Genomic DNA, 57,671 nt, shown 5'->3' with positions numbered 1-57,671 from the left:
TCCGAGACGATGCAGATCACGGCCATCCCTTTGCGCAAGGCCGCAGCACAGGCATATCGGCAGCTATTACGGCTCGGGGCGCTGCGCCTCAACGCGCCAGAGAACGCGGTCACATCGACTGACGGCGCTGTCCATTGGCAGGCTCAGAGCATTGGCTATGGCGCCCTCATCGCTGGGCAGGAAATCGCCCAGCCGCTCGATCTCGAGACCCCTGTGAAAGATCCCACGCAGTACGAGATCGTCGGCACGTCGGCCCCGCGCCGCGACATGATTGAGAAGCTGACCGGGCAGCAGCTTTATGTGCACGACCTGCATATCGAGGGCATGGTCCACGGCCATGTCATCCGGCCGCCCTATGCCGGGCGCGACACTGGCGACTTCATCGGCAACAGCCTGATCGACTATGACCCGGCATCCGTCACCGGGATGGACGGGTTGATAGACGTTGTCCGCGTCGGCGATTTTCTCGGCGTCGTGGCCGAGCGTCCGGAACAGGCCCAACGTATCGCAGAGGCGCTTGATGTCACCTGGCGCCAGCCGCCGCCCCTGCCCGATCTGGGCGATCTGGTAAACAGCCTCAAATCGCATCCGTCCACACCGCGCGCGCTCGACCGCAGCGGCGACTTCGAAACCGGTATAGCCGAAAGCGCGAAGACCCTGTCGCGCACCTACGTCTGGCCCTATCACGAACACGGCTCCATCGGGCCGTCCTGCGCCGTCGCGGACTGGAACGAGGCCACCCCGGTCGTCTGGTCCGGCACCCAGAGCCCGCACCTTCTGCGCGCCGACCTTGCCATGCTGGTCGCCCTTCCGGCCGAGACAATCGAGGTCCGCCGCTATCAGGTTGCAGGGTGCTTCGGGCGGAATTGCGCCGACGATGTCTGCGGAGACGCGCTTCTGCTGTCACGGGCCACCGGCAAACCGGTTCGCGTACAATTGACCCGCGCCCAGGAACATCTGTGGGAGCCGAAAGGCGCCGCCCAGATCATGGCAGTCGAGGGCGGCATGACGGCAGCCAATGAATTGCACGCCTATGCACTCGACACTTGGTACCCTTCGAACCGGGGACCAAACCTCGCGCTGCTGCTGACCGGCGTTATCTCCGGCGAGCCGCGCCCGGCGGACATGGGCGACCGGACGAGCATTCCGCCCTACCGGGTGCCGCACAAGAAGATCACGGTCCACGACATGGCCCCGATCGTCCGCGCCGCCTATATCCGTGGCGTCTCGGCACTGCCTAACACCTTCGCGCATGAAAGTTTCATCGACGAGATGGCCTTTGAGGCGTCGGAGGATCCTGTCGCATTCCGCCTGCGGCACATGAATGATCCGCGCGAAGCCGAACTGGTCCGGCGCACGGCCGAAGCGGCAGGGTGGGATCAAAGAGAGGGTCCACGCTTCCGCCGCGAGGGCCGCATGGCTTTCGGGCAGGGTTTCGCTTTTGCAACCTACGTCCACGGCACTTTCCCCGGCGTCGCGGCCGCCTCGGCCGCCTGGATTGTCGATGTCTCCGTTGATCTCGATAGCGGGGTCGTCACCCTGCACCGTGTGTTCGTCGGCCAGGACCAGGGGCTCGCGGTCAATCCGGACGGCGTGCGGCAGCAGATCCACGGCAACGTCATCCAGACTGCCGGACGGGTATTGACCGAGCAGGTCACCTTCGACGAGATCACGCCGACGCCGAAAAGCTGGGCCACCTACCCGATCCAGACCTTCCCCGAGGTTCCGGAAATTCAGACGCTGATCGTCTCCCGCCCGGAAGACCCGCCACTCGGCGTCGGCGAAAGCGCTGCGGTGCCGAGCGCGGCGGCCATTGCGAACGCTATTTTCGACGCCACCGGCGTGCGCATGCGCGAGGTGCCGTTCACACCAGAGGCCATGCGCAAGGCACTCGGAAACACGGACGGTCCGCTTCGTCTGCAAGGACAGCCCGAGTCAAACGACAATGGGCGCCGGGGAAAGATCCTCGGCTGGGCAGGTGCCGTCGCCGGTGCCCTGACCCTCGGCGCGATATCGCTGCCGCTGCATTCGCCGATCCCGCCAAGCCCGGCGCCCAAGGCCGGAACCTTCAGTGCCGAAACCCTGGAGCGGGGGCGGCAGGTTTTCGCCCTTGGCGATTGCGCAATCTGTCATACGGCAGACGGCGACCTCACGAATGCCGGCGGGCGCGCCATGGAAACGCCGTTCGGGACGGTCTGGACCACCAACCTGACACCCGATCCGGAAACAGGCCTCGGGAACTGGTCCTACGAGGCTTTCTCCCGCGCTATGCGCAAAGGCATCAGCAGCGACGGAAGCCATCTCTATCCCGCCTTCCCCTACACCTCTTTTGCCAAGATCGGCGAAGAGGACATGTTCGCTCTCTATGCCCATCTGCAGACCCTTGAGCCGGTGAAGTCGGAAACTCCGACAGCCCAAATGGTGGCGCCGGTCAATATCCGGTCCGGTATGGCGCTCTGGAATGCCGCCTTTCACGATACAGCGCCGTTCCAGCCGGATCCGGCCGCTTCCGAGGTCTGGAACCGGGGTAAATATCTGGTCGAGGCGGCGGGTCACTGCGGTGCCTGCCATGCGCCCCGGAATCTGCTCGGGGCAGAGAAACCGCTAATGACCGGGACCATGGTCGATGGCTGGTTCGCACCCGCCCTGCAAGGTGTGGAAGCCGGTGCGCGTGGCTGGACCGAGGACAGCCTCTTCTCCTATATGCGGACCGGGCTCTCCGATCATGCCGCTGCCGCCGGCCCGATGGCGGAAGTGGTCAGCAGCATGACAGCCCTGCCGGACGACGATATCCGCGCCATGTCGGTCTATCTGGCCTCACTGATACCGCCCGCCGCTGCCCCAGCAGTACACGAAACGCCGCCGTCGCTGGCACCGGACGCGACGCACCGGATCTTCGAGAGCGCCTGCGCCGTCTGCCACGATCCGGCCATGCCGGATTTGGTAACCGCCGCTCGGGTGCCGCTGACCGCCTCCGCAGTCCTGCGCGCGCCGACGCCGGAAGCATTCCGGAGCCTGCTCGATCAAGGCATCGAAGCGCCGGTCAATCTCGACCTGCGCGATATGCCATCCTTCAGGGAGGAGTTCACCCCGGCCCAGCGGGATGCGCTTGCGGCCTACATGCGAACCCGTTTCGCACCCGACCTTCCAGCATGGTAGGGCGTACCAAATATCAACAACGGTGCAGCGCACACACGTGAGGGGCGTCGATTGACGTTTGAACCATTATTGTTTGTATGCTAATGACTAACATCATTCGTGACGAGGGAAAGGAGCCTCCCCTGTGACCCAGGTTGAGACAGTCGATATCGCCGTCATCGGCGCCGGCATGGGTGGCGCCGCAGCCGTGGCGCTGCTGCTGGAGGCTGGCTTTTCAGTCCATGTCTTCGAGCAGGCCCCCGTCTTCTCACGCATTGGCGCGGGCATTCATATCGGCCCGAACGTGATGAAGATCTTCCGGACCATCGGGCTTGAGGATCGCCTGGCCGGGATCGGCTCTCATCCCGATTACTGGTTCTCGCGCGATGGAAATACCGGCGACTATCTGTCCCGGATCCCGCTCGGCGATTATGCAAAGAAAGAATATGGCGCGCCCTACATCACGATCCACAGAGGCGATTTGCATGCCGAACAGATGGATATTCTGCCAGCAGACCGGGTGCATTTCGATCACGGCCTGAGCGACCTTCAAGAACGGGACGACGATGTTCTGCTCAGTTTCACAAACGGCACACAGATCTCCGCCCGTCTGGTAATCGGTGCAGACGGCATCAACTCGATGATCCGCGAGAAGCTGCTCGGCCCGGAAAAACCGAAATTCTCCGGCTGGGTCGGGCACCGCGCCATGGTCAACATGGATAAGCTGCGGGCCTCGGGCCTCGACTTCGAGGCTTGCGTCAAATGGTGGTGGGAGCTGTCCCGCCACATCATGGCCTACGACACCAAAGGCGATAAGTCCGAATACTATTACGTCACCGGCGTTCCGGTAGACGGCTGGGAACATGACGAGCCGTTCGTCGACAGCTCCCGCGAAGAGATGGAAGCGATCTTCGGCGGCTCGCACCCAATCATACAAACCCTGATCGACGCGACCGAGACCGTTACAAAATGGCCGTTCTGGAACCGCGACCCGCTCAACCTCTGGAGCCGTGGCCGCCTGGTGCTGCTTGGCGATGCCTGCCACCCGATGCGCCCGCATATGGCACAGGGCGCCTGCATGGCCATTGAGGATGCCGCCGTTCTGACCCGGTGCCTGAAGGAACTGGGGGCCGACAACTACGGGGAAGTATTCAGCCTCTACGAGAGCACGCGACGCGACCGGGCAACCAAGGTTCAGATGATCTCCAATGCCAATACATGGCTCAAGGAGCCGGAGGATCCCGCCTGGGTCTACGGGTACGATCCTATCCGGGCGGAACTGGGCGGCTCCCAAGCCTGACGGCCTTTGCGGAAGACGGATAGGTGCGGCCCGACATCGGCAGTTTCTCCGTCATCTCCAGCAGCATATCGATCATGCCTTTTTCCGCCCTGTTGAGGCGCGAGGCCGGATTGGTGACGAGGAAGACATCAATTGCCGGCGGATCATCATAAGGCGGCAGGCGCCAGAGAAGCCCGTCCTCGACATCGCGGGTCATGACATGGATTGGCAGCGGGCCGATCCCGACCCCGGCGACGATTAGTCGTTTCACCTCTTCCAGCTGGGACGAGGTCGCACGGATCGTGTGGTCAAGATTCAGTTGCGTGCGCAGCACGGCGACGGGCCGGAGAGCATCCTGCAAACTGTCTGTATCGAAGGTGACCGAAGGCTCACCATCGAGGTCTGCCAGTGTCAGGTTTTTTTGGCCGAAAAAGCGGTGGGTCGGCCCGCAAAAGAATCCGAAATGTTCACGGAATAGTTTGTCATAGGTCAGATCGGGGTGCTGGCGGTGAACAAGGCAGATCCCGAGGCTGGCTTTCTTCTCCAGCACCGATGCCACCACGTTCGCGCTGGTTTGGACGGATATGTCACAGGTCACGTTCCGGTGTCGCTGAATGAATTCCCTAAGGGTTTCATCCAGTGGCGGGAAAATGACATGACTGGCCAGACGTATTCGAACATGGCCACGGATCTCATCCTCGATATCACGCAGCTCCACAGTCAGCCGGGCGATCGTACCATGGATCTCAAGCGCCTCGTGATAGAGGCTCTGCCCAGCGTCAGTGACACGGAAATGGCTGGGCCCGCGATCGATCAGCCGCTTTCCGAGGCTTGTCTCCAAACGCTTGAGCGCGTTGCTGACACTCGGTTGTTTTAGCAAAAGCCGGTCAGCCGCTGCAGTGATTCCTCCCTCCTGAACGATTGCGATGAAGGTGCGCAGCAGGTTCCAGTCCAGCTCCCGCGCGAGCCGTTCACTGTCGTCCACCCGGGGCAGATCCATGAGTCATTCCTAAAATCAATGGGCGTGATTTTCATTATCTATTGGAACAATGACCTAGCCTGATGAAGATTTCCATCTTCGTTGAGAGCCGCATAAGCGGCCACCGACTAGAGCCGGACAACCGGCCGTTCGAAGCAGGGCCGGATATCGTTGGGGACATTTCAGGTGAGCGCATTGCATAGCAAGGCTATGAGGCCATGGTGGCTCTTATCGCCGGCACTGGTCACAATCACGCTTCTTGTGGTCGTGCCGATGTCGCTAATCCTGATTTATTCCTTCTACATAAACATCGATCTCGGCGTCGATCAGCCGGCTTTCTCGGTCGAGAACTGGTCGGAGTTGTTCACCGACAATTACTACCACGTGGCCATATGGAAAACGTTCCGGCTCTCCGTTATCGTCACCGTGCTGGCGGCTTTGCTCGGATACATCCCGGCCTATTTCATCGCCAACACCACCTACAAGCACAAATGGCTGCTGCTCCTGCTGTTGATCCTGCCCTTCTGGGTCAGCTTCATCATCCGGACGCTCTCCTGGATCCACATCATGGGCAATCAGGGTGCCATCAACGGCATGCTGCTCTGGCTCGGGGTGATCGACGAGCCGCTGCAGATGATGTTCAACGAGTTCGCGGTCATCGTCGGCTTCATCCACGTCTTCCTGCCCTACATGATCCTCAATGTTTATGTGAGCCTTGAAGGCGTCGACCGGAACCTGGTGCCCGCCGCACGGACTCTCGGCTGCTCACCCTGGCAGGCATTCCGCGAGGTGACGCTGCCGCTGTCTCTGCCGGGCCTGGCCGCAGGCAGCTTACTGGTCTTTGTGCTCACCGCCGGAAGCTACGTGACGCCTCTCATTCTCGGTGGTCCGAACGACTTCCTGTTCGGCAACCTGATCTATGACTCGATCCTGTCCGAGCTGAACTGGCCGATGGGCGCGACCCTCTCCTTCACCTTGCTGGTTCTGCTAGGGATCGTGGTTGTCATCTACAGCCGGATCATGGGCATGAACCAACTCTACAAAGCCTTCGGCTGAGGAGCGGCCCATGGGTTGGAACCTGATCCGTCTCTATGCGATCGCCGTCTATGTCTTCATGTTCGCGCCGGTCGCCGTGGTCCTTCTGCTGGCTTTCAACAGCTCTCAATTCGGCGGCTTCCCGATCGAAGGCTTCAGTCTGCAATGGTTCGAGAAGCTGTATGAAAACGAGGCGATCGTCCGCGCTTTCAAGACCTCGTTCGTCCTCGGGATCGGCACCGCCATCCTGGCGACCACGATCGGCATTCTCGCCTCCCTTGCCCTCGTCAGATATCGCGTCCCGGGCAAGGCATGGATCACCACCTTCCTGATCTCTCCTGTGCTGGTACCGGAGACGGTCCTTGCCGTCGGCCTGCTGTTGTTTCTGCGCTGGCTGTCGATGCCGCGCTCCTTCGCCCTGCTGCTGATCGGGCACACAATCATCGCCCTGCCCTTTGTCGTCCTCGTCGTTCAGGCGAGACTTGTCGGCATCCGCAAGGACTATGAGGAGGCGGCGCTCAGCCTCGGCGCCAACCCGCTGCAAACCTTCTTTCAGATCACATTGCCGCTGCTGATGCCGGCTGTGTTCGCCGGAGCGCTGTTCGCCTTCACAATCTCTTTCGACAACATCACCGCGACAATCTTCTGGCGCCCGGCCGGCTCCGAGACCGTGCCGACGCAGATCTTCGGCATGCTGCGCAATTCCGTCAGCCCGGAAATCAATGCCCTTGGTTTCGTCATGATCGTCATCACCGTCGGCGTCCCGCTCATGGCGGGCGGGCTCGCCCGGTACTTCACACGCAAACAACGATAATCCGCCATCACATGAACAGAGGAGAAAAAACGATGAAAATCAGCTCAACAAAGCGCTACGAGACCCTGCGCGAGCGCATGGGCAATGGCGACATGAACCGCCGCTCCTTCATGGCGCTGCTCGGCTATGCCGGCATGGCCGCCGGTGTCGCAGGCGGCAGCATGACTGCCCTCAGCCGGCACGCCATGGCCGCCGGCACCGACATCTATTTCGAAGGTTGGGGAGGTGTCGTCAGCGAGGCCCTGCGCAAGCATGCCTTCGATCACTATACGGCAAAGAGCGGCAACAAGGTGATCGACTCCGCCTTTGGCGGCGAGGCCGAAGTACTGACCAAAATCAAGGCGGCCGGTTCCATCGACGGCCACAACATGCTGCATTCCTCCGGCGTGAGCTGGTATCAGCGCTGGGTCGACAACGGCTATGGCAGTGAGCTGAACGAGGCAAACATCCCGAACATGGTCAACGTGATGGACGCCATCATCAAGCCGTTCAAGGCCATTACGCCGAACAGCCTGTCCGCCGTTCCGTACGACTACGGAACCACGGGCATCGCCTACAACACCAAGTATGTATCAAAGGAAGAGGCCGAAGCGCTCGGTGCCAACCTGCTGCTCAAGAAAGAGCTGAAGGGCAAGATCGGCGGCTGGGGCGGCGACTGGGCGAACCGTGCCTGGTATGGCGCGCTGCAATCCGATCAGGATCCGAACAACATCCAGGACTGGGACGCGGTTTGGGAGAAGGCGCGCGAGCATCGCGGCCTGATCGTCAAATACTGGGAGTCCGGCGCCGAGCTGATGGATCTCCTCGCCAAGGAAGAGATCTATGTCACTGAAGCCTGGTCCGGCCGTGTCGCCGCCCTGCAGGCACAAGGGCATCCGATTGGCTATCTCGATCCGAAGAATGGTCTGGCCTGGATGGAAAGCATGTTCGTCCTCAAGGGCTCGCCGATGGCGGACGCCGAAGAGCTGCTAAACTTCATGCTCGCTCCGGAAACCGCGCTCGCAGTCGCCGAGGGACAGAAATATCCGTCCTCTCTCGACCCGAACAAGATCGCCATGTCTGACGTGATCAAAGGTCTTCCCGCCTTCGATCCGACCGGCAAGCTGGAAGGGCTGGTGTTCCGCGACCCGACGACCTGGAACCCGGTCGAGAAAGCGCAGAAGAAACAGTGGAACCGCCTGAAGAAAGGCGCCTGAGCCTTTCATGCAGCACTCCGGCCGGTCTCTCAGGAGGCCGGCCGGTACCGCTGGAACAGTCTATAAAGCGAGGAATGGTCAGTGGCCCAGGTTGAACTTGTCGGCATTCGGAAGGCCTTCGGCTCCGTTGTCGCGGTCGAAGACGCGAACATCACATTCGAGGAAGGCTCCTTCACCACGCTGCTGGGGCCATCCGGCTGTGGGAAGACGACTCTGCTGCGGATGATCGCAGGGCTCGAATTCCCCACGACCGGCGACATCCTTGTTGGCGGACGGCGGGTGAACGACGTGCCGATCCACAAACGCAACCTGGGCCTCGTGTTCCAGAATTATGCGCTGTTCCCGCACAAGACCATCGGCGAGAACATCGCTTTCGGCCTGAAGTATCGCGGTGTCCCGAAAGAGGACGCCCGCAAGAAAGTCACCGAGGCCCTAAACATCGTCCGCCTTCCCGGTGTCGAGGAACGGTTTCCGACACAGCTGTCCGGAGGCCAGCAGCAGCGCATCGCGCTTGCCCGCGCCATCGTCGTCGAACCGGATGTCCTCCTGCTCGACGAGCCGCTCTCAGCTCTCGATGCGAACCTGCGCGAGGAAATGCGCGTCGAGCTAAAGGCCATCCAGAACCGCATCGGCGTCACCTCGATCTTCGTGACCCACGACCAGTCCGAGGCGCTGGCCATGTCCGACAAGATTGTCGTCATGAGCGCCGGCAGAGTCGAACAGATCGGCACCCCGGAGCTGGTCTATAACCGCCCTGCTTCTGAATTCGTGACATCCTTCCTCGGCAACGCGAACATTCTTTCCGGCACAGTAAAAGCCCTGCGCGACGGTATCGCAGAGGTAGAGATCCCAGCACTCGGTAGCCTTTGCGCACTGCTGGATGCCAGTGAGAGCCACCTGTTGAAAAGCGGCGCCGAGGTCAAGCTGTCGATAAAGGCTGAAAAACTTGCATTGGGAGATCAGCCCACCGTCGAAGCGCACGATACCCTACTGACAGCACAGGTGCGGGATGTCGATTACCAAGGCCAGGTTGCCCGCTACTTCCTGCAAGCCGGCACCCAGTCCCTACAGGCGATAAACCAGATCGACGAGCGCCCCCACACGGTCGAAAGCAAGGTCTCGATCCGCATCCGCGCCCGCGACTGCGTTATTCTGCCATCGTGACAGTCTGCGGAAAACGAAGCAGCGCTCCAATTCAACTGCTGGAACGCAAAACTCGCTTAGGGCAGAAACCATTAAGACTCTGACCTAATGCGGATTGCTCACCTGAAGAGAACAGTCATTGAACCTACGCCCTCCAGATCATCCGACGATCTTCCGCCCCCGTGCATAGAACAATAGCATCGTGATGATCACGGCCCCGTAGATCACCTGTCGGCCGGCTTCAGGCATCTGCATGATCGAGAGCACGGATTTCAGGAGCACGATCAGGATCACACCAATCAGCGTGCCGATATAGCGGCCCTGCCCGCCCAGAATATGAGTCCCGCCGATAACCACTGCGGCAATCGCCGGCAGGAGAAACTCGTTGCCCATGCCCTGATAGGCCTTGTTCGAATATCCCGTCAGAAGCACACCCGCGACGGCCGCGCAGACACCCGACGTTACAAACGCGCCGACAATGACCAGCCGTGTGCGGATACCGGAAAGATAGGCCGCTGCTTCCCGGTTGCCTGTTGCATATATTGAGCGTCCAAAGGCCGTTCGCTTGAGCATCACCGCGATCACAACCGAAACGGCGGCCCAAACGAATATCGCGGCCGGGATTCCGAGAACCCGCTCCGCTGCAAGGAAGCGCATGATAGGCGTCGCCTGGTCCTGCGGAGCGAAGCCGCCGGTATGCGCGACCATGAGGCCTCGCAGAACCGAATCCACCCCAAGCGTGAAGATCATCGAGGGAATGCGCAGATAGGCAACGCCGAGGCCATTCACCAGCCCGACGACAACACCGATCAGGATCGCGATCGGAAGCGCCATCGGCCCGCCGACAGCCGCGCCCATCATCGCCGCAGCCGTCAGGGTCCAGGGCACTGAGAGATCGATATTCCCGAGCAGGATGACAACCATCATGCCGGCCGCGACAATCCCGAGGAAAGCGCCGGTCTGGAGTTGCTGCAAAAGGTAGCCGGGAGACAGCAATGGCGCGGTCCCCTGGGTCGCAAGCGTATATCCGGTCCCGATGGCGAGGATCACCGCAACGAAGGCAAGCGAGGTGTAGATCGGCCGGTCCTCGGGTTTGATCCGTGAGATCAGCTTATTCATTTCCTGTCTCCTACCGGAAAAGCTCGAGGCGGTTCTTGACACGCAAAGTGCGAAAAGCCCCGAGGCTGACCGCGACAAGCAGAACGAGTCCCTGGATCAGCGGCTGGAGCAATGGATCGATAGACAGAATCCGGAAGTAGAATGAGATCACCCGGAGGATCAGGGCTCCGACAAGCGAGGCGATTGCCCCGCCCACACCGCCCAGAAGCGACGTCCCACCAAGGACCACGGCCGCAATCGAATTCAGCGTATAGGCACCCGCCTGACTGATATCGGCATTGCCTGACGAGGTCTGAATAGTGAGATACAACCCACCGCAAGCCGCAAAAAAACCGCCGAGCGTAAAGGCGACGAGTTTGGCCCGGTCAATCGGCAGGCCGGACATAAAGGCCGCCCCTTCGCTGGAGCCAATGGCGTATACGGTGCGCCCCGTTACGGTTCTTCGGAACGGGAGCCAGACCCCGAACGCGATCACAATCACGAGAATCAGTGGCACGGGAATCCAGGCGATCGGCTGGAACCACGCAACATCCGGATCGAAGAAACGATAGGTGTCAACAAGATCCCAAAGCGCGTTCGTAAAAGCCCAACTCAGGTCGTCATCCACGTTCCCGCCGGGCTTCGGCCGGATGAAGAGAGCGAGCCCCATTGCGACAGCCCCGGTGGCGAGTGTCACGATAATGGGCTGTAACCTTCCATAGACAACGATGACCCCGTTGAGCAGTCCGAAAGCAGCTCCGGAAGCAAGAGTGAGCAGCCCTCCGACGACCATCTGGAGAGGACTGCCGTGCATCAGTTCGGAAGCGATGACGTTGGTCAGCGTCATCACCGCACCGACGCTGAGATCGAGCCCGCCCATCAGGACAGGTAGCGTCTGCGCCATGGCGACGAAGATAATGGCAACTGACTCATTTGTGTTCTGGATCAGGATCGCCGATGAAAACCCGCGCGGATGCATGACGTTGTACGTCAGATAGAGAACCGTGAGCATCGCCAGCGCGCCAAGGAATGCCCTGTTCTGACGAAAAGCAGCCGCGAACGCCCCCGAAACACCGCTCATACCGCAGCCCTCTTGCTATCCGTCAGCCCGATATTGAGCGAGGCGCCGACGATTGCCTCCTCGGTCAGCTCATCGCCCTCGAGTTCGGCAACAATCGCGCCGTCATACATGATGGCCACCCGGTCGCAGCAGCCGATAAGTTCATCGTAGTCGGTCGAGTAAAAAAGGATCGCCTTGTCCTGGCCGGCCAGGTCACGCAGCAGACGGTAGATCTCCTGCTTGGTCCCGACATCAATGCCCCTGGTCGGATCGTTCAGCAGGATGACATCCGGGTCGGTCATCATCCATTTCGCGATCACGACTTTCTGCTGATTGCCGCCAGACAGTGTCGCAACCGGATCTTCTTCCCTGCCAATCTTGATCTGCAATGCGCTGATCCCCTCCGCAACCGCCGCCCTTTCCTTCTCCCGGTCAATGAAGATCCCGTTCGAAACCCTCCCAAAAGAGGCCGCAAGCAGGTTGTCCGCGATCGACATCGGCAACATCAGCCCCTCCGTCTTCCGGTCTTCGGGCACGAGCGCAATCTTCCGGTTTTTGGACTTCGCTTCGGCGGGCGAGCCACAGATGGCCGAAACCTCTCCGACCGTCGCCGTGCCGCCGACATTGCGCAGAACACCGAACAGCGCCAGAAGCAGCTCTTTCTGTCCCTGACCGTCCAGTCCGCCAAGACCGACGATCTCACCCTTCCGAACCGTCAGGTCGACACCCTTCAGCCGATGTCCCCAGGAAAGCTTTCCGACGTTCAAATGCGGCGGTCCCGCTTGGCGTTCAGGCTTCGGCGGGAAATAGCTGCTGACCTCCCGGCCAATCATCAGCCGCACGATCTCGCTATCGGACCGGTCACCTTTCGCAAAGGTCTCGACATGCTGTCCGTTGCGGAACACCGAAAGGGTGTCGCAAAGTTTCTCCACCTCGTGCATCCGGTGCGAAATGAAAAGGCTGGCGACATTCTCGGCCTTGAGCTCGTCCAGCAAACCATAGACGGTTTCAACGTCGCGGCTCGTGAGAGCGGAAGTCGCTTCATCAAGTATGAGCACCTGCGGGTTCTTGCCCAGGGCCTTTGCGATTTCGACCATCTGGCGCCGCGACAAACTGAGATCACGCACCAGGGAGTGCGGGTTCACATCCTCGCAGCGGATGCGGGCGAGTAATTCCTCGGCACGCCGGCGCTGCGCTTTCGCATCGATCAGACCGAAGCGGCGCGGCGGGTCCGAAATGGAGATATTGTCGGCGACGGACAGGTCCGGCACGAGAGAGAGTTCCTGAAAAATGCAGACGATGCCCGCCGCTGCGGCTTCCGCCGGGCTGGCAAATTGGACAGCCCGCCCGTCTATCTCGATCTTGCCCGTGTCCGGTTGATGAACACCCGAGACAACCTTGATGAGTGTCGATTTGCCGGCGCCGTTCTCTCCAAGGATGGCGTGCACCGAGCCAAGCCGGCAGGAAAAGTCGACATTCGCGAGCGCCCGGGTGCCGGAGAAAAACTTAGACACATTCGTGAGTGTCAAATGCGGCCCTGCGGCGGCGCTGTGTGCGTCCCGGCTCATATGATCCCCGATCCGATTTTCAGACAGATGAAACTGTGCGAAAAAGGGGTGTCCGCCACTGTGGCGCACACCCCGAGTTTGCCTTTTTGGGCAGGCTAATTCACGTCCTTCTTGGACTGCGCCATAATCGCAGGTCCGGAAATGTTCACGCCGCAGGGCGGGAATTCGTTCACGGTGAAAAAGTTGTCCGGCAGATCAGTCCAGAAATTCACGCCGTCCTTAAGCTGATCATAGGTTGCGATCGGAAGCGGCACCGAGATGAGCTGCGGCATGACATTGCCTTCCAGCGCCGAGACTGCCGCCTTCATAGCGATCGCGACCAGTCCGGGCGACTGACCGATCGAAATCCCCTTTAGTCCTGCATCGGAGAATTTCGCGATCAGCTTGCGGTAACCGTTCTCCGCTTCACCGGCAATCGGAACCATCGGATGTCCGCTATCCAGCATCGCCTGGACGACACCGGTGGTTCCCCCCTGGGCGGCAATACCATCGAACTCACCATGAACGGCAATCGCATCGGCAACGACTTTTTGCGCCGTCCCGTCGTCCCAATTACCGACAACCGAGACTCTCTCCCACTTGCCGCCAGACTCATCAAGCACTTGGTTGATCCCGATCGAACGGTCGCGATCGACGGAGTTGCCCGGCAAGCCACGAACCTCCAGAATCTTGCCAGCCATCGTCCCATTCTTCGCCAGCTGATCAACCACCCACTTGCCATACATACGGCCCATTTCAAGCTGGTTCTCGTTCACCTGCATGACCTTGTCCGTATCGAGCACGTTGTCGAACGGCACCAGAACGACATTGTTCCGGTCGGCCAGGCGGATCACCCGGTCGAAGCCCTCGGGCGACACCGCGATGGTGACAATGGCGTCATAACCCTGGTTGATGAAGTCTTCGATGGCGCCGAGCTGGGCCGGCGCGTCGGTGCCGGTCGAGACAATTTTGAATTCGGAGATTTTGTCCTTGATCGACGGGTCTTTGGCATAAGCCTTGGCGGTTTTGACCATCTGGATGCGCCAGGTGTTGCCAACGAAGCCATTCACGATCGCGACCTTGAACGGGCCCTTGCGGGCGTCCCACTGAAAGTACTTGGTCGATGCTTCCCATGGGGCGAAGCAGGCCGGCTCAGCGCCGGGCCCCTGCACCACCTTCGGGCCCGCTATTCCAAGCGATGCCGACATTATCACCCCGGCGATAGCGAGCGATGCAATACCGAACGATTTCATGCGTTTCCTCCCTTTCGTGCGCCTACGCGCTTTTGTTGGGCCATTTTCCTGACCCCTTTTGTCCGGGCTAAGCCCGGTTTGTGCCCGGGTCTTGCCCGGAGCCGTCTTCAGCCTTCCGCCGAGCAACCCGCAAAATAGGACCTGAAGTTCTCGAGGCCGAAGTTGAGATGCGACTGGGCGTGAAACTGATAGGCGATGCGATCCCGCACCTCGAGCGCCCCAATGACTGCGGCATGCTGGTCATATGCAGCAGATCTGCCGTCCCTGTTGCTCTTGCCCAGCACCATGATCTTGATGATCACCGGCTTCATAATTCTGTAAACGTCGAGCGCCGAGCGGTTACCAAGAACGGACATCAGGCGGATATGGAACCGAAAATCGAACTCGGATGCCTCCTCGAAATCATCGGCATCACGCATTGCCGTATTAACCTGGGTCATCTCCTCAATGTCGGCGTCGCCGATCTGCTCAAGCAACCGATCGACCGAGGTGACTTCCAGCAAGCTCCGGAATCCCTGAACATCCGCGAAACTCTCGCGGGATACTTCGATCGTGTTGAAAGAGAAGAGGTCGAATACCCGCTCCATCCGCTGATCGATTATGACGGCACCTATTTTGGGACGCACTTCGACGATCCCGTATGCCTTAAGCATACGCATGGCTTCGCGCACTGTGTTACGGCTCGTCGAAAACAGATCGCAAAGCTCCCGCTCGGACGGCAGTTTGTCGCCGACAACAAGGCCACGGGAGTCGATCAGTTTCCGAATGCCGGAGACAAGATCCTCAACGACTGAACCGCCGAGGTTCTGGGCATGACCCGAGCGCAACGCCTTCTCCGATAGTGCCGCTTTCATCAAATTACTCGCTCCGGAGGGCCGAGGCCTTCCCCCTTGAAGTCGTTCATGATTGTTTATTTGTTGGACCAGATTTTTGATATCGGAAAGAAGATTACCGAGTCAAATGCAATATTGGATTATTTATTCTGATTTTATCTAGGTTTTTGAATTTCAATAATCTTTTTGGTTGGGCAAAATTACCTATACGCGCATTAACGAAACCACCGATTAGATGCAAACCGTTAAACTTCTGATTCTGATGGCGTCCTTTGCAGGCGAACCCAGAGCGATCTCTCGGTCACTCCGGAAGAACGCATAAAAGGGTGTGGCCGATGCAGCTCTGTCGAACACCTACGGCTTCTTGAATGCCTTAAGTGCTTCTGCCAGCTCCGGGCATGATTTGGCATGCTCATCAGGCGCAATTCCGGCACGTGCGGCCTCCGCTGCCTGACGGAAGGCAACGACCCCAGCTGAGACGCCCATGGGGTGACTCATGATGCCGCCGCCAGCGCAGAGCAGGAAATCCTGATTTCCGAGTTGCTGGGCTGTCGGATCAATCTGCCAGACGGTCTGCCCCGACGAGAAAACCGGCAAAGCGCATCGCTCCGTTCCGGGAAGCGGGATCTGGACTGACCGTGCCGCTTCCATCACAACCTCGTCCGGTTCGGTGAATTTGTTGGCGAGACCATTCACGTGGATATGGTCCGCCCCGGCCATCCGCCAGATCTTCTGCATTGCCGGAAACGCGACGCCGATATCGGGCGAACGGGAAAACAGGCCCCAGCCATTGCGATGACCGTGGATAGGCAAGGCGGTCCGCTCGCGCAGGAACTGGAGGCCTGTGATGCCAATCCAGTTAAGCGAGACCATCGCGCAGGTGGCACCCAGCTTTTCAAGCATCTCCGCATGCCGGGCCATGGCATCAATTTCGTCGGTAATATTGAACGCATACATAACCTTGCGGCCCGCACGCTCCGCATGAGCGTTTAGCACCTGCATGACTTGCCCTGCACGTTCGGCAAGCGGACATCCCGGCCCGTTTGCCTGAAGCTCGTCATCCTTGATGAAATCCAGCCCTGCATCTGCCAGATCTCCCGCCAGCTTGGCAGTTTCTTCCGAAGTCAGGCCAATGCTTGGTTTGACGATGGTCCCGATCATGGGCCCTTCGGAAACGCCCATGAGAGAACGCGTTCCCGCAACGCCAACAGTCGGGCCGCGATTGGCTGCGGCGAACTCCGCCGGAACATCCAACGAGACCAAACGGATTGCCGATAGCTCAGCAAGCTCGAAGAGGTTACCGGCAATAGTTGCCATTAGGTTCGGCAGCGAAGAGCCGATATTGTCCATTGGCCAGCTTATGGTGACCCGCCCCCGTTCGTAACGCTCTCCGCTCAGGCGGCATGGCAATGACGGACTGCTCGCCTCGCCGGTCATTTCGATTTCTTCGACGCGGGCTGCCGAACGAGTGCGCAGTTCATCCGTCTCGGCAGCCAGTTTGACGAAGGTTCCGGTGGATTGCTCGCCAGCGGCCACGGAGGCGGCGCGTTCAAGACCGACCGGGGTCTCGATGTCATATGTTGCCGTGAACCGTTTGCTCATGATCTTTCGCCTCCACCGTCTCGGATCCACCCGAAATAGTCCTGGGATCCCATCTGTCCGCCCTTCAATGCGATCTCCAGGCCGTCCAACCCCGTGTTCGATCTGGCGCGGCATAGCGCAGCACCGGGTATGGTAGGAGACACAGCCTCAAGCGCGAAAACCCCGAGCTCGCCGCACACAAGACCGGAAGTGTCACCACCGGAGACAACCACGCGGCCAAGACCTGTATCGTCAATCAGGCGCTTTAATATGCGGCCGAGGGATTGGCCCAACAGGGTGTTCGCCACAGCTGGATCCGTATCGGAAGCGCGCAAAGCCGCCACGGCAGGATCGTCCGGTCCCTCTGCCGAGAAAACCAGCGGGATCAAACCTTCTGAAAGCGCCGATTTCGCCCCGTCGATGGCCGCCAGTTCCGCCTCGGCTCGCCCCGCTTCGCCCGAACATATCTTCAGGACATCAAGGCGGATCGCGGCAAACCCGTTTTGCCGCGCCCATCCGATCTGTGCCGCCGTAATCGGAGAGACAGATCCGGATACCACAGCCATTCTCGACGTCGGATCAAGGCTTTTCGGCGGTGCGTTTTCGGTCAGCTTTCCAGCTTCCAGAAAATGGGCAACCAGAGCATATTCGATCCCCTGCGAGCCAACGACGAATCGGTTCTTCTGCCGCCCTTCCCAAAGCAATCTGCCAACAATACGTTCGTGCCGGTCATCAGACATATCGATCGTGCAAATGCCCGCATCGCCCTGCCTATCCAGACAGGCACGGAGTCGGGCAGGATCGGATAATCCGTTATGGTCCAGGCAGTAAGTCTGAATATCGGTTTGTTCGGCCAAATGCAGAGCAACATCAGCCTCTCGCATTGGCGTTACCGGATGGCGCGCCATCACCGGATGCCGATCGAGCCTGTACACTTCGCTCCCTGCGCCGCAGAACAGATTGCCGAAAATCTGGTAACGCTGCATGCGCGGAGCGGCGGTGACTACGGGTACAGCGGACGCTCCGAATTGATCACAAGCCAGCTCAATGGCTCTGCCGATCGAGCCGATTCGTGGCGATGAGTCGAGAGTCGAACAGATTTTGTAGTGAACAAGCGCTGCTCCGGTTCCATCCAGAAACGCATAGAATGACGGCAGATTCTCAGCCATCCACTCAGGCGGTTGCGCCCGTGCCATAGTCGCGATACCGAAAGCCTTGAAACCCTTGCTAACGGCCAATTGTTCCGGGGTGGGAGTGTCGAGGAACAGGATTGACGGCATGCCTGCGAACGTCAGAACTTCCATGACGGCCGCCGCCCCCGTGAAATCGTCGCCAAGCCAGACGATCTCAGGTTTGTCTAGGTCACTGGTGATATCCGCGCCTCTCATATATCATATCATTATACCAGTTGGTGAATTAGGCGGTTTCCCAAAGCGCGTCAAGGTCCGGCCTTATGTTGAAGACTACCGTGTGTTCCGGGTAGACATGGGAGTCCCTATAACCGAGGAATCAGATGCCAGCAGAAGAGCAAGCCGGAAAATCGGACCAGATCGTCCGCCTGAAACTCTCAGAACAGGTGCTCGACAGACTACGCTCCATGATCGTTGACGGCGAATTAAAGCCGGGCGACAAGGTTCCGTCAGAGCGAGCGCTGATGGAACGCTTCGGCGTCGGGCGGCCAGCTGTTCGCGAAGCCCTGCAATCCCTCCAGAACCAGGGGCTGATAACCATCACGCATGGCGAGCGAAGCCGTGTGAACGAGATTTCTCCAAATACCGTTCTGGACCGGAGCGACGACGTTGCGCGGCTCCTACTTGATTCTGTTCCAGCCAACCTCGAGCACCTCAAGCAGGCACGACGTATGTTCGAATTGGGGGTCGTTCGAGCCGCCGCCGAGAAAGCGACGGCGCAGGATATCGCGCGGCTGCAGACATTGCTTTCCGAGCAAAAATCTCACCTACCCCCCGCCGCAGAAGATCGAGCATTCATCGAAGCGGACATGCGGTTCCACACCGCTATCGCGGAGATTCTGGGCAATCCGATCATTGCCGCTGTGTCCGGCGCTATGTTGAGGTTGCTTCTTGAATATCACGTGTCGCTTCTGCACTGGTCAGGCAAGGAAGATGTCACGGTAGACGAGCATGAAGGGATCATCGCAGCTCTGGCTGCCAACGATCCGGACAAAGCTGCCGACAATATGAAGATGCATCTGGACCGGTCACAAACTCTGTTCGCACCCAAACCGTCCGGCGTCTGACCACCCGGCCTCGCGCTCCCTATTCATCCAGAACAGCGGTGACCCACGGCAGGCGGTCGCGCCAGCGCGATGGCTGAATTGACGGCTTTTTCTAACTGGTATAATCATTAGCCAAGAATATGGAATGGGGCCCATATGACAATCGATAGAAATGTCAAAATCTACGGAACGAGCGAGGCGCCGGAAGAAGCGCGGTCCGTGCATCTCGGCCCTTTGTCATTTCTTTGTTCTACAGAATCGGTGCGACGCATTTGCTGGCGCAACACCGAGCTTGTCCGTGCTGTCACCTGGCCCATCCGGGACGAGAGTTGGGGAACCTATGCGCCGGAGATCCTTCAAGAAGCGCATCAGGAAACAGACGGCACATTCAAGGGAAATCTGAAATTCTCGGTCGCCGATGGAGGATTGAAATGTTCTCTTTCGATCCACGCGACGAGCGCAGGCGAGCTTCAGCTAAGTCTTAAAATGACGCCGAAGAATGGTCCATTTTCAACAAATCGGGCCGGTTTCACAGTCCTTCACCCAATCAGGGGAATTGCCGGCGCGCCATTGACCGTCACTCATTCCGACGGCAGCGAAGAACGAACAGAGTTCCCGCGTCTCATCTCTCCGGGCCAACCGGTCTTCGACATTCAAAATCTGACATACAGCCTCGGTGGCAAGACCGCGATGATTGCGTTCTCCGAAGAGGTCTTCGAGATGGAGGACCAGAGGAACTGGTCCGACGCGTCCTTTAAAACCTACTGTGTCCCGCTGGTCCATCCCTTCACCTACACGATCGACGGATCAGTAACGCAGTCCGTACACATCTCGCTATCAGGTGCGAGCGAGGCTACGGGCGGGGAAGAATCCGGCACCGAATTGACCGTCCGTCAGTTGGAAGAAAGCGCCCCGGGCATTGGCCTCGTGGTTGAACCGGGCTGGGCCGATACCAGCGAAAACCTTCTACCGGGTGCCCTCGGGCATATACGTGCGCGCGTCAGTTCGGCGGATCAGGACGATTATTTGGCGCAGCTTTCAGAACTTGCGAAGGGCCGGGAACTCGACCTCGAACTGGTGCTTTCCGAAGACGACACACCATCAGTCGCTCTGGAACGCTTTCGGCAGAAAGCACTCTCGGCCGGATTGGCTCCCCGAAGGATTGTCGCTCTGCGGGACGGGTACCTTGCGAGCCATCAGCCCAGCGGTCCATGGCCGGACGGGCCGGTGCCGTCAGAGGTTGTTTCGGCGTCGCGCGCGGTTTTCCCGGATGCGCTGATAGGCGGCGGGATGCTGACCAATTTTACCGAATTCAACCGCTGCCGGCCCGCCCCGGAGCTCTGCGATTTCGTCACACACGCCAATACCGCGATCGTCCATGCCTGCGACGACCTTTCCGTTTGCGAGACGCTGGAGACCCTGCCGCAGATTTTCGAGAGCGCACAGGCTATTGGCAAAGGCAAACCCTACCGGCTCGGACTTGTTTCAATCGGTATGCGTTCAAACCCTTATGGCGCCGCAGTCGCGGAAAACCCGGAACAGGTCCGCAGGACGATGGCCCGGGAAGACCCGCGCCAACGCGGCCTGTTCGCCGCCGCCTGGACTGTCGGTGTGCTTACTGCGACCGAGGGCAAAAAGGTCGAAGCTCTTTGCCTTGCCGCTCCAAGCGGGCCGTTCGGTATCGTCTATACGCCGCAACCCTATTCGCAGGCCTTTTACGACGAGGCGCCGAACGCGTGTGTCTATCCACTCCATCACGTCGTCAAAACAGCCTCCGCAATGGCCGGAAACAGGCGACTGAGCATATCTGGCTTACCGGAGGGCGTCTTTGCTTATGGCGTTGAATTGGCGACAGGCCCGCGACTTATGGTCGCCAACGTCTCGCCCGGAAAAGCAACCGTCCACCTCAAGCAACCGGGCCAGGTCACAATTCTCGACAGCAGTACATTCATAGCCGCAACAACGCGCGCGGACTGGCTGGACATAGCGCCGCGTCAAGATGCGATGCAATTCGAACTCGAAGGTTTTGCCGTGGCCTTCGTTGAATAAACACAAACAAAAAACCGGCTATAGGGAGGAAGACAATGAAACGGGGAATTACGCGAAGAACATTATCGGCAGTCGTCGCATCGGCGGCCATCCTGGGAGCCTTCAGCCCTGCATTCGCGCAAAGCGCTGCGGAACGGGCCGTTGAAGCGGCGAAACAATATTCCGGGATCACGCTCAACGTGTTCTACGAAGCCGGCTTGCAGCCGCTGGACCCGAAAAATTTCACAGGTCCGATGTGGGAGAAGTTGACCGGCATCAAGATCAACGTGATTGAGTCGCCCATCGATCAGATGTTCACCAAGACCATGCAGGCTCATCGGGCAGGGTCCGGCGCTTATGACGTTCTGAACGTACTGCCGAACCAAATGCCAGACCTCGCCTTGGCTGGCGTGCTGGAGCCTCTCGATGCATTCGTCGACAAATACGATTTCCGTAGCGAGCTAGACAAGATTGCGCCGGTCTATCGCGACAACCAGATGAAGGTCGAAGGCACAATCTACGGCTTTCCGGACGATGGCGATGTTCTGATCCTGTATTACCGCCGCGACATCTTCGACGATCCCGCCGTAAAGGCCGAGTTCAAGTCGAAGCACGGCTACGACCTGGCGCCGCCCAACACCTGGAAAGAGTTCAGCGAAATAGGGCAGTTCATCACCGACAAGTACGGCCCCAAGACCTATGGCGCCGGTATGCTGCGTCAGCCGGGTAATGCACAGTTCATGTTCCAGGAACGCTTCCGCGTCGAAGGCGGCAAGTTCTTCGATCTCGACACCATGCGGGCGACTGTCAACTCGGACGTCGGCGTGAAAGTCTTCACGGAGCTGGTAGAGGAAAACAAATGGATGCCGCCCGGAGTCGAACAGTGGGGCTTCGGCGAAGCATTCAGCGCCTTCCTTGCAGGCGACATCGCCATGACGATCAGCTGGCCGCCGGTCGGTCGTTGGGCAGCGGGTTATGGCAAGGGTACAGAAGCGCTCAACTGGATTCCGGAAACCAAGGTAGCCGACAAGATAGGATACGCACTGCCGCCTGGCGGACGGCCGGAACTGGCAGCGGGTTTCTCACTCTCTGTCGCATCGGGCTCGAAGCACAAAGAGGCTGCTTATCTGTTTATCCAGTGGATGAATTCAGAGGAGATCAGCCTGCAACGGGTGCAACTGCCGTTTGCACTGCGTGATCCCTTCCGCACCAGTCACTTCGAAAGCGCGGAATATCGTTCTCGCTGGCCCAATGCCGGCGACTATCTGGATGTATTGAAGCAAGGTGCCGAAACCGGGTTGCTCGACCTTTCGTTGCTCCAGGTGGATCGCTACGAAGAGGCTCTCCGGCAGGGCATCAGCCGTCTCTGGGCCGGAGACGATCCAAAGACCATCCTCGATGATATGGCCGCTCAGTGGGATAAGCTGACAGACCGGATCGGGGTGGAGAAGCAAAAGCGGGTCTATGCCGACTGGGCAAGCAAGCCGAACGCTTACCCGAATTGATCCACACCAGTTGCACCGCCTGCAGAACCGGTTCTGCAGGCGGTCGTCTCTCATGCATGCAAGAGATGCCATGACCAGCCTCGCGCGCCACCTCGAACGGGACGCCGTCTTCAAGTATCTGCTGATCGCACCCGCGGTATTCATCATCCTGTTGATCGGGCTTTATCCTCTGATCAAGCTGGTCGTGACATCGTTCCAGGACATCTCGATGTTCGGCGAAGATACCAGTTTTCAGGGGGCGTTGAATTACGCCCGGCTGTTTGACGACGTGCGGCTCTGGGAATCCATTCTTCATACGGTGCTGTTCACCGCTGTCGCCCTGCCGCTCGAACTGCTTCTCGGTTACCTGCTCGCACTTCTGTTCCTTGAAAGGCTACCCCTGAAACAGGTGTTGATCGGAATCATCATCCTGCCGACAATCATTTCGCCCATCGTGGCGGGCTCGATCTGGCGCCTTTTGTTCGACCAGCGCTTCGGGCCGATCAATCAACTCATAAGCTGGCTTGCGGGCAGTGACGTCAAAATCCTGTGGACCACCGAGAGCCACCTTGTATGGCCCGCGATCCTGATCGCGGAAGTCTGGCAATGGACGCCATTCATGTTTCTGCTGCTCTACGCGGCGCTCTCCAACGTCGACCGCGAACAGCTTGAGGCGGCGCAGATCGACGGCGCGCCCTGGTGGATGACCTTCCGCCGCGTTGTGCTACCTGCAATCATGCCGGTGATGTTCATCGCCGTTCTCATCCGTGCGCTGGATCTGTTCCGCATCTTCGACGTGATCTGGACCATGACGAATGGCGGGCCCGGAACGATGACAGAGACAATCTCGATATACGCCTACAACATGGCTTTTCGTGAATTCGAGATCTCCTATTCCTCTGCAATTGCTTTCCTTGTGATCGTGATCCTGACGGTTGCCGTGATCTGGGCGATCCGGCGTGTGGAGGTCGACCGATGATCCGCTGGGACCGTGGCTGGCGGCTGTGGGTACGTGTCGCTCTTGCCCTCGCCGCAACGCTTATCTTCGTCTTCCCGGTCTTTTGGCTGGCGATGATCTCAATCAAGACACCGGACGACATCTATGCCTATCCACCGGTCTGGATTCCGTCGGAAATCCATTTCTCAAGCTATGTCACTCTGTTCCGTGATGGGGACGCGTGGTCAGTCTGGCATTCTCTGGTGACGGCCAGCGTCAGCACGGTTCTGGCGATGATCATCGGCACGATCGCGGCCTATTCTCTCGTGCGCTTCCGGACAGGAGGAGATCACCTGGCGATTTGGATCATCTCCCAGCGGATGATCCCACCGATCTGTGTTGCCTTCCCGATTTTCCTGCTGTTTGTCTGGTGGCAATGGGTCGATACCTATGCCGGGCTGATCCTGCTCTATACGGCATTCAACGTGCCCTACGTCACCTGGATGATGCGGGGTTATATCCAGGAAATACCTCTGGAACTGGAACAGAGCGCGCTGGTCGATGGCTTGTCCCGGTGGGCGGTACTGCGCAAGGTGGTACTCCCCATGGCGCGCGCGGGTTTTTTCGCCACCGCTGTCTTCACCTTCATCTTCGCGTGGAACGATTTCCTGTTCGCGCTGATTCTCACCAAATCGGAGGTCGTGACCTACACAGTCAAGGTCACGGGCTACTTCGGATCGCAATCGACCTTCTGGTCCAAGATCGGCGCCATGAGCATGCTGGGTGTTCTGCCGATGATGCTTGTCGTCGGTACGATGCAGCGCTTCATCGTGCGCGGCATGTCGATGGGCGCTGTTAAGGGATAACCAATGCCGGATTTGAAATTACACGATATCAACAAGTACTACGGTGATTATCATGCCGTAAAAGGCATATCGCTCGACATTTCGGAGGGCGAGTTCGTGGTGCTGGTGGGTGCCTCGGGCTGCGGAAAGTCGACGCTCCTGAGGTGTATCGCCGGGCTGGAAGAGATCTCCGACGGTGATATCGTTCTTGGCGGGCAATCCATCGCCCGGCTGGCGCCCAGGGATCGCAATGTAGCGATGGTGTTCCAGTCCTATGCGCTCTACCCCTATCTGAGTGTCTACGAGAACATCGCCTTCGGCCTGCGCGCGCGCAAGGAGTCAGAAGACACGATCAAACGCCAGGTCGCCTGGGCCGCAGACATTCTCGATATCGAGGCCTATCTCGACCGCCTCCCCCGCGAGCTATCGGGCGGTCAACGCCAGCGCGTTGCCATTGGCCGCGCCATCGTGCGGGATGCGGATCTGTATCTTTTCGACGAACCCCTCTCGAACTTGGATGCCAAACTGCGCGACGGCATGCGTGAAGAGATCAAGCGCCTGCACGAACGTCTCGGCAAGACCTTCATCTACGTCACCCACGACCAGATCGAAGCGATGACCCTGGCGGAACGCATCGTCCTCCTGCGCGATGGACACATCGAACAGCTCGGCAAACCGTTGGATCTATTCGAGAAACCCGACAATACCTACGTCGCCGGTTTTCTTGGATCACCGCCAATGAACTTCGTCGACGTAGTTGTCGAAGGAGGATCCGTGGTCCTGAAGGACGGCCAGCGCATTGAGGGATGTTCGATGAAGGATGGCGCCTATAAATGGGGTATCCGGCCCGAACATTTCAGCGCCCGTTCGGACGGCCCGTTATCTGTCACACTCGACGTCGTTCAGCCGACCGGCTCACGCGCCTATGGCTCGTTCGATCTAGCCGGCACTCATGCCTTGGCCGAGCTCGGCGCCCATGTGGGCGATGCCGATGCAAAGGACATTCGTTTGGCGGTCGCGCTTGAACGCACGAGTTTCTTCAATCGGGCGACCGGCAATGCGGTAAGCCCCGCATAACCGACCCCATCTCCGAGCGCCTAAGGTGCGGCTTCCTGTGCCAAAGCGATACGGGCCTGAAGGCGGCTTTGCGCCTGATCAATAATCACGGCGGTCACAATCACCAGTCCTTTGATCACCATCTGCCAAAAGGACGAGACGCCCATCATGACGAGGCCGTCCGAAAGGATGCCGATCACGAAGGCGCCGACGATGGTGCCCCAGATCCGCCCCCTGCCGCCGGACATCGACGTCCCACCGAGCACGGCCGCCGCGATGGCGTTCAGCTCGAAAAATTCTCCCGTGGCGGGATGTGATGCCTTGAGTTGCGAAGCGATGATCAACCCGACCAGCGCCGCCATCAGTCCCGAGAACATGTAGACGAAAAGTTTTACGCGATCGACGCGGACCCCGGATAAGGCCGCACCGCGCTCGTTACCGCCGGTGGCATATATGTGCCGGCCCAGTGGTGTGCGGCCAGCGATGTAGGCGGCGACGCATGCAGCAGCGACGAGCATCAGAATCATGACGGGAATACCAAAGAATGATCCCGCTCCGATGAATGGAAAACTGTCCGAGCCATATTCGGCAACACCGTTGAGGTTCGGGAAAGTCCGCCCTTCAGACAGCAAAAGCGACGCGCCACGGGCGACATAAAGCATCCCAAGCGTTGCTATGAACGGTGCCACATTCAGTTTCGTTATGACGATGCCGTTGATCCAGCCGACGAAGATTCCGACCGCGCAGACGATCAGAACGATCTCAAAGGTATTGAACTGGATCGACCAGCCGAGGCCCGGATCGATACCATAGAGCACGAGCCAGCCCGCGATCATGCCGGTCAAGCCCACCACTGAGCCGACAGAGAGATCGATGCCTCCGGTAATGATGACGAATGTCATGCCGATAGCCAAAAAGGCATTGATCGCTACATGCTTCGAAATCAGGACCGCGTTGGCCATGCTCAGGAAGTTCGGCGCTTCAATGGCAAAATAGGCGAACACCAGGACGAGGGCGACAAAGGTCCGTGCCTTTAGAAGCAAGAGAAGCCAGTTCAGGCTGCGCTTTTCTTCCGCGACCGCAATCGTGCTCATGAAACGTTCCTTTTTATCGAACTGGCATTTGGCGTCGCCGCCGCCATCAACTCTGCGGGATCGCTGTTCCGGCCAGATTCTTGTGTGATTTTGCCATCCGCCATAACGAGAATCCTGTCGCTCAGCGCCATCACTTCCTCAATGTCAGAACTGACGAAAAGAATCCCGATGCCATCTGCGGCAAGAACCCGCATCGTGCGGTAAATCTCCGCTTTGGCCGCAATATCGATGCCGCGCGAAGGCTCATCCAGAAGCAGGAGTTTGGGGCGGGTCATCAGCGCTTTGCCAATGACGACCTTCTGCTGATTGCCCCCGGAGAGCGAGGAGACAGGATTGTCGGGTCTCGAGACCTTGATCGTCAGGCGCTTTATGAATTCGAGCGCTCCCGCCGCCTCGTGCTTCAGACGTAAATGGAAGCCGGAGGTCGTGAAGTCACGCAGGGATGAAAGCGTCATGTTGTCTCGGATCGTCATGATCTGGACGAGGCCGTCTCTCTTCCGGTCTTCGGGCACAAGGGCGATACCGCGCGCGATCCTGTCTGCGACCGTCCCCCCGCGAAGTTCCTGATCCTCGACGAAATAGCGGCCGGATGATCCTGGGTGCAGCCCCATTACACATTCGAGAAACTCTGTCCGCCCTGCCCCCATCAGACCATAGACACCGACGATTTCACCGCCGCTGATGCTCAGTGACACATGATCGACCACGTTTCCGCCGCCTCTGCTCGGCAGAACGACGTCTTCTGCCCGGAACACTTCGGCGCCGACTTCATGCGTGACCGACCGCGCGTAATCCTTGGACTTGTCGCCGATCATGGCCTGGACGATCCAGGGCAGATCCACCCCGGACATCTCGCGATGCCCGGTGATTTCACCATCGCGCAGAACGGTGATGTAATCGCCAATCCGGATCAGTTCCTCCAGCCGGTGCGAGATATAGACGATCCCCACGCCCTGCGCCTTCAGCTCCGCGATCAGACGGAACAGAACCTCGACTTCCGCAGATGACAGGGCAGACGTCGGCTCATCCAGAATCAGGATGCGTGCATTTTGCGACAGCGCCTTCGCGATCTCGACGATCTGTTGCTGACCCAGACGCAGGAAGCCCAGGAGAGATCTTGGATCGATATCCTGTTCCAGCCGTTTCAGAAGCGCCGCACTTCTCTCGATCAGCAGCTTCTGGTCGATATCGATACCGAAACGCCGGGGTTCACGGCCGATGAAGATGTTATGGGCAACCGATAGGTCCGGGAACAGATTGAGTTCCTGAAAGACGATGCCAATCCCATGATCGACGGCATCTTCCTTCGATCGGAAATCGACGGGTTCCCCATCTATGAAAATCTCGCCGTCCGTCAGCGTCTCCACGCCGGCAACGACCTTCATCAGCGTCGACTTACCCGCCCCATTCTCACCGACCAGAACGTTCACGGCGCCGAGACGAATGTCGAAATCCACCCCTTTCAGCGCTGTTGTGCCGGGATATACCTTTTTGGTACCGCGGATAGATAGCCCGATGGGATGCGCCTCGGTCATTTGGAAAATTCGACCATAACCGGCGTGACGACAAAATCGTCCGTTGGTTTCTTGAATGGAGCGACCCCGGTGAAACTGACCGTTTTGCCCATCAGCTCACCTTCTGGGACAGTCAGCCCCAACTTGATCCGGTCATTCAGGGCACGCGAAAGTTTGGCGAATTCGATCTGATCCCGGAAGTCGTCAAAATTGTAGAATGGCGCCACGTCCCGCAACGCGGTGCCCCGGATCACTGGGCCAAGCTGCAATTTGACGTCGGCTCGGCCATCCGAATTCACGTCAACAGCGACCCAACGGGCGCGCGTATCGAGCTTTGCCGCAATAACCACGCCTGCACCGCGTACCGGAAAGTTCCAAGCCGCACCTTGCCCTGCGCCGCGATTGCCGTGCGCTGCACCGGCGGCATCCATGTCGTCCGCTATCAATGTCCGCAGGCGTCCCGGGAGCAGAGCGCCGTCCCGGATAAGCGGCAAGAGCTTCGCCTCGAATGTCTGCTCAAGCCGAGCCGCGTTTCGGGCCGCGTCACCGCTCTGATCCGACGGGATCGCGGCTTCGCTCTTGGGCTTGTTCTCGACTATCTTGCAGCCGGACACCGTCAAGGCCATCGCGGCCATGAACGAGATCAGAATTCCCCTTTTTTTCACAAGGCCTCCCGCCTAAACAGGCCCGCGCAACATGCGCGGGCCAAACAAATTTGGAAGGATCAGTTCGAGAGCGCGAAGGTCTCAAGCCGGCCGGCATTCTCACTGTTGATCAGCACGCAATCCATAAGCTGCTTCTCATCAAGCCCGGTCGAGCCGGTCTTGATATATTTGTCAGCCTGGGTCACGGCGAGCTGTGCCTGCTGGTAGGCGGGCTGAAGTACTGTCGCCTTGATGCCGCCGGCGCGAATGGAATCCCGCACATCGTTCGAGCCGTCGAAGCCAACGACGATAACGTCCTTGCGGCCAGCCGCTTCAAGCGCCGCCCAGGCCCCCATGGCCATCGTGTCGTTACCGGAAATAACGCCCTTGATGTTCGGGTTGGCCTGCAGGATCGATTCCATCACCGTAAAAGCTTCGGTTTGGGACCAGTTTGCAGTCTGCCGAGCGACCATTTTCATGTCGGGGAACTGATCGATCACATCGTGGTAGCCCTGGCTCCGGATACCGGCATTGGTGTCAGATTCCTTACCGACGAGCTCGACATAGTTTCCTTCTTCGCCCATCAGCCGGATGAACTCCTCGGCGCCAAGCTGCGCGCCCTGATAGTTGTTCGAGACGATCTGGCTCACCGCAACGCCGGTCGCGGTGATCTCCCGATCGATCAGGAAGGACGGAATGCCAGCATCCTTTGCTTTCTGGACCGCCGCGACCGAGGCATCGGCGCCTGCATTATCGAGTATGATCGCCTTCACACCGCGCGCAATAACGGTATCGAACAGTTCGGACTGCTTGTTCGCATCATCATCGTGCACCAGGACAATCGTATCGTAGCCCAGCTCTTTCGCACGCGCCTCGGCACCATCGGCCTCTGCCTTGAAAAACGGATTGTCGTGACTTGGAGTGATGATGGCGATGGTATCAGCGAGGACATTTCCCGCGATCAGCGTTGACGCCAGGAATGCTCCTAAAAATAGCTTGCTCAATTTCATTTCGCTTCCTCCTCTGTTTTAAAATTTTCTGTCCCGAATATTTTCAACGGCAGTGTTTGCCCCGCCTGTTGACTAAAGAGAGTCAGTTTCCACTGTCCTCCCTTCGCTCGCTGAGAGATATGCCGCCTCGACGAGTGCCAGTGTTTTCAGATTGTCCTCTCCTGAGGTCTCCGGCGCCGTGCCTGACGCAAGGCTCTCGACAAAATGCTGCTGAATGGCAACGACGCTTTCCTGAATGTTGTGCCAGGGGCGCTCGGCCCAGTCGTAAAGCTCGGGAGCCACGGCGCGCTGCTCGGTCCTGCCGCCATTCTGGACCACCAGGCGGTATCCCGCCTCCAGCCGCAGCGTGCCGGTTTCGCCGTCGATCTCCAGAAGTGTCTCAGGAAAGGTTTCCGGGGTCCGCTGTGTGGCGTAAGAGCAGTCCACGACCGACGTCATTCCCGACTGATGCGTCATCAGTATAGTGGCAACATCCTCGCCCTTGATCTTCGGGTTGATCTTGCACGTTGTAGCGGCGACCCGCTGGACATCACCCATGATGGCCCGGGCGATATCAAGCACATGAATTCCAAGATCCTCGATGATGAAGCGCTCACCCTCGGCAAGATAAGGCTGTCCCGAAAACACGTCGTAGCCCGAGCGGAAACTGGCGCGGCAGAAAAACGGCGTGCCGATCCTTCCGGATCTTACGGTTTCGATCACCGCGCGCACTGCTGACTGCCAGCGGAAGTTTTCATGCACCATGAGTGTTTTGCCAGCCGCTTTCACAGCAGCAACCATGGCCCGGGCGTCATCGAGCTCGGTCGCGAACGGTTTCTGGCAGACGATATGCAGCCCCTGCGACGCCGCCATCTCTACCAAGGGACGGTGGGTTGGAGCCGTTGTGACGATATCGACGAAATCGAGCTGTTCTTGCTCCACCATCTCTTTCGCATCTTTATAGAGCCGGTCGATACCGAAGGCGTCGCCAGCGGCCGCGAGTTTGCTGCCGTCCCGATCGCACAATGCCTTAATTTGCGCGCCGGGAATCATGTTCCATGCGTGCAAATGGTTGCTTGCGAAAAAGCCGCAGCCGATGAGCCCCCCAGATAACATATGCAACCTCAGGTAATGCGCTGGATGCTGTCGGCGATTTCATCAGGTTCGAAAACGCGTTTCCAGTCATCTTTCATCAGAACCGGTTTTCCGAACTTGATTGCCAGGTTGCAGGCGTCCGAGAAAACGCCGTCAACGTGCCCGAAGGTTACCGCCGCGAGAATATTCATATGGCCAAGCAGAAAGTCCTTGGCCGCATCCTCAGGCACGCCCCGGGCCACGACTTCATCCAGAGCTTCCTTCATAACCGCCAGCAACGTGGCGCACACAGTCTCGGAAAGCCCAGGCTCGAGCAGAGCCATCTGCTCAACTGTTACACGGTAAGAGCGGGCAACCGGTGCATAGATCGCCTTTCCCACTTTCTCGCCAAGTGCGTAATGTTCGTCAGGCCCTTGCATCAACGCATTCACGATACCCTGCTTCGCCGCGATGCCGCCGAAATGATCGTTCCGCGCCTCCTGTGTCTCCTCATCGTTGAAGATTGGAGGATGGCAGGGATGCGTGACGAAGTAGGTCACGTCCGAACGGTCCGGCAGATGGCCGGCAAAGGGACCCGCAGCGTCCAGGCAAATCACCATCGCACCGGTTTCAATCTGGTCGATGATCGCATGCGAGACCGCCTTGATCGCCGTATCGGGTACAGCCAGCAAAACAACATCCGCGCCTTTGAGGGCCGCTTCCGCCGGGACGCAGTCCGCGCCGATTTCCGCTTTTACTCTTGCTTGTCCAGCGTCGGAAATCTCCACAAGCGCGACATCGAAATCAGTGCCCAGGAGGTTACGAGCACTTCTGATTCCCATTTTTCCGCCGGCGCCAAACAATGCGAGCTTCGCCACAAGTCATCTCCTCATTCACCTAACTGGTATGATAAGTATATCACCCAGTTAAGTGCTGAGCGCAAGTTATGTGTGGATATTTACGACGTGAAGCTTCGGCAATCACCGATCTGTAGTGAACGCCGAGCAAAATTTCGCCAATCCTGGGGATGGTTTCAGATCTTCTGTTCCACTGCGGCGATGACGACCCTTTAGTTTGATGTGCCTGCCCACGAACGCTCCGTGCCGGGCCCTCTTGCCATCCGCCGACCATGAGATCTCTTGGACCGGGAGACACTTCAATTGATACTCGAACCCGACCGATAACCAGAGGGAACGGGGGCCTTCGATCAAGTTTCGACGGCCGCTTCGGTCAAAAGAAAACGTCTTTCGACTTAAGACCCGATGCTGACATTATGTTGAAATGACAAGACGCCCTGCGGATTCGTCGGAAGGTTTTTTCTAACCAGTTGATATTATATTATAATTTGGCTGCGGGGGCTCGAATCTGCCTTTACCGAATGGGCTTGTTCCTTTGACCGGAAGCTGAAACCACCGAGCGTCAGCAGTCCGGTCGATATGGCTGTTCCTTGTGGAACGCTATCGTTGAAGCGGATTTCTTAATCGCCTCTTCCAGCCGTGGAAATTTCCTCCAGGATCATATCCCGCAACCGCAGTGCCAACCGGCTCAGCTCTCTGCTCTTGAGTGAGATCAGATGATACGGATTGATGACAATGGGCTCCTCAAGATCGAATGCGACGAAACGATCACCCGACTCTGACGGAGCGATCAGTTCAGCCACCTCTCGCGTCACCGGGGCGACGGCATCGGACGACGCCAGATAGGCAATCATTACCAGCAAGGATGTCGTATTGACGATCTCTCCCGGCAACGGAATGTCCCGAGATATGAACATATCTTCCACGGCTTGGCGCATCGGTGTGTGCGGAGCCTGTATGACCCATTCATAGCCTACGAGTTGCTCCGGCTTTAACGGTGTCACGCCGCCAATCAACGGATGACCTTTGCGCACGAGGAACCGAATGACCTCCACGCGTCCCCGATGTACAGCGAACTGCCTTGCATCGGTTCCGGGCGGAATACGCGAAAGCACGAAATCAAAGTCGCCGCGTCGCAGACCGGCAATGAGAGAGTCGCTTGGGGCGATATCAATATGAATGTCGGCGCCAGCGGCACTCCGCTTCAGTTCCTGAATCGCCGGAACGATAAACCCAACAGCACCGCCGGTGACCGACCCCACCCGAACCGTTCCGGCGCGCCCCGCAATTACGGCATCCGTTTCCTGAGCCGCCTGCTCCAGCCCCCGGAGCAGACCGTTTGCATTTCGCGCCAGGGTTTCTCCGACCAGAGTCGGCGTCATTCCCTTGGGGTGCCGGATGAAAAGCGGCGTTCCGATCGTTTTCTCAATGCCAGCGATCATACGGGAAGCAGCTGGCTGGGTCATGGCAAGCTGTTCGGCCGCGAGCGCGAGTTGCCCGGTTTCCGCGATTGCCTGGATGAGACGAAAATCCTTAAGTTGAAGTCGGTTTGCGTGAGAGAGCATAGAAGAGATATCAAATTTGATATGTTGTTTGTCAATCTAGTTATTTGGACAGCATGCAGAAGTTCTAATAAGGTTTGCCATGAGGTCAGGATTGAACCTGCCCATGCACGACCGTCGCCGTTGCGGATACACCCGGCGAAAACGGCGTTTTCTCAGGGAGGAACACATGAAGAAATTCGTAACCATGGTGGCTGCACTCGCGCTCGGTGCTGGCCTTTTCGGCGCGCCCGCCTCCGCCAGCGACAAGGGCACCGTCGGCATCGCCATGCCGACCAAGTCGTCCGCTCGCTGGATTTCCGACGGCAACTCGATGGTCAAGCAGTTCGAGGCCGCGGGCTATGCGACCGATCTGCAATATGCCGAAGACGATATCCCCAACCAGCTGGCGCAGATCGAGAACATGATTACCAAGGGCGTCGATGTCCTGGTGATTGCCGCCATCGACGGAACCACGCTCTCGAACGCTCTGGAAAACGCCGCCGCATCCGGAATCAAGGTCATCGCCTATGATCGCCTGATCCGCGACAGTGGCGATGTCGATTACTATGCGACATTCGACAACTTCAAGGTCGGTGTGCAGCAGGCCAGCTCCCTTGTACAGGGGCTGGAAAAAAGATTTCCCAGCACCTCCCCCTGGAATGTAGAGCTTTTCGGCGGCTCTCCCGACGACAACAACGCCTACTTTTTCTATGATGGCGCCATGAGTGTCCTGCAGCCGTTGATCGATGCTGGCAAGGTCAGCATCGCCTCCGGTCAGATGGGCATGGACACGGTCGGTACGCTGCGCTGGGACGGCGCGGTGGCTCAGGCGCGGATGGACAACCTCCTGTCAGCCCATTACACGGACAAGCAAATCCAGGGCGTACTGTCGCCGTACGATGGCCTTTCGATCGGCATCCTGTCATCGTTGAAGGGCGTCGGCTATGGCTCCGGCGGCTTGAAGATGCCGATCGTTTCCGGGCAGGACGCCGAGGTTCAGTCGGTCAAATCCATTCTTGCCGGCGAGCAGTATTCCTCGATCTTCAAGGATACGCGCGAACTGGCACGCGTGACCGTCGGAATGGTCGAAGCCCTGCTCCAGAATGGTACGCCCGAGATCAACGACACCAAGACCTACGACAATGGCGTCAAGGTCGTACCCTCATATCTGCTGGAACCACTCCCGGTCGATGCGTCCAACTGGGAAGAGCGGCTTATCGGCAGCGGCTATTACGAAATGAGCCAAATCAAGTAGCACCCGCCCAACGCATGTCGCTCCTTTCCGCTCTCAGTGGCGGGAAGGAGTGACTTCATGCCATTGCAAGGCCGAGTGGTACGATGACGACACTTCTTGAAATGCGCGAGATCACCAAGGAGTTCCCGGGCGTCCGGGCGCTCGACCGTGTGAGTGTTCGTGTCCGCCAGGGCGAGATCCACGCGATCTGCGGCGAGAACGGCGCCGGCAAATCGACCCTGATGAAGGTTCTGTCCGGCGTCTATCCCGTCGGCAGCTATTCCGGCGAGATCATCTTCGAAGACGAACCGGTAGCGTTTCGCGATATCAAGGATAGCGAAGACCGAGGGATCATCATCATTCACCAGGAGCTGGCACTCGTCCCGCAGCTCTCGATCGCAGAGAACATCTTCCTGGGCAATGAACGCGCCCGCGGAGGCAGAATCGATTGGCACGCAACCAACCAGGCGACAGAGGGGCTCCTCGCGAAGGTCGGTCTCAAGGAAGCACCGACCACACGGGTTGAGCGGATCGGAGTCGGAAAGCAGCAGCTGGTGGAAATCGCCAAGGCGCTCTCTAAGGACGTCAAACTGCTGATCCTGGACGAGCCGACGGCCGCGTTGCAGGAGAACGATAGCCGCAGGTTGCTGGACCTCATGCTTGAGCTGAAGGAACAGGGTGTCACCTGCATCATCATTTCCCACAAGCTCGGTGAGGTGCGTTATGTCGCCGACAGGGTGACGGTGATCCGTGACGGCCTGACTGTCTCCACGCTGGATGTTGACGAGGACCTGAGTGAAGACAGAATAGTGCGCGATATGGTCGGCCGTGACATGACCCACCGGTTTCCGGAACATGCCCGCGCGCCGGGCGAAATACTCATGGAAGTCGAAGGCTGGAATGTGTGGCATCCCGAACATGCCGAACGACGTGTCATCAAGGACGCATCCTTCACGGTCCGTCGGGGAGAGGTTGTTGGTATCGCAGGTCTCATGGGGTCGGGCCGAACCGAACTCGCCATGTCGGTCTTCGGCCGCAGTTATGGTCGCAACATAACTGGTCAGGTCAGGCTCGACGGCAAACCGATCGATGTGAGCACGGTGGACGCGGCAATCAAAGCCGGGATCTCCTATGTCACGGAGGACCGCAAGTCACTTGGCCTGATCCTGGACGAGCCTGTCCGGTTCAACACAACACTTGCCAACCTGGATGACGTGTCTTCCTTCGGCGTGCTGAACCGCAACGAGGAGACACGGGTGGCGCAGAACTATCGTACCGCCCTTGGCATCCGGACACCCTCGGTTTTTCAGAAGGTGGTCAATCTCTCCGGCGGCAATCAGCAAAAAGTGGTGCTGTCGAAATGGCTAAACACCGAACCCGAAGTCCTGATCCTGGACGAGCCGACACGCGGGATCGATGTCGGCGCCAAATACGAGATCTACACGATCATCAACAAACTGGCGGAAGAGGGAAAAGGCGTCATCGTGATCTCGTCGGAGATGCCGGAACTCATCGGTATGTGCGATCGGATCTACGTGATGAACGAAGGCTCGCTCGTCGGTGAGCTCGCCGCAGCGGACGCCAACCAGGAGCACATCATGTCGCTCATCGTTAATGAATAATACGGGGAAAAGAACCTTGGCTCACAACGACGAGACCGCACGGAAGACGCAGCGGCAGGGCATGAACATCCTCGAATATCTCTCCTCGCATCTGCGCGAATACGGCCTGCTGTTCGCATTGATTGCAATCATGGTCTTCTTCCAGATCGTTACCGACGGCACTCTGTTGCGTGCGGTGAACATCACTAACCTACTGCTGCAGAACAGCTACATCATCATCATGGCGCTCGGCATGCTGGTGGTGATCGTCTCCGGCAATATTGATCTTTCCGTCGGCTCGGTCATGGGATTCATCGGGGCGCTTGCGGCGGTAATGATCGTCCAGTTCGAGCTGCCCGTGGCAGTCACGATCATCGTCTGCCTCGTGTCGGGCGCGGCTATCGGGGCCGCACAAGGGTATTGGATCGCCTATTGGAATATTCCGTCCTTCATTGTCACCCTGGCAGGAATGCTGGTATTTCGCGGGCTCTCGCTGTGGCTGCTCGAAGGGCAATCCGTAGGCCCGTTCCCACGCGAGTTCCAGGTTATCGCCAACGGCTTCGTCCCGGACATATTCCCGGCTGCGCTGGGTGAATGGCTCGCCGGCGTGCTGGACGTGCGGAAAGTCAACATCCTGGCTCTCATGTCCGGCGTCGCCGCCGCCACCCTACTGCTCTGGCTCGGCCTGGGGCAGCGGGCTCGCAATCGCGCCTACGGCATCGCAGACGAGCCCCGCGCGTTCTTCATTGCGCGAAATGCCGTCGTCGCGGCAGCGATCATCTTCATCACTTACAAGCTGTCCGTCTTCCGTGGTCTGCCCAACGTGCTCATCACAATGGGCGTGCTGACGATTGTCTATGCCTTTCTGACCCAGAACACGGTGATCGGCCGACGGATCTACGCGCTCGGCGGGAACGCCAAGGCGGCCAAGCTTTCCGGGATCAAGACCGAACGGCTGACCTTTCTCTCGTTCGTCAATATGGGGCTTCTGGCCGCAGCCGCAGGGCTCGTGTTCGCGGCCCGGCTGAACACCGCCACGCCAAAGGCCGGGTTCGCTCTCGAGCTCGACGTGATCGCCGCCGCATTCATCGGTGGCGCGTCGATGTCCGGTGGGGTCGGCACCATTGTCGGCGCTGTGGTCGGCGCCTTTCTCATGGGTGTGCTGAACAATGGCATGTCGCTGATGGGCATTGGTATCGACTATCAGCAGGTGATCAAGGGGCTGGTGCTTTTGGCGGCGGTGGTTTTCGACGTCTACAACAAACAGAAGCAGGGCTGACCCCCCGCCACGGGGGCATACTTTTTCGGAGAAATGACATGAGCTTCAAGCCTGCCGACTGGCCAAGGCGCCTGCGGTCGCAAGAGTGGTTCGGCGGAACCGGTCGCGACCAGATCTACCATCGCGGCTGGATGAAAAATCAGGGGCTCCCGCACGACCTGTTCGATGGCCGTCCGGTGATTGGCATTCTCAACACCTGGTCGGAACTCACGCCATGCAATGCGCATCTGCGCGATCTCGCCGAACGGGTGAAACACGGGATCTACGAGGCGGGCGGTTTGCCGGTTGAAGTGCCGGTGTTTTCCGCCTCGGAGAGCTCGTTCAGGCCGACCGCGATGATGTTCCGCAACCTCGCCTCGCTGGCGGTTGAGGAGGCCATGCGCGGCCAGCCGATGGATGGGGTCGTGCTTCTTGTTGGCTGCGACAAGACAACGCCCAGCCTGCTGATGGGGGCGGCCTCCACGGATATGCCGTCGATCGTGGTTACCGGCGGACCGATGTTGAACGGTTATTTCAGGGGTGAGCGGGTCGGCTCGGGAACGCATCTCTGGAAATTTTCCGAAGCCGTGAAAGCGGGCGAAATGACCGCCGACGACTTTCTGGAGGCCGAGGGTTCCATGTCCCGCTCTCCCGGGTCCTGCAACACCATGGGAACGGCCTCTTCGATGGCCTCTATGGCAGAAGCGTTGGGCATGGCACTGTCTGGAAATGCCGCCATTCCCGCCGTAGACAGCCGCCGGCGCGTCATGGCTCAGATCTCCGGGCGCCGCATCGTCCAGATGGTCAAGGATGATCTGAAACCGTCCGATGTCATGACCAAACAGGCGTTCGAGAACGCGATCCGGACCAACGGCGCCATCGGCGGATCGACCAATGCGGTCGTTCATCTGCTCGCAATTGCCGGGCGGGTAGGCGTCGACCTCACTCTGGACGATTGGGACCGGTGCGGTCGCGACGTCGCGACCATCGTCGATCTGATGCCGTCTGGAAAATACCTGATGGAGGAATTTTTCTATGCCGGCGGCCTGCCGGTCGTCCTCAAGCGTCTTGGCGAGGCCGGCCTGCTGCACAAAGACGCCCTGACGGTCTCGGGCGAGCCGATATGGGAGCAGGTCTGCGATGCCATGAACCACAACGAGCAGGTCATTCTGCCGGTCGAAAAAGCGCTGACCCAGCAGGGCGGCATTGCCGTTCTTAGAGGCAACTTGGCTCCAAAGGGAGCCGTGATCAAGCCGTCGGCTGCCTCGCCACACCTGCTGAAGCATCGTGGCCGGGCTGTGGTGTTCGAGGATATCGACGACTACAAGGCGCGGATCAACGACGACGCGCTAGACGTTGACGAAACCTGTGTGCTCGTTCTGAAAAACTGCGGCCCCAAGGGATATCCGGGAATGGCGGAAGTCGGCAATATGGGGCTGCCTCCAAAGATCCTGAAGAAGGGTATCACCGACATGGTCCGCATCTCCGATGCACGTATGTCGGGGACAGCCTATGGAACAGTGATCCTGCACACGTCCCCGGAGGCCGCCACAGGCGGCCCTCTCGCCGTGGTCCGCAGCGGCGACATGATCGATCTCGACGTCGCCGCGCGGCGTCTTCATCTCGACATTTCTGATGCCGAGCTGGCTGAGCGGCTCTCAGGCTGGACGGCCCCGGCAGGGCAATCGGACTCAGGCTATGCCTGGCTTCACCAGACGCATGTGCAGGGCGCCGACACCGGCGCCGACCTCGACTTCCTGCGCGGCTGCCGTGGGGCTGCCGTCGGACGGGACTCGCACTGATGGTCATGAAGGTCGCCCTTGTCGGGATCGGCAAGATCGCCAGGGATCAGCACGTCCCCTCCATTGCCGGATCGGCCGACTGGGAGCTGGCGGCGACTGTCTCCCATCAGGGTACAGTGGACGGCGTGGAGGCATTCGCGGATCTGGACACGCTCCTTTCCGTCCGCCCCGATATCGAGGTTATCTCACTGTGTCTGCCACCGGTCCCGCGTTTCAGATATGCGGCCGCAGCGCTGAGGGCGGGCCGGCATGTCATGCTGGAGAAGCCGCCTGGCGCAACAGTCGCGGAATGCCATGCCCTTGAGGCGATGGCACGGAACGCAGGCGTGTCGTTGTTCGCAGCATGGCACTCGCGCGAAGCTTTGGAAGTCCAACGTGCGAAGTCGTGGCTGAAGAACAGCCAATTGCAGTCTCTGAAAGTTACGTGGAAAGAAGACGTGCGCCGATGGCATCCTGGTCAGGAATGGATCTGGAAAACCGGAGGCCTTGGCGTTTTCGATCCCGGCGTCAACGCGCTCTCCATCGTCACCGAAATCCTGCCCGACCCGATCCACCTGAACGCCGCTGTGCTTGAGTTTCCAGAAAATTGCGAAACGCCGATCGCCGCGAAACTGAGTTTCTCCCACCCGCAAGAGGCCGCTGTGTCCGCGGAATTCGACTGGCGTCAGGAGGGTGAACAGACCTGGATGATCGAGGCGGAGACGGATAGCGGTCGCATGGTTATGTCGGATGGTGGGGCCGTGATCTCGATCGACGGACAGCCAGCTCCGGAACCGGATACCGACGGCTCAGCTCTCACAGGGGAATATCCGCGCCTTTATGCGCGCATGGCAGCATTGGTCCGTGCCGGCGAGATCGATATGGACCTTTCCCCCATGGTTCATGTTGCTGACGCATTTTTGCTCGGGAAACGTATCACGGTTGCCCCATTCCACGAGTGATCGGTCAGCCCGGTTTTGTTGAAAGGCGCGGGCGATCATGTGGACGGCTCAGCGGGCTGGGGCAAACAATCAAGGAATAGTCTCGTCATGACGATTACCCCGGCACCAATGCGAAAACTGAAGACCGAATGTTGCGAACTCGGCGAAGGACCGCACTACGATGCGCGGACCGACACCGCTTGGTGGTTCGACATCGTCGGCAAAAAACTGTTCGAGTACTGCTTCTCCACGGCAGAGGAGAAGGCGTATGCATTGCCTCGGATGGCATCGGTCATCGCCGAAATCGACGAGCAGCGACAGATCATCGCCATGGAAGACGGCCTCTACATCCGCGCCAAATCAGACGGAGCCCTCACATTGCTGTCGTCGATCGAGGCTGATAACCCAAGCACCCGCTCGAACGACGGCCGGGTACATCCGTCCGGCCGTTTGTGGATTGGCACCATGGGCAAGAATGCCGAGTGGCAAGCGGGGACCATCTATTGCGTCGACGGCTTACGGGTGCAAATCCTCTATCGCAAGATCACCATTCCGAATTCCATCTGCTTCTCTCCCGACGGCAGCATTGGCTATTTCGCCGACACTGCCGTTAACACCGTTTGGCGCGTACGGCTGGATCCTGCGTCCGCGCTGCCAACACACGACCCGGAGCCATTGCTAACGGGCGGCGATCTTCCTCTCGGTGGACATTTCGACGGATCGATTACCGACGTCGATGGCAATCTATGGAACGCCGCATGGGGCGGCGGATCGATCTCCGGATTCACTCCCGACGGCACTTTGATAACCACAATCGAGATCCCCGCAGCCCAAACCAGCTGCGCGGCCTTTGTGGGCAAAGATCTGGACAAGCTGATAGTTACCTCGGCCTGGCAGGGATACGATCCGGCAGCACGCGCGTCCGACCTTGGAGCGGGGTTCACCTACCTGATAGATGGCGGTTTCTCTGGCCAGCTGGCCCCAGCTTTCTGTCTATGACCCGACACCTATATCAAGACGGCTATTTAAGCGCGCTTTGGGTCACCTGTCGTCAGGATGAGCGTAAGGCATTGATCCCATACCAAGAGGGAGGCGCTGTTCCCTTTAGAAGACAGAATGTTGCCCACCGGACAGGGATATTTGGGCAGTTTTTTGGACAGCACGTCCGATCCAGATCGAAATGACAGAGGCCCGCGCTGGCTGCGTGGAAAGACTGGGCCCAACTGGGTGCCAGCGACTATCGCTTTACCAGAAGACTTGGTAAGTGCACTCACTTGTCGACGCGTCGATGCGCCTGGATCATGCATAGCTGGATCGAACGCGCCGCACGCTAGACCGTCGGCACCGGTGATCATCCTCTTGGTGCATCCCGGCCCGGCGCTGCCGGGTGGATTCCGGTCACTGAATTTGCGACGATTAAACGCAAAGAGTCCTGGGAGGGGCATAGATGGGGCAGATACTTTTCATACCGCATGGCGGAGGTCCGCTCCCGCTGCTTGGAGACGCGGGTTACGCAAGTCTGGCGTCAGCGCTTCGCGGATTCCACGGGACGATCAGCGGCAGTAAAGCCATCATACTCGTCACGGCGCATTGGGAAGCGGAACTGCCTTGCCTGTCGACAGCGCCGCGTCCGGAGATGCTTTTCGACTATTACGGATTTCCAGAGGAATCCTATCGCTTCAACTATCCGGCTCTGGGAGCGACGGATCTTGTTGAGCCCGTGGTTGCGGCCCTGAACGAACGTGGTATCGGCGCCGAGCGGGATGAAACACGCGGTTTCGACCATGGCACATTTATCCCGATGATGCTTATGCGCCCGGAAGCCGATATCCCGATTTTGCAGATGTCACTGTTGGCATCCTTGGATCCTCGGCAGCATCTGGAAATGGGTCGGGCACTCGCGGGATTGCTTGATCAGGATATCACTCTGATCGGGTCAGGTTTCAGTTTTCACAATATCGAAGCACTGATTGGCCGCAACCGCATTGATCTTGAAGAAGGCTATGCGAAAGCGAAAGCCTTTCATGCCTGGATGGACGAAGCTATCTGCGCTGACGATGTGACGCCGGATGACCGGGCCAGGCGGCTCATGCATTGGGAAGAGGCGCCGGGTGCCCGGTTTTGTCATCCCAGGGAAGAACATCTGTTGCCATTGCATGTCTGCGCCGGTGCGGCGTTTGAAGCCGGGTTTAATGTGGAGCAGATCTTTAACGAGCCTGTCAAAGGCTACCAAACGTCCGGGTATCGATGGTCCTGAAGACCTGGTGGCGCATGTGGCAGTTCCTCGAAAAAGAGATGGTGGCAGGGGAAAATTGTGCACACGGTGACGGCCAAAATTAAAAAGCTATAAAAATAGCTGTTTGATTTTATCGGGGCCGTTGTTATTCCAATGGAGCGTCGCGCATTGTAAATCAGAACTATACGGGGGACTTCACAGATGCAGCTTGAGACCATCGACCTCAAGGTCGAAGACTACGTCGCGCTCGTGACCATTAATCGGCCTCCGGTGAATGCGCAGAACAACAAGTTTCGCGAAGAGATACAGCTCGTTATGGACAGCCTTGGCGATCGGGAGGATGTCCGCGCCATAATACTTACCGGCGAAGGCAAGGCTTTCTCGGCTGGTGCCGATTTGTCCGAACGTCCGACGCAGGATCCCGGAAATTACACCGCCCACAACCGCCGCGTCAGAGCCAGCTTCGATTGTCTTCTGGAGTGCCCGAAACCAATCATCGCGGCGGTCAACGGAGCCGCAATCGGGGCAGGCTGCGTGACAGCGCTATGCTCCGATATTCTGGTCTTTTCCGAGAAAGGCTACCTGCAGATGACTGAGGTGAATGTCGGCCTTGCGGGCGGTGTAGCCCATGTGCGGCGTCACCTCGGAGAGTCCGATGCGCGTTTGATGCTGTTGACCGCGCGGCGCCTCTACGGGGCCGACCTTCTGCGGATGGGCGTCGCCTCGGCCTGCACCGCGCCCGAGGATCTGATGGAGACGGCAAAGGGAATTGCCCAGGACATCGCCAAGGCCAGCCCATCGGCTGTGCGGGCTGCGAAGGCTTCGTTCCAGATGACCGAAAATCTTTCGATCTATGAAGGTTACCGGTTTGAGCAGCGCCAGACCAAGGCTTTGTCCACCTCGGAGGATACCGAAGAGGCGATGGCGGCATTCCGCGAGAAGCGCACGCCGGTATTCCGGCCTTAGTCATCCGGCGGAAAGTCTACGTCAAGCTGCGGGAGTAGAGCATGATTACAAGGAGCATGATGTGACGGCGAAAAACCTTGTCGAGCCTGCAACTCCTCGTCCTATCATCGCGCTCTTAGGGGCGATCCCGGCAGATGTTGCGGCCGCGCTTGGGCAAGTGTTCGATCTGATCGGACATGACGATCTGCAGACTCTGACCGAACGCCAGCGCGAGACCATCACCCGAGGTTTGACGTCGGCGATGGGTGGCGTCAACCACGCGATGGCGGAACAACTGCCTGGTCTTGAGGCGGTCGCCAGCGTCGGTGCCGGAATGGACCGATTTGATCTGCCGTGGCTTTCGGAGCGGGGCATTGCGCTGCATCCGACGCCGGATGTGATGACCGAAGACACTGCGGAGTTTGCCGTCGGTCTTATCTTTGCCCTGCTGCGCAATATCGTCAGCAATGACGGGTTTGTGCGGCGCGGCGCCTGGGCGGCAGGACGTGCCCCGCTCGGATACCGGATATCGGGACGCAAGATCGGGATCGTCGGCCTCGGACGTATCGGCAGCCGTATTGCGGGTAAACTGACTGCGCTCGGCTGCGATGTTGCCTATTCGGGGCCACGCAAAAAAGACACGCCATGGCGGTTCGAGCCGGACCTCGCGGAAATGGCGCAAAAGGTGGACGTACTGGTCTTGAGCTGTGCCGGCGGAGAGGCTACGCGAGGCATCATCGATGCTGAAATCCTTGGGCAGCTCGGCCCACAAGGGTACCTCGTCAATGTATCCAGAGGGTCTGTTGTTGACGAGAAAGCGTTGATTGAAGCTCTGGAGCGAAAGACCATCGCAGGCGCAGCCCTTGATGTGTTCGAGAACGAGCCATCGCTCGATCCTCGTTTTCCTGAGCTTCAGAACTGTATTCTGCAACCTCATGCCTCGGTTTTCACGCGCGAGAACAGGCGGGATCTGGTCGCTGCGTTGGAGGAAATTCTGCGATCGTAACGTCAAAAGATCATATTATTGATTTTTTGATCCGGTTGGAATTAACGTATCTCATCAAATCGATGTTCCGCAGCAGGGATTGCGCTGCCTTCAAGGGCACCCGGACCGTCCGGTCAGATGCGGGAACATCTCTTCAATTAAAATAATGCCCTTGCGCGATCAATGTGGGGGCGGGGGAGCAGGCCAGGCGATATGCCAATCACAGACGAAATGATCCGGAATGCCACGAAGGAGTTGTATTCCCGCGCGCTCCGGAAAGTTCCCGAGGATGCCAAGGAAGCCATCGCTGCCGCGATGGAGACCGAAAAGAGTGAAACGGCCCGGCAGACGCTCCTGCTCCAGTTGAGAAGCGCCGAACTGTCGGAGCAGACAGACCGCTTTGTCTGCTCCGACAGCGGCGTGCCAACCTATTTCGTCAAAGTCGGGAGCAAGGCTGCGCTTGACTGCGATTTCAAGATGGCGATCCGTGAAGGCTACGAAGAACTCGTAGAGACCATCGAGCCGCCGCTCCTGAAACATGTCACGAACCCACTCACGCTGGAGCGCGGCTATCACGGCAAGGACATGCCGCTTGTCAGTTACGATTTCGAGAGCGGTGCCGACTATGTGGAGATGACCTGTTCGCCGAAGGCTCTCGGCTCGGGTCGCTGGGCATCGCTCGAACTTTTCACCTTTCCATCTCTTGAGCAGATCGAAACCTATGTCCTAGATGTCGCGATCAAGGCTGGCGCACAGCATTGCCCGCCGGTCATCATGGGGGTGGGCATCGGCGGCTCATTCGACTATTGCGCCGGTCTGGCGAAGAAACAAACTTTGCGGCCGATCGGCCAGAAGAACCCGGAACCGGTTCTGGCCGCCATGGAGGAGCGCCTGACAAAGGCGGTCAACTCATTGGGTTACGGTCCGATGGGAACAGGCGGCGATACGACTGTTCTGGCGGTCCATGTCGATTACGCGAGCGGGCACGGTTTCACCCCGGTGGCAGTCTGTTTCAATTGCTGGATCAACAGGCGCGCCAAGGCGCGGCTCTGGGGTGATGGGCGTGTGGAGTGGTCGGAATGACTGTTGTTGAGCACGATCTGACCCTGCCGCTAAGCGAGGAAGCGGTCCGCAGCCTTAACGCTGGCGACTTCGTCTATCTTACCGGGGAAATCTTCGCGACAGCGGGGCTGCCAACCCATGATCGCCTTCTCGGGTGCCTGGACGGCGTTGAGCCTCTTCCGTTCGACATGCAGGGAGGCGCGCTTTTTCAGCTTGGCAGTCTGAACGAAGAGGCTGAGGACGGCTCGTTGAGCATCGTCTACATGAACCCGACAACGAGTACTCGCTTCAACGCTCACATGCCCCGTCTGATTCCCGGCCTCGGGCTTAGGGCAACAGGTGGCAAGGGGGGGCTGAATGCCGAATGCGCGCAGGCCATGGCCAAATGCGGTTGTGTGTATCTGTCCTTTCTTGGTGGCGGGGCACAGATCATCACGGCCGGCATCCGCAAGGTAACGGGGATTGGCTGGCCCGAGATGATTTCCCACTACCGGATCGTCAGGATAGAGGTTGAGCGGCTTGGCCCGCTGACTGTCGGGATCGATGCAAACGGAAGCAGCATCTACGATCAGACAGCAGCTTCGGCTCAGGAAAAACGCAGCGCTATTCTTGACGAGATGCGTGCGGCTCGCGACGCGGCCGGCTCCTGACGCTGGTCAAAAACTGAAATTGAACTGAACAGCCAGCAAGGCGCGGAGTCAGCCATGACCGGCGGACCGTACGTTCCATTGTCAGCCGGAAGCGGTCCCGAAAATGTCCGGGCTTTGAAGATCTTCCATAGCTGATCAACAGCCTGAGCCGCCTGGTCGAAAATATTTGCGCACAGCTATCGAAGATTCTAAAAGCTATATGACTAGCTTTTTATTCGCAGGAGGGCGTAGAACCCTTCGGATGATTACTCATGGCAGAGGGAGGAAATTTTAATGCCAAATCACGTATGGAATAACGTCCGACGCACCCTGACCGGTCTGGCATTGGGCGGGCTTGCGTTGATGTCCGCCGGTACGGTCATGGCGCAGGAGTTCCCGAATAAACCGGTCACGCTGGTTGTCGGGTTCCCTCCGGGCGGCTCGACCGACGTCGTGGCTCGGATTCTGGCTGAAAACATGACCAAGACGCTGGGGCAGCCGGTGCTGGTCGAGAATCGCCCCGGAGCTGGCGGCACGGTTGGTATTTCGCATGTCGCACGATCGGCACCTGATGGATACACGCTTGGTGTAAGCGGTGTCGGCGCATCAATTCTGATCGCAGCACTTGGCCGTGATACCGGATATGACATCGATAAGGACCTCGATATCATTGGTGTCATGGGGACGCTCGGTCTGGTGATCGCAGGCCGCACCGGAATGGAGCCGAAGACCCTGCCCGAACTCATGCAGTTCGCTAAGGATCACCCTGGCGATCTGACATACGGCAGCTCCGGAGTGGGGACGCCGGGTCATCTGGCAATGGAATACCTGAAGAGCATTTCCGGCGTCGATATTCTCCATATTCCCTACAAGGGGAACACACCATTGATGAACGACGTTCTTGGCGGTCATGTTGACATCGCGCTGCTTACAACGCCGGGAACAGCCGAGCAGGTTCGCGCGGGGGGTGTCTATCCCTATGCGGTTACCTCGCCGGAGCGTTCTTCGCTCATGCCCCAGGTGCCGACAGTGATTGAAGGTGGTTTCGATGGATACACCGCGACTCTCTGGAACCTGCTGGTAACGCCGAAGGGCACGCCGGAAGACGTTCAGGCGAAATTGTCGGACGCGCTGAATGCGGCAATGCAGGACGGTGACGTTCTGGCCGCATACAAGAAGTCAGGACTCGCGCCGACGAGCACCACCCCGGAACAAGCAACGCAGTTCCTTGTGGATGAGCGCTCGAAATGGCAAGGCGTGATCGCCAAAGCCGGCGTGAAAAAGTAACTTTGCCACAATGCTAAAGAAATGATCCGAAGGATGGCTGTTCGACAGTCATCCTTCGCTCTGCTTGATTGGGAGAGACATGAATATCGTCTCACTGCGGCTTGTGGTTGCGGGTATATTGGCGGCGATAGGCGCGACGGGTTTGGTCATTGGACTGGACTATGAGTTCGGGTCGATGCGCCGCATGGGACCGGGATATTTCCCGGTTGTTCTCTCCGGCATCCTGGTTGTTCTGGCAATTGCCGAAATGCTGTCTGCAGTGCTGAAGCCCGATCCGGAAGCAACTGCGGCCCTGGACTGGCGGCCGATGTGCGCAATTCTTACGGCAGTTGCGGGCTTTGCGGCGACGATTGAACTGTTTGGTCTACTACCTGCTTTTTTTGTGGTCATCGGCCTGTCCACGCTTTCGGAGCGCGGTTATGGATTGCTGCCCGCCACTGTCATTTCCCTGGTCACCTGCCTTGCGGCATGGCTCCTGTTTGATCGCCTTCTGGGCATGACCTTACCGCTCTTGCACTGGGGCCTGTGACTGCCATGTTCGAAAACATCCTGTTGGGATTTGCGACTGCGTTCACGCCGGTCAACCTGTCTTACTGTTTCTTTGGAGTCTTCCTCGGCACATTCATAGGCGTGCTCCCCGGCCTTGGGTCGCTTGCGGCGATCTCTATGTTGCTGCCGCTGACATTCTATCTTGAGCCGACGACGGCTCTGATCATGCTTGGTGGGATTTATTACGGTGGGGAATATGGTGGTTCCATCGCTTCTATTCTCCTGAACCTGCCTGGCACACCGTCGGCCGCAGTAACCTGCCTTGACGGAAACCCGATGGCCAAGAACGGCCGGGCCGGCGTCGCGTTGTTCGTGACAGCCGTTGCCTCGTTTATTGGCGGCAGTGTCGGCATCGTGGCACTCATGGGGTTCGGCCCGGCAATTGCTCAGATCGGGCTGAGCTTTGGTCCCAGTGACTATTTCGCGCTCATGCTACTTGGACTGGTGGCGGCGGTGACTGTGGGAAACGGCTCCGTCGTGAAGGGGCTCATTGCGGTCGTTCTGGGCCTGCTTCTCGGGACGATCGGTACCGACGTTACCTCGGGCGAGTTCCGCTACACATTCGGATTCCTCGAGTTGCGTGACGGTGTCAGCCTTGTGGGGATGGCCATGGGGTTGTTCGGCATCGCCGAAGTCGTCAGTTCTATCCGTGGATCGAAACATCACAAGATCACCGCGAAAGTCACCGCACGCAGCATGATGCCGACCCGTGACGATATCCGGCGAACACTCGCGCCAATGGCGCGTGGCAGCTCTATCGGCGGATTTCTGGGCGCCCTTCCCGGCGCTGGTACCGTGACCGCCGCCTTCCTCGCCTACGCGATGGAAATTCGGTTGGCCAAGGACAAGTCGCGTTTCGGCAAAGGCGCCGTAGAAGGCGTTGCAGCACCGGAATCCGCCAATAACGCCGCTGCTCAGACGGCGTTCATCCCTACCCTGACGATCGGAATTCCGGGCAGTGCGACGATGTCGATCATGTTGGGCGCCTTGATGATTCATGGGATTACGCCCGGACCGCTGCTGATATCCGATCACCCGACCGTTTTCTGGGGGCTCATTGCGAGTTTCTGGATCGGGAACCTGTTTCTGCTGGTCCTCAATATCCCGTTGATCGGTATGTGGGTGCGGGTCCTTCAGTTTCCTTACAAGTATATCTACCCGATCGTGATCGCGCTGATCTGCATTGGCGTGTTTTCCATGCGCACGAGTGTCTTCGATGTCGGGCTCGTCGTCATTTTTGGGGCGCTGGGATATCTGATGCAGCGGGTCGGGTATTCACCGGCTCCGCTGATTCTCGGCTTTGTCCTGGGTCCGATGCTTGAGGAAAACCTCCGTCGTGCGATGCTCATGGCGCGCGGTGACCCATACCGCCTGATCTCCGATCCTCTGACCGGAACGCTTCTCATGTTGTCTGCGGCGCTTTTGGTGTGGGCGATCTTGGGCGGACTGCGGAACGTGATCCGCTCGCGGCGTTTGGCGAATATGCCTCCCGGTGAAGCCTGAGAAACGAGACCGCCTGGAAATCGGTATCAGCACAGGCATCGTCTGATGCTGTTACCGAATGTCTGCCCGGCTCTTCTCAGGTCAGAAGCTTGATGTCGATCCGAACCATGTCACCGCGATAGATGCCGTTTGCAATCAGCACCATAGTCCCGTCCTCGGCAACGGCGACGCGCTTGACGTAGGCAACGGGATCACCGAGCGGGACACCGAGTAACTCGCTGATCTCCGGGTCGGCCAGGCCGATGGTGAGGACTTGCCGGGCATCGACGATATTGATTCCCGGCACGTCGGCGATCAGCCTCATGGAGGTTTTGCTGGTAAGATCTTTTTCGTCAATCTTGGCGCTGATCCGCTCGTCGATATAAACGTCGGCCAGCAGGAACGCTTCGTTGTCGCGGCGATGTACACGCCGGAGGTGAAGGTATCCGGGAGCCAGATCGCCGACCTCGGTCGGATGATCAGAAGGAATAACGCTGTTTTCCGAGCTGATCACCTCGATCTGTGCATTGTCGCGCGACATCAGCAGACCGCTCCAGTCGGTCTGCACTTCACACCACAAATCGTGGCGGTTGCTTTTTCGAACGAAAGTGCCTTTTGCGCGGAAGCGCTCTATCAGCCCTTCCTGCTCAAGTATGCCCAGTGCCTGGCGGATCGTCATGTTCGCGACGCCGCATTCCTTTGCGAGCTCCTCGACTGTCGGAATGCGCGCGTCGACAACCCACTCACCGGTTTCAATGCGCCGGCGGAAAAGAGCTGCCAATTGCAGATAGCGCGCCACCGCACTCTTCCGGAGGGCCACTGCGGTCCGTGACTTTGAACCAGCGTTCTGCATGCACATGCTCCAATGGTGGCGTCGCGGATAAAGGCATCAGACCACAACTATCAGCTAATTAAACTAGCTTATTATGTTTATCTTGATTCGCGCAATAGAATCAGGGTGTAGCGCGGTTTCAAGTAACATCCATCGGGGCAGGCGCGGGGATCAGGCTTTCCGGTTTACCACTTACTCTCCGACAGAGTTTGCCGCCGGCGGAAGAGATGTCCGCGTGGCGGGGCTGCTGTTCAACTCTGCCGGAATGTGATCGGGCAGCGGAATGCCATGGGCATTCAACGTCATTGCGACCATGGAGTAATAGCCGACAAGAGCGGTCAGTTCGACAACACCCAAGGCGCCCCAGCGATCCCGGACAGAACTGTATATACTGTCCCCGACCCGTCCGTTTTCCAGCAACTCCCGGCTGAACTCGTAGATCTCACGCTCTTCCTCGCTGGAAAAGCTGGGTACCTCTCCCGTTCGCACAGCCTTTATGATCGCCTCGTCGACGCCGGCGCGTCGTGCATCGCCGGCATGGATCGTCCATTCCAGCTCGCTGTTCCAATGCCGGGCGACCACGAGGATGGCGAGTTCATTCAGGTTTTTGGGCAGGCAGGTCTCGAACCGCAGGACCTGGCCAAGGGCTTGCCAGCGGTCGGCCAGCGCCGGGTTGTGCATGGCCGCCCGTAAAGGGCCGACAAGAGTACCGCGCGGGCCACTCACAATCTTGTCGTAAACGTTTCTTTGAGCCTCAGTCATCTCGTCGGGGCCGGGCAGCGGGATGCGGGGGTGAGTCATGCCTTGTCCTCCTTGCCCAGGCCGAGGGCCGTTAGAATCTCTTCTGTATGAGCACCGAGCAAGGGCGGTGCCTTGTCAAAACTGAGGGTCGAGCGTTCGAAGCGCATGGGGCTGACAACCGATGGCACCGTTCCCGAAAGCGGATGTGGCAGATTCTGGAGCATCTGCCTGTGCTGCACCTGTGGGTCATTGAAGACCATGGGCACACTGTTTATCGGGCCGCAGGGGACCTTCTCTGCGTTGAAAATCTCGATCCAGTCGGAAAGATCCTTCTCGGCAAGCCGTTCGGAAATAAGCGGATGCAGTATATCGAGATTGTTGACGCGTTCGCGGTTCGTGGAATAGCGCGGATCTTCGGCCAGTTCCGGATTTCCAATGGCGTTCGCAAACCGCTGGAACTGCTCGTCATTTCCGACCGCAAGAACGATATGCCCGTCTCGCACCGGAAATACGTCCTGCGGCTGGATATTCGGATGCTTGTTACCGCGCCGAACCGGGGTCGCCCCTGAAACCAGGTGGTTCATTGCCTGGTTTGAGAGGATTGCTGTCGCCGTATCGAGCATGGCGAGGTCGATAAAATCGCCTTTGCCACTGCGCTCTCTCTCCGACAGCGCGGCGAGTACGGAGATCGTTGCATACATACCGGTCACGATATCGATGATCGGCACGCCTACCTTTTGCGGTCCGGCTCCGGGGCTGCCGTCCGGAGCACCCGTGATGCTCATCAGCCCGCCCATGGCCTGGATCATGAAATCGTAGGCCACTTCGTTGGCGTAGGGACCATCCTGACCGAATCCCGTGATCGAGCAGTAGATCAATCCGGGATTTACCTTTTTCAGATCCTCGTATCCAAGGCCATAGCGGCCGAGGGTACCGACCTTGAAATTCTCGAGTAATATGTCGGACTCGGCGGCAAGAGCTTTCACTACAGCCTGCCCCTCGGCAGAGGCGAGATCGATCTCAACCGATTTCTTGCCGCGATTGACCGATAGGAAATAACCCGACTCTCCTGTCGGGTTCCCGTCCGAATCCTTCAGATATGGAGGCCCCCAACGCCGGGTATCGTCACCGACTCCGGCCCGCTCCACCTTTATGACTTCAGCGCCCAGATCAGCAAGGATTTGTCCGGACCAGGGGCCCGCCATGATCCGGGACAGATCGAGAACGCGAATATGACTGAGAGGGCCGCTCATCAGGAAACCTCATAGGTGAATGCAGGCGTGTCATCGGCAGCGCCGGCCGGGCCGCCGCCATCGTCGACCACAACGGTGGACGCGACCGACGGCCGATCCGCGATCGTTGCATGCCAGGAGGCGAGGTTGGGCAGAGCGTCCCGCCAGCCGCACCCAGTATACCGGAAATCCAGTTGGCCAAGAGCGCAGAGGACCGAAATATGACCAAGCCCGAACGGAGAGGCCGAGAGATCAGCGCTTTCCTCGTCCAGTGTCGCCAGTGCCGCCCGTGTTTTGGTCTCGAAGGCAGCTTCAATGACCGGGTCTGCCTTGGCACCACGCCAGCGCTCTGTACGCCAGAGCAACAGGATATCCGTTAGCCCGTCACCCAGTGCCTGCCATCGCAGGTGCTTGATCCGGGCATCAGGGGGCGCGGGTAGCAGGTCGTCCCGTCCCGCACGTGTAATGAGGTATTCGCAAATCACACGGGAATCGAACAGTTTCTGGCCGTCGTCTGTGAGCAGAACCGGAATTTTGCCGAGTGGATTGTCGCGCAGGATTTCGGGATTCGGCGGGGCCGCGAACACGGCAACCGAGCGGACACGCTCGACTTTATCGGTCAGGCCGCATTCCTCGATAACGATATTGACCTTGCGCACGAACGGCGATCGCGGAGACCAATGAAGCTGCATGTTTCCTCCTATGCGCCTTGGGCGTCTATTTTTGTCAGAAATTCATTAAGCACGGCAGTAAAGGCGTCGGGCTGCTCGAAACACGGAACGTGGCCGGCTTCTGGGATCACGTGCATGACGGCCCCGGCAATAGCGGGCTTCAATTTCGAGGCCATGCCCGTCGGCATCGCCCCGTCCTCCGCACCGGCGATCAGCAGGGTGGGGCGTTGGATGTTCTTCAGTTCGTCGGCATAGTCGTAATCCATCAGTGCGGTCGCACCGGTACGGAATCCCTCGAAAGATGTGGCGGCAATCATCGCCAGCAGTTTCTCCCGGCGCTCGTTCCCGGTCGCTGCCGTCAACCAACGGTCCGCTGTTGCCGCAGCAAATGCGTCCATCCCGGTTTCCGCCGCTGTGGCAATGCGCTCGGCCCAGCCCGCGGCGCCGCCCGGTGCGGTCTTTGCCTGTCCGTCCGAGAAGACCAGTGCGCTAAAGCGCTCTGGTGCGTGCCGATGGGCCGCTAGGCCTGTGGGAACTCCCATCGAGAGCCCGACATAATGTGCGCTATCAATCCCGGCGGCATCCATGACGGCAAGCAGATCCGCCCCAAGGTCGTCGAAGTTGACTTGCGTCTCCGGCAAGCCGGAACGGCCATGACCGGCCTGATCGTATCGGAGGATGCCACATCGTCCAGCGAGGGCGTCGGCTTGGGCGTCCCAAATCGTCAGGTCGGTAACCAGTGAATTGCCGAACACGACCCAAGGCGCGCCTGTATCGTCCGCGGGCAATGCTTCCGCGTGAAGATCGTAGCCCTTGCGTGAGACCTGCAAGGTCTTCGTTCCGGAACTGAGTGCCATCAGTGCAACCTTTTCATGCTATGGATACGCGCGCTGTGCCCTTCGGCAACGCCCTCGTCTGGAAAACTCTTCGAATGTCAGACCAGAGCGCAAATGCGTGAATCCTGTCCGAATATCTCGACGCCAACCTGTGGAGCACAGAATACGGATTGATCACCTTTTCCTAAAAGCTAGTTATATAGTTTTTTGTTCTGTTGCAATTGGAAATTAGGATGGCGGCGTGATGCAAAACGGGTTCAATCATCGGCGGTATCGTCGCCTTCAACTGGGCTGAGTTCCGACATCCACTCATGGAGACAGTCGGTAACCGCCTGCGGTTGTTCCGGCAGCAGCGAATGTCCGGCCTGCGGGATCACCTTGAGCGATGCTTTGGGGCCGATTGCGGAGCGCAGCTCGCTGAGTGTCGGGGGTGGCGAGATAATATCATTGGCAGCTCCCAGATAGAGTGTCGGGTGAGCGTGCGCGACGGGTTTCCAATTGTCGTCAGTCGTCTGACGTGCAGCCTCCCGCTGCAGTCGCGCCACGTCGGGCCACCAGCCATCAAGCCAGACCCGGGCATCGGCGCCCGGCGCGAAATAAGCACGCTCAAGATGAGCAAGGCGCTCGGCATCTGACAGGGATGGATCAAAGCTCCCGGAGATCGAGGCACGGATATCGTCGGAGGGCGTCCGGGTCACGATTGCGGCGACCAGTGCAACCGCACGGGTGAGATCCGGACGGTCATGCGCCAAGACCCGTGCCACCCAGTTTCCGGCGGCATGCCCGACGAGAACTGCCGGGGCCAATAGTTCGGTCTCAATGATTGCGGCGATATCCGCTGCCATGTCGTTAAGTGTATCGCCCTTATTGAGCGCCGAGGAGCCCCCAATCCCGCGCGGTTCGGGCTGCACGACGCGATATCCCAATCGGGCCAGGTCTGTTGCGAGGAGATCGAAATCCTCAGCACCACGCCCAAGCGATGGGATCAGAACAACTCCGGGGCCGGAGCCCGTGGTCCGGTATTCGATCCTGGCATTGCCGCGTTTCAGGACCTTGGCGGCGAGGCCGTGCTCCTTATTCTTGCCGTTGCCGGAGTTTTGCATCTGCTGCTCGTGTCAATTGACGAAAGGTGTGGTTATTTTACAGGAACCGATTGGGGCGGAGGTAAAGCGTATGCGTGTGTCAGTCATTGGTGCGGGGGCGATTGGAGGCTGGCTAGCTTCCGAATTTGTCGAAGCGGGAGCGACTGTTACCGTGCTTGCGCGCGGGGCCACGCTTGAGGCCTTGCGGCGGTCGGGAAATATTGTTGTGACCAGCGGTGAGACACGCCGTGAATTTTCTGTCGACGTAACGGACAGGCCCGACGCCCTGCGCGGCGCCGATCTTCTTGTCCTCGGACTGAAAGCACACGACCTTCCCGCCGCTGCTCCGCTCATCACTGAAGCTCTGGGTAAAGAAACTTTCGTAGCCGCCGCGATCAACGGTTTGCCCTGGTGGTATTTCGAGTCCTTTGGTGGCCCGGCCCGTGGCCTGACGCTCGATGCTGTCGACCCCGGCGGGGTGCTGGCTCGGCTCATGCCCGCAGAGCGGGTTGTCGGGACGGTCGTGCATGCAGCGAGCCGCGTCGAGGCGCCGGGAGAAATTCGCCTGATCAAGGCTGATCGCGTCTGGCTAGGAGATGCGGGAGATAGCCACTTTGCCGCGCCAGTCGCCGAGCTGCTGTCCTCCGGCGGGGTTCCAGCGACTGCCACGGAACACATACATCGAGAGGTGTGGAGCAAATTATGGGGCAATTCGAACATGAACCCCCTCACGGCCCTTGCACGCGCTGATGCATCGCAATTGCTCGACGATCCCGGTGGCCGCGGCATGGTGGTTGCCATGATGCGGGAGATGGCTGCTCTGGGCGAACGGATCGGGCTTTCGGGCATCGATGATTTCGAGGGTCGGATCAACGAGACCCGCAAATTGGGCGCCATTCGCACGTCGATGCTTCAGGACATCGAGGCCGGACGTGAGATCGAAATTGGACCAATCCTCGGCAGCCTGGTCGAGTTGGCCCAGCATCTTGGTCAACCAACGCCGGTTATGGCTGGTATCTGTGGTCTTGCGCGGCTGCTCGATAAAAATCTTCGAGAAAAGTCTGCCTGAAGAATAGATGCGATCCCATTCCGTACGATCCGGCGGAAACGCTGTTTTCGCTCGGAGAGCAGGACGCATTGATTTCATGTCGGAGCCACCTGAATTCAGGTTTCGAAAAACGGTGTCTCTTCATCGGCCGGGCCGCGTAGAAGGAAGTCGAAACTGTATGTTCTTATGCCGTCGTCACTCTTGCCGACGCGCATCACAAGCCGGTGGCGCAGCTCTTCCGGAACCAGGCCAAGAACCGGATCTTCGGCGTTCAGGTCCGGAAAATCAGGGAAATAGAGTGTGGTGCCGACGGGACGCATAAGCCCCGCTGCCATGATCTGGACATTCAGGTGCGGTGCGCGGCGCCGACCGTCTTCCTCGTAAGAGCCGGGAAGGATTGAGCGAAAGGAGAATGCGCCTTCGACATTCGTCCGCGCGCGTCCCCAGCCAAGGAAATCCGGGTCTGCCTTCTCGCTTTCCGGATCGAGCGGATGACGGAAACGCCCGCTGCAATCGGCCTGCCAGATTTCCAGAATGGCATTGGAAACCGGTAGCCGGCCTTCCTTCATCACGAGGCCCGTGATCGCAATGTGCTCACCGTTCTTTGTGGGTTCGGCATTCTCGGAAACCCGGGTGAGATCGTGATCCGCTGCCTGGAAGAAATTCGGCGGGAAGAACGGTCCGATCGTGTGTTGAGAGAGCGGATACCGTCTGTGTAGTGGTGCGTTTTTCATTATGCCTCCGGGGTCGCGAGCCGCCCGCGGAGGACGATGTCATGGCGGTATGCGAGATGCTCACTGCCGGTTTCCGTAGGATGCATTTGTGTCGCAATCAGCCGGCTCCGAGCGCCAGCATCGCTGACCGATTGCAGGATGCGATCCCATTCGTTCATCGGGTCTCCGGGGAAATACATCTGCGTGACAAGCCGCGATAGAGAGCTTGGACCCAATACTGAGAAGTGGACATGAGGCGGCCGCCACCAATTGTCCTTGACCGGAACCGCGTAGGCCCCCGGTTTGACGCTCAGAAATGAATAGAAACCGTTCTCGTCGGAGCGGACACGGCCATTACCAAGGAAGTTCGGGTCAAGCGGCGCGGTGCTGTCGTCATGCGCATGACTGTACCGACCGGCAGCGTTTGCCTGCCAGATCTCGACGATCGCATCCGGAACCGGCCGGCCGTCCTCGTTCAGGACCTGTCCGAATATGCGGATCATTTGTCCGAGCGCGGGTTTTCCGGACGGCGATATGGCCAGATTGTTCGTCCCACACTCAAGCTTGCGCCAGAGCTCCAGCGGCCCCGTCGCCTCAGTCCTTGTTAGAGGGCGATGGATAGCCGGACGCGACGGGGTAAAGGTCCAGGTATTGGGATAGCCTTCGATCGGGACACTCGGTTGCACACCCTCTGGCCATGGATCGTATATTTCAGGCGGGTGCCATAGCGCCATCTGGCTCTCCCATGCGCGGTTTATTTTTTAGTCCTCAAGGGGCGCCGCTCGATTAGAATCTGCGACCGAGCACACCCGAATACACAATCACCTATATTTATAGCTATTTGTCAACCAGCCGCCCTAGTACCACAGGTACATCTGCATTGTTTGGCTATTGTCAGGATGTTTCGTTCAAGCGATCTTAGTCGATCAAGTGAGCAACTCGATCTTTAGCGTTGGGTACTGCGTACGCCATTCGCGACCGCGCATGAACCCGTACTTTGCCAATTGGCAAATGTGAAGTTCACTGGTCGTCTTTTTTTTTCCTGCACCAGCTTGCAGTCCACCTGCTTCCTACGTGCTTCCGGGCAACAAAAAACAGCTCACGCTAGATTGCGTAAGCCGTTGATATTGGTTGCGGGGGTAGGATTTGAACCTACGACCTTCAGGTTATGAGCCTGACGAGCTACCGGGCTGCTCCACCCCGCGCCATTGGGTGTAATTGTTTTGCATTGCGGAGGTTAAGTTTAGTTCTGTACAGCTTTTCTTGTT

50 protein-coding genes and 1 tRNA gene (1 of these 51 running past the window's edge) are annotated in these 57,671 nt (G+C 58.8%); 27 read left to right on the top strand and 24 right to left on the bottom strand.

Annotation, left to right across the window (positions count from 1 at the left end; genetic code table 11):
• Together ABJ076_RS07865 and ABJ076_RS07860 are read left to right on the top strand one after the other, a co-directional pair.
• A protein-coding gene (locus ABJ076_RS07865) for a molybdopterin cofactor-binding domain-containing protein (protein ID WP_348188939.1) crosses the window boundary here: on the top strand, positions 1-3,159 show its 3' portion. 243 nt of this gene lie to the left of the window's left edge; only the last 3,159 of its 3,402 coding nucleotides appear in the window; its start codon lies beyond the left edge, outside the window; the stop codon is at positions 3,157-3,159.
• A 124-nt stretch (positions 3,160-3,283) separates the two neighbouring features.
• Complete coding sequence (locus ABJ076_RS07860) at positions 3,284-4,438, top strand: FAD-dependent monooxygenase (protein ID WP_348188937.1); 1,155 nt, start codon at positions 3,284-3,286, stop codon at positions 4,436-4,438.
• On the opposite strand, the gene ABJ076_RS07855 is transcribed toward ABJ076_RS07860, so the two are convergent.
• Positions 4,404-5,417: a LysR family transcriptional regulator gene (locus tag ABJ076_RS07855; RefSeq protein WP_348188935.1), complete on the bottom strand. Its 1,014-nt coding sequence runs from the start codon at positions 5,415-5,417 to the stop codon at positions 4,404-4,406. The genes ABJ076_RS07860 and ABJ076_RS07855 overlap by 35 nt on opposite strands.
• A gap of 165 nt (positions 5,418-5,582) precedes the next feature.
• Between ABJ076_RS07855 and ABJ076_RS07850 the strand changes: the two genes are divergently transcribed.
• The 4 genes from ABJ076_RS07850 (at position 5,583) to ABJ076_RS07835 (ending at position 9,605) form a co-directional block, all read left to right on the top strand.
• The gene (locus ABJ076_RS07850) at positions 5,583-6,452 is read left to right on the top strand and encodes an ABC transporter permease (protein ID WP_348188933.1); all 870 of its coding nucleotides are present in this window, start codon (positions 5,583-5,585) and stop codon (positions 6,450-6,452) included.
• 10 nt (positions 6,453-6,462) lie between these two features.
• Positions 6,463-7,245 carry an ABC transporter permease gene (locus ABJ076_RS07845; RefSeq protein WP_348188931.1) on the top strand — a complete coding sequence of 261 codons (783 nt, stop codon included), beginning with the start codon at positions 6,463-6,465 and terminating at the stop codon, positions 7,243-7,245.
• A gap of 32 nt (positions 7,246-7,277) precedes the next feature.
• Positions 7,278-8,441, top strand: a complete 1,164-nt coding sequence (locus tag ABJ076_RS07840; RefSeq protein WP_348188929.1) for an extracellular solute-binding protein — start codon at positions 7,278-7,280, stop codon at positions 8,439-8,441.
• Between the two features lie 81 nt (positions 8,442-8,522).
• Positions 8,523-9,605, top strand: a complete 1,083-nt coding sequence (locus ABJ076_RS07835) for an ABC transporter ATP-binding protein (RefSeq protein WP_348188927.1) — start codon at positions 8,523-8,525, stop codon at positions 9,603-9,605.
• A 138-nt stretch (positions 9,606-9,743) separates the two neighbouring features.
• Here the strand turns inward: ABJ076_RS07835 and ABJ076_RS07830 are convergent, their stop codons facing one another.
• The 7 genes from ABJ076_RS07830 to ABJ076_RS07800 all read right to left on the bottom strand — a co-directional run bounded on the left by ABJ076_RS07830 (position 9,744) and on the right by ABJ076_RS07800 (position 18,344).
• On the bottom strand, positions 9,744-10,703 hold the full coding sequence (locus tag ABJ076_RS07830) for an ABC transporter permease (protein WP_348188925.1): 960 nt from the start codon (positions 10,701-10,703) through the stop codon (positions 9,744-9,746).
• Positions 10,704-10,713: 10 nt separating this feature from the next.
• A complete protein-coding gene (locus ABJ076_RS07825; RefSeq protein WP_348188923.1) occupies positions 10,714-11,763 on the bottom strand; it encodes an ABC transporter permease in 1,050 nt (349 codons plus the stop codon).
• Positions 11,760-13,310 (bottom strand): sugar ABC transporter ATP-binding protein, encoded by a 1,551-nt coding sequence (locus tag ABJ076_RS07820; RefSeq protein WP_348188921.1) that lies wholly within the window; start codon positions 13,308-13,310, stop codon positions 11,760-11,762. The genes ABJ076_RS07825 and ABJ076_RS07820 overlap by 4 nt, the downstream gene beginning before the upstream one ends.
• A gap of 95 nt (positions 13,311-13,405) precedes the next feature.
• Entirely contained in the window at positions 13,406-14,542 is a 1,137-nt protein-coding gene (locus ABJ076_RS07815) for a sugar ABC transporter substrate-binding protein (protein ID WP_348188919.1), read from the bottom strand.
• 107 nt (positions 14,543-14,649) lie between these two features.
• Positions 14,650-15,396: a GntR family transcriptional regulator gene (locus ABJ076_RS07810; RefSeq protein ID WP_348188917.1), complete on the bottom strand. Its 747-nt coding sequence runs from the start codon at positions 15,394-15,396 to the stop codon at positions 14,650-14,652.
• 333 nt (positions 15,397-15,729) lie between these two features.
• Positions 15,730-16,977, bottom strand: coding sequence for a ribulose-bisphosphate carboxylase large subunit family protein (locus ABJ076_RS07805; protein ID WP_348188915.1), 1,248 nt, complete (start codon positions 16,975-16,977; stop codon positions 15,730-15,732).
• The gene (locus tag ABJ076_RS07800) at positions 16,974-18,344 is read right to left on the bottom strand and encodes a four-carbon acid sugar kinase family protein (RefSeq protein WP_348188913.1); all 1,371 of its coding nucleotides are present in this window, start codon (positions 18,342-18,344) and stop codon (positions 16,974-16,976) included. The genes ABJ076_RS07805 and ABJ076_RS07800 overlap by 4 nt, the downstream gene beginning before the upstream one ends.
• A gap of 125 nt (positions 18,345-18,469) precedes the next feature.
• On the opposite strand from ABJ076_RS07800, the gene nanR reads away from it, so the two are divergent.
• The 6 genes from nanR to ABJ076_RS07770 all read left to right on the top strand — a co-directional run bounded on the left by nanR (position 18,470) and on the right by ABJ076_RS07770 (position 25,563).
• Positions 18,470-19,213, top strand: a complete 744-nt coding sequence (gene nanR / locus ABJ076_RS07795; RefSeq protein ID WP_348188911.1) for a transcriptional regulator NanR — start codon at positions 18,470-18,472, stop codon at positions 19,211-19,213.
• A gap of 135 nt (positions 19,214-19,348) precedes the next feature.
• Positions 19,349-21,241, top strand: coding sequence for a hypothetical protein (locus tag ABJ076_RS07790; protein ID WP_348188909.1), 1,893 nt, complete (start codon positions 19,349-19,351; stop codon positions 21,239-21,241).
• Between the two features lie 35 nt (positions 21,242-21,276).
• Entirely contained in the window at positions 21,277-22,725 is a 1,449-nt protein-coding gene (locus ABJ076_RS07785; RefSeq protein WP_348188907.1) for a sugar ABC transporter substrate-binding protein, read from the top strand.
• 70 nt (positions 22,726-22,795) lie between these two features.
• A complete protein-coding gene (locus ABJ076_RS07780; RefSeq protein WP_348188905.1) occupies positions 22,796-23,683 on the top strand; it encodes a sugar ABC transporter permease in 888 nt (295 codons plus the stop codon).
• Positions 23,680-24,507 (top strand): carbohydrate ABC transporter permease, encoded by an 828-nt coding sequence (locus tag ABJ076_RS07775; RefSeq protein ID WP_348188903.1) that lies wholly within the window; start codon positions 23,680-23,682, stop codon positions 24,505-24,507. Before ABJ076_RS07780 ends, ABJ076_RS07775 begins: the two co-directional genes overlap by 4 nt.
• 3 nt (positions 24,508-24,510) lie before the next feature.
• On the top strand, positions 24,511-25,563 hold the full coding sequence (locus tag ABJ076_RS07770; protein WP_348188901.1) for an ABC transporter ATP-binding protein: 1,053 nt from the start codon (positions 24,511-24,513) through the stop codon (positions 25,561-25,563).
• Between the two features lie 20 nt (positions 25,564-25,583).
• Here the strand turns inward: ABJ076_RS07770 and ABJ076_RS07765 are convergent, their stop codons facing one another.
• From ABJ076_RS07765 to ABJ076_RS07735, 7 genes are all read right to left on the bottom strand, one after another.
• The gene (locus ABJ076_RS07765) at positions 25,584-26,636 is read right to left on the bottom strand and encodes an ABC transporter permease (protein WP_348188899.1); all 1,053 of its coding nucleotides are present in this window, start codon (positions 26,634-26,636) and stop codon (positions 25,584-25,586) included.
• Entirely contained in the window at positions 26,633-28,171 is a 1,539-nt protein-coding gene (locus tag ABJ076_RS07760; RefSeq protein ID WP_348188897.1) for a sugar ABC transporter ATP-binding protein, read from the bottom strand. Before ABJ076_RS07760 ends, ABJ076_RS07765 begins: the two co-directional genes overlap by 4 nt.
• Positions 28,168-28,815: a DUF2291 domain-containing protein gene (locus ABJ076_RS07755; RefSeq protein WP_348188895.1), complete on the bottom strand. Its 648-nt coding sequence runs from the start codon at positions 28,813-28,815 to the stop codon at positions 28,168-28,170. The genes ABJ076_RS07760 and ABJ076_RS07755 overlap by 4 nt, the downstream gene beginning before the upstream one ends.
• A 59-nt stretch (positions 28,816-28,874) precedes the next feature.
• Entirely contained in the window at positions 28,875-29,804 is a 930-nt protein-coding gene (locus tag ABJ076_RS07750; protein ID WP_348188893.1) for a D-ribose ABC transporter substrate-binding protein, read from the bottom strand.
• Positions 29,805-29,876: 72 nt separating this feature from the next.
• Complete coding sequence (locus tag ABJ076_RS07745; protein ID WP_348188891.1) at positions 29,877-30,899, bottom strand: Gfo/Idh/MocA family oxidoreductase; 1,023 nt, start codon at positions 30,897-30,899, stop codon at positions 29,877-29,879.
• Positions 30,900-30,907: 8 nt separating this feature from the next.
• Positions 30,908-31,735, bottom strand: a complete 828-nt coding sequence (locus ABJ076_RS07740; protein WP_348188889.1) for a phosphogluconate dehydrogenase C-terminal domain-containing protein — start codon at positions 31,733-31,735, stop codon at positions 30,908-30,910.
• A 599-nt stretch (positions 31,736-32,334) separates the two neighbouring features.
• The gene (locus ABJ076_RS07735; RefSeq protein ID WP_348188887.1) at positions 32,335-33,279 is read right to left on the bottom strand and encodes a LysR family transcriptional regulator; all 945 of its coding nucleotides are present in this window, start codon (positions 33,277-33,279) and stop codon (positions 32,335-32,337) included.
• 166 nt (positions 33,280-33,445) lie between these two features.
• Between ABJ076_RS07735 and chvE the strand changes: the two genes are divergently transcribed.
• From chvE to ABJ076_RS07665, 14 genes are all read left to right on the top strand, one after another.
• On the top strand, positions 33,446-34,513 hold the full coding sequence (chvE, locus tag ABJ076_RS07730; protein WP_348188885.1) for a multiple monosaccharide ABC transporter substrate-binding protein: 1,068 nt from the start codon (positions 33,446-33,448) through the stop codon (positions 34,511-34,513).
• Positions 34,514-34,596: 83 nt separating this feature from the next.
• Complete coding sequence (mmsA, locus tag ABJ076_RS07725; RefSeq protein ID WP_348188884.1) at positions 34,597-36,114, top strand: multiple monosaccharide ABC transporter ATP-binding protein; 1,518 nt, start codon at positions 34,597-34,599, stop codon at positions 36,112-36,114.
• A gap of 16 nt (positions 36,115-36,130) precedes the next feature.
• Positions 36,131-37,372 (top strand): multiple monosaccharide ABC transporter permease, encoded by a 1,242-nt coding sequence (mmsB, locus tag ABJ076_RS07720; RefSeq protein WP_348188882.1) that lies wholly within the window; start codon positions 36,131-36,133, stop codon positions 37,370-37,372.
• Positions 37,373-37,410: 38 nt separating this feature from the next.
• The gene (araD, locus tag ABJ076_RS07715; RefSeq protein ID WP_348188880.1) at positions 37,411-39,153 is read left to right on the top strand and encodes an L-arabinonate dehydratase; all 1,743 of its coding nucleotides are present in this window, start codon (positions 37,411-37,413) and stop codon (positions 39,151-39,153) included.
• On the top strand, positions 39,153-40,094 hold the full coding sequence (locus ABJ076_RS07710) for a Gfo/Idh/MocA family oxidoreductase (protein WP_348188878.1): 942 nt from the start codon (positions 39,153-39,155) through the stop codon (positions 40,092-40,094). Before araD ends, ABJ076_RS07710 begins: the two co-directional genes overlap by 1 nt.
• A gap of 87 nt (positions 40,095-40,181) precedes the next feature.
• Complete coding sequence (locus tag ABJ076_RS07705) at positions 40,182-41,072, top strand: SMP-30/gluconolactonase/LRE family protein (RefSeq protein ID WP_348188876.1); 891 nt, start codon at positions 40,182-40,184, stop codon at positions 41,070-41,072.
• Positions 41,073-41,520: 448 nt separating this feature from the next.
• Positions 41,521-42,330 (top strand): class III extradiol ring-cleavage dioxygenase, encoded by an 810-nt coding sequence (locus ABJ076_RS07700; protein WP_348188874.1) that lies wholly within the window; start codon positions 41,521-41,523, stop codon positions 42,328-42,330.
• A 180-nt stretch (positions 42,331-42,510) separates the two neighbouring features.
• On the top strand, positions 42,511-43,275 hold the full coding sequence (locus ABJ076_RS07695; protein ID WP_348188872.1) for an enoyl-CoA hydratase/isomerase family protein: 765 nt from the start codon (positions 42,511-42,513) through the stop codon (positions 43,273-43,275).
• 61 nt (positions 43,276-43,336) lie between these two features.
• Entirely contained in the window at positions 43,337-44,260 is a 924-nt protein-coding gene (locus tag ABJ076_RS07690; RefSeq protein ID WP_348188870.1) for an NAD(P)-dependent oxidoreductase, read from the top strand.
• 192 nt (positions 44,261-44,452) lie between these two features.
• Complete coding sequence (locus ABJ076_RS07685) at positions 44,453-45,322, top strand: fumarate hydratase (protein WP_348188868.1); 870 nt, start codon at positions 44,453-44,455, stop codon at positions 45,320-45,322.
• On the top strand, positions 45,319-45,951 hold the full coding sequence (locus tag ABJ076_RS07680; RefSeq protein ID WP_348188866.1) for a fumarate hydratase C-terminal domain-containing protein: 633 nt from the start codon (positions 45,319-45,321) through the stop codon (positions 45,949-45,951). The genes ABJ076_RS07685 and ABJ076_RS07680 overlap by 4 nt, the downstream gene beginning before the upstream one ends.
• A 273-nt stretch (positions 45,952-46,224) precedes the next feature.
• A complete protein-coding gene (locus ABJ076_RS07675) occupies positions 46,225-47,217 on the top strand; it encodes a tripartite tricarboxylate transporter substrate binding protein (protein WP_348188864.1) in 993 nt (330 codons plus the stop codon).
• A 79-nt stretch (positions 47,218-47,296) separates the two neighbouring features.
• Positions 47,297-47,746: a tripartite tricarboxylate transporter TctB family protein gene (locus ABJ076_RS07670; RefSeq protein WP_348188862.1), complete on the top strand. Its 450-nt coding sequence runs from the start codon at positions 47,297-47,299 to the stop codon at positions 47,744-47,746.
• A gap of 5 nt (positions 47,747-47,751) precedes the next feature.
• The gene (locus ABJ076_RS07665; RefSeq protein ID WP_348188860.1) at positions 47,752-49,269 is read left to right on the top strand and encodes a tripartite tricarboxylate transporter permease; all 1,518 of its coding nucleotides are present in this window, start codon (positions 47,752-47,754) and stop codon (positions 49,267-49,269) included.
• Positions 49,270-49,345: 76 nt separating this feature from the next.
• On the opposite strand, the gene ABJ076_RS07660 is transcribed toward ABJ076_RS07665, so the two are convergent.
• The 6 genes from ABJ076_RS07660 to ABJ076_RS07635 all read right to left on the bottom strand — a co-directional run bounded on the left by ABJ076_RS07660 (position 49,346) and on the right by ABJ076_RS07635 (position 54,663).
• Complete coding sequence (locus ABJ076_RS07660) at positions 49,346-50,101, bottom strand: GntR family transcriptional regulator (RefSeq protein ID WP_348188858.1); 756 nt, start codon at positions 50,099-50,101, stop codon at positions 49,346-49,348.
• A 171-nt stretch (positions 50,102-50,272) separates the two neighbouring features.
• On the bottom strand, positions 50,273-50,881 hold the full coding sequence (locus ABJ076_RS07655) for a carboxymuconolactone decarboxylase family protein (RefSeq protein ID WP_348188856.1): 609 nt from the start codon (positions 50,879-50,881) through the stop codon (positions 50,273-50,275).
• Positions 50,878-52,074 (bottom strand): CaiB/BaiF CoA-transferase family protein, encoded by a 1,197-nt coding sequence (locus tag ABJ076_RS07650; RefSeq protein WP_348188854.1) that lies wholly within the window; start codon positions 52,072-52,074, stop codon positions 50,878-50,880. Before ABJ076_RS07650 ends, ABJ076_RS07655 begins: the two co-directional genes overlap by 4 nt.
• Entirely contained in the window at positions 52,074-52,745 is a 672-nt protein-coding gene (locus tag ABJ076_RS07645) for a glutathione S-transferase family protein (RefSeq protein ID WP_348188852.1), read from the bottom strand. Before ABJ076_RS07645 ends, ABJ076_RS07650 begins: the two co-directional genes overlap by 1 nt.
• An 8-nt stretch (positions 52,746-52,753) precedes the next feature.
• Complete coding sequence (locus ABJ076_RS07640; RefSeq protein WP_348188850.1) at positions 52,754-53,581, bottom strand: alpha/beta fold hydrolase; 828 nt, start codon at positions 53,579-53,581, stop codon at positions 52,754-52,756.
• 236 nt (positions 53,582-53,817) lie between these two features.
• Positions 53,818-54,663 (bottom strand): alpha/beta hydrolase, encoded by an 846-nt coding sequence (locus ABJ076_RS07635; protein ID WP_348188848.1) that lies wholly within the window; start codon positions 54,661-54,663, stop codon positions 53,818-53,820.
• 70 nt (positions 54,664-54,733) lie between these two features.
• Here ABJ076_RS07635 and ABJ076_RS07630 point away from each other — a divergent pair, with 70 nt between their 5' ends.
• A complete protein-coding gene (locus tag ABJ076_RS07630; RefSeq protein ID WP_348188846.1) occupies positions 54,734-55,711 on the top strand; it encodes a 2-dehydropantoate 2-reductase in 978 nt (325 codons plus the stop codon).
• Positions 55,712-55,806: 95 nt separating this feature from the next.
• Here ABJ076_RS07630 and pcaG read toward each other — a convergent pair whose 3' ends face one another.
• From pcaG to ABJ076_RS07615, 3 genes are all read right to left on the bottom strand, one after another.
• Positions 55,807-56,424, bottom strand: coding sequence for a protocatechuate 3,4-dioxygenase subunit alpha (gene pcaG, locus ABJ076_RS07625; protein ID WP_348188844.1), 618 nt, complete (start codon positions 56,422-56,424; stop codon positions 55,807-55,809).
• A complete protein-coding gene (locus ABJ076_RS07620) occupies positions 56,424-57,137 on the bottom strand; it encodes a protocatechuate 3,4-dioxygenase subunit beta (protein ID WP_348188842.1) in 714 nt (237 codons plus the stop codon). Before ABJ076_RS07620 ends, pcaG begins: the two co-directional genes overlap by 1 nt.
• Positions 57,138-57,531: 394 nt before the next feature.
• Positions 57,532-57,608 (bottom strand) — tRNA-Met (locus tag ABJ076_RS07615).
• Positions 57,609-57,671 lie beyond the last annotated feature (63 nt).

The organism is Nisaea sp. (assembly GCF_039990255.1).
Classification (GTDB): domain Bacteria; phylum Pseudomonadota; class Alphaproteobacteria; order Thalassobaculales; family Thalassobaculaceae; genus Nisaea.
Note: the sequence above shows the minus strand (reverse complement) of the source record. Positions and strands in the feature narration are given on the sequence as shown.

Coding starts and splice junctions, on each gene's coding strand:
- mmsA (WP_348188884.1), top strand. CDS start 34,597: ATGACGACACTTCTTGAAATGCGCGAGATCACCAAGGAGTTCCCGGGC.
- nanR (WP_348188911.1), top strand. CDS start 18,470: ATGCCAGCAGAAGAGCAAGCCGGAAAATCGGACCAGATCGTCCGCCTG.
- araD (WP_348188880.1), top strand. CDS start 37,411: ATGAGCTTCAAGCCTGCCGACTGGCCAAGGCGCCTGCGGTCGCAAGAG.
- ABJ076_RS07855 (WP_348188935.1), bottom strand. CDS start 5,417: ATGGATCTGCCCCGGGTGGACGACAGTGAACGGCTCGCGCGGGAGCTG.
- ABJ076_RS07805 (WP_348188915.1), bottom strand. CDS start 16,977: ATGAGCAAACGGTTCACGGCAACATATGACATCGAGACCCCGGTCGGT.
- ABJ076_RS07650 (WP_348188854.1), bottom strand. CDS start 52,074: ATGAGCGGCCCTCTCAGTCATATTCGCGTTCTCGATCTGTCCCGGATC.
- ABJ076_RS07700 (WP_348188874.1), top strand. CDS start 41,521: ATGGGGCAGATACTTTTCATACCGCATGGCGGAGGTCCGCTCCCGCTG.
- ABJ076_RS07830 (WP_348188925.1), bottom strand. CDS start 10,703: ATGAATAAGCTGATCTCACGGATCAAACCCGAGGACCGGCCGATCTAC.
- ABJ076_RS07810 (WP_348188917.1), bottom strand. CDS start 15,396: ATGAAAGCGGCACTATCGGAGAAGGCGTTGCGCTCGGGTCATGCCCAG.
- ABJ076_RS07785 (WP_348188907.1), top strand. CDS start 21,277: ATGAAACGGGGAATTACGCGAAGAACATTATCGGCAGTCGTCGCATCG.
- ABJ076_RS07695 (WP_348188872.1), top strand. CDS start 42,511: ATGCAGCTTGAGACCATCGACCTCAAGGTCGAAGACTACGTCGCGCTC.
- ABJ076_RS07790 (WP_348188909.1), top strand. CDS start 19,349: ATGACAATCGATAGAAATGTCAAAATCTACGGAACGAGCGAGGCGCCG.
- ABJ076_RS07630 (WP_348188846.1), top strand. CDS start 54,734: ATGCGTGTGTCAGTCATTGGTGCGGGGGCGATTGGAGGCTGGCTAGCT.
- ABJ076_RS07680 (WP_348188866.1), top strand. CDS start 45,319: ATGACTGTTGTTGAGCACGATCTGACCCTGCCGCTAAGCGAGGAAGCG.
- ABJ076_RS07840 (WP_348188929.1), top strand. CDS start 7,278: ATGAAAATCAGCTCAACAAAGCGCTACGAGACCCTGCGCGAGCGCATG.
- ABJ076_RS07775 (WP_348188903.1), top strand. CDS start 23,680: ATGATCCGCTGGGACCGTGGCTGGCGGCTGTGGGTACGTGTCGCTCTT.
- ABJ076_RS07620 (WP_348188842.1), bottom strand. CDS start 57,137: ATGGCGCTATGGCACCCGCCTGAAATATACGATCCATGGCCAGAGGGT.
- ABJ076_RS07780 (WP_348188905.1), top strand. CDS start 22,796: ATGACCAGCCTCGCGCGCCACCTCGAACGGGACGCCGTCTTCAAGTAT.
- ABJ076_RS07705 (WP_348188876.1), top strand. CDS start 40,182: ATGACGATTACCCCGGCACCAATGCGAAAACTGAAGACCGAATGTTGC.
- ABJ076_RS07660 (WP_348188858.1), bottom strand. CDS start 50,101: ATGCAGAACGCTGGTTCAAAGTCACGGACCGCAGTGGCCCTCCGGAAG.
- ABJ076_RS07665 (WP_348188860.1), top strand. CDS start 47,752: ATGTTCGAAAACATCCTGTTGGGATTTGCGACTGCGTTCACGCCGGTC.
- ABJ076_RS07640 (WP_348188850.1), bottom strand. CDS start 53,581: ATGGCACTCAGTTCCGGAACGAAGACCTTGCAGGTCTCACGCAAGGGC.
- ABJ076_RS07675 (WP_348188864.1), top strand. CDS start 46,225: ATGCCAAATCACGTATGGAATAACGTCCGACGCACCCTGACCGGTCTG.
- pcaG (WP_348188844.1), bottom strand. CDS start 56,424: ATGAAAAACGCACCACTACACAGACGGTATCCGCTCTCTCAACACACG.
- ABJ076_RS07815 (WP_348188919.1), bottom strand. CDS start 14,542: ATGAAATCGTTCGGTATTGCATCGCTCGCTATCGCCGGGGTGATAATG.
- ABJ076_RS07670 (WP_348188862.1), top strand. CDS start 47,297: ATGAATATCGTCTCACTGCGGCTTGTGGTTGCGGGTATATTGGCGGCG.
- ABJ076_RS07635 (WP_348188848.1), bottom strand. CDS start 54,663: ATGCAAAACTCCGGCAACGGCAAGAATAAGGAGCACGGCCTCGCCGCC.
- ABJ076_RS07655 (WP_348188856.1), bottom strand. CDS start 50,881: ATGACTCACCCCCGCATCCCGCTGCCCGGCCCCGACGAGATGACTGAG.
- chvE (WP_348188885.1), top strand. CDS start 33,446: ATGAAGAAATTCGTAACCATGGTGGCTGCACTCGCGCTCGGTGCTGGC.
- ABJ076_RS07750 (WP_348188893.1), bottom strand. CDS start 29,804: ATGAAATTGAGCAAGCTATTTTTAGGAGCATTCCTGGCGTCAACGCTG.
- ABJ076_RS07800 (WP_348188913.1), bottom strand. CDS start 18,344: ATGAGAGGCGCGGATATCACCAGTGACCTAGACAAACCTGAGATCGTC.
- ABJ076_RS07710 (WP_348188878.1), top strand. CDS start 39,153: ATGGTCATGAAGGTCGCCCTTGTCGGGATCGGCAAGATCGCCAGGGAT.
- ABJ076_RS07845 (WP_348188931.1), top strand. CDS start 6,463: ATGGGTTGGAACCTGATCCGTCTCTATGCGATCGCCGTCTATGTCTTC.
- ABJ076_RS07825 (WP_348188923.1), bottom strand. CDS start 11,763: ATGAGCGGTGTTTCGGGGGCGTTCGCGGCTGCTTTTCGTCAGAACAGG.
- ABJ076_RS07765 (WP_348188899.1), bottom strand. CDS start 26,636: ATGAGCACGATTGCGGTCGCGGAAGAAAAGCGCAGCCTGAACTGGCTT.
- ABJ076_RS07735 (WP_348188887.1), bottom strand. CDS start 33,279: ATGCTCTCTCACGCAAACCGACTTCAACTTAAGGATTTTCGTCTCATC.
- ABJ076_RS07820 (WP_348188921.1), bottom strand. CDS start 13,310: ATGAGCCGGGACGCACACAGCGCCGCCGCAGGGCCGCATTTGACACTC.
- ABJ076_RS07645 (WP_348188852.1), bottom strand. CDS start 52,745: ATGCAGCTTCATTGGTCTCCGCGATCGCCGTTCGTGCGCAAGGTCAAT.
- ABJ076_RS07685 (WP_348188868.1), top strand. CDS start 44,453: ATGCCAATCACAGACGAAATGATCCGGAATGCCACGAAGGAGTTGTAT.
- ABJ076_RS07745 (WP_348188891.1), bottom strand. CDS start 30,899: ATGTTATCTGGGGGGCTCATCGGCTGCGGCTTTTTCGCAAGCAACCAT.
- ABJ076_RS07760 (WP_348188897.1), bottom strand. CDS start 28,171: ATGACCGAGGCGCATCCCATCGGGCTATCTATCCGCGGTACCAAAAAG.
- ABJ076_RS07770 (WP_348188901.1), top strand. CDS start 24,511: ATGCCGGATTTGAAATTACACGATATCAACAAGTACTACGGTGATTAT.